Annotated in this window: 39 protein-coding genes (1 of these 39 only partly in view); 22 read left to right on the top strand and 17 right to left on the bottom strand. The window is 65.6% G+C overall.

Annotation, left to right across the window (positions count from 1 at the left end):
- Positions 1-175: 175 nt before the first annotated feature.
- A complete protein-coding gene (locus Pla108_RS14505) occupies positions 176-2,482 on the bottom strand; it encodes a hypothetical protein (RefSeq protein ID WP_146445692.1) in 2,307 nt (768 codons plus the stop codon).
- 565 nt (positions 2,483-3,047) lie between these two features.
- Here Pla108_RS14505 and topA point away from each other — a divergent pair.
- From topA to Pla108_RS14430, 15 genes are all read left to right on the top strand, one after another.
- Positions 3,048-5,771, top strand: coding sequence for a type I DNA topoisomerase (gene topA / locus Pla108_RS14500; protein ID WP_146445691.1), 2,724 nt, complete (start codon positions 3,048-3,050; stop codon positions 5,769-5,771).
- Positions 5,771-6,448 carry a hypothetical protein gene (locus Pla108_RS14495; protein ID WP_146445690.1) on the top strand — a complete coding sequence of 226 codons (678 nt, stop codon included), beginning with the start codon at positions 5,771-5,773 and terminating at the stop codon, positions 6,446-6,448. Before topA ends, Pla108_RS14495 begins: the two co-directional genes overlap by 1 nt.
- 98 nt (positions 6,449-6,546) lie before the next feature.
- Entirely contained in the window at positions 6,547-6,996 is a 450-nt protein-coding gene (locus Pla108_RS21020) for a hypothetical protein (protein WP_197526573.1), read from the top strand.
- Between the two features lie 109 nt (positions 6,997-7,105).
- Positions 7,106-7,600 (top strand): DinB family protein, encoded by a 495-nt coding sequence (locus tag Pla108_RS14485; RefSeq protein ID WP_146445689.1) that lies wholly within the window; start codon positions 7,106-7,108, stop codon positions 7,598-7,600.
- Positions 7,601-7,843: 243 nt separating this feature from the next.
- Complete coding sequence (gene pckA / locus Pla108_RS14480) at positions 7,844-9,439, top strand: phosphoenolpyruvate carboxykinase (ATP) (protein ID WP_146445688.1); 1,596 nt, start codon at positions 7,844-7,846, stop codon at positions 9,437-9,439.
- A gap of 204 nt (positions 9,440-9,643) precedes the next feature.
- Positions 9,644-10,270 carry a phosphopantothenoylcysteine decarboxylase domain-containing protein gene (locus Pla108_RS14475; protein ID WP_146445687.1) on the top strand — a complete coding sequence of 209 codons (627 nt, stop codon included), beginning with the start codon at positions 9,644-9,646 and terminating at the stop codon, positions 10,268-10,270.
- A 76-nt stretch (positions 10,271-10,346) separates the two neighbouring features.
- Positions 10,347-11,357: an N-acetyl-gamma-glutamyl-phosphate reductase gene (gene argC / locus Pla108_RS14470; protein ID WP_146445686.1), complete on the top strand. Its 1,011-nt coding sequence runs from the start codon at positions 10,347-10,349 to the stop codon at positions 11,355-11,357.
- 90 nt (positions 11,358-11,447) lie between these two features.
- Positions 11,448-12,662, top strand: coding sequence for a bifunctional glutamate N-acetyltransferase/amino-acid acetyltransferase ArgJ (gene argJ / locus Pla108_RS14465; RefSeq protein ID WP_146445685.1), 1,215 nt, complete (start codon positions 11,448-11,450; stop codon positions 12,660-12,662).
- A gap of 81 nt (positions 12,663-12,743) precedes the next feature.
- Positions 12,744-13,766, top strand: a complete 1,023-nt coding sequence (locus tag Pla108_RS14460; RefSeq protein ID WP_197526572.1) for a potassium channel family protein — start codon at positions 12,744-12,746, stop codon at positions 13,764-13,766.
- A gap of 63 nt (positions 13,767-13,829) precedes the next feature.
- The gene (locus Pla108_RS14455; RefSeq protein WP_146445683.1) at positions 13,830-16,424 is read left to right on the top strand and encodes a M1 family aminopeptidase; all 2,595 of its coding nucleotides are present in this window, start codon (positions 13,830-13,832) and stop codon (positions 16,422-16,424) included.
- 122 nt (positions 16,425-16,546) lie between these two features.
- Positions 16,547-17,992: a Si-specific NAD(P)(+) transhydrogenase gene (gene sthA, locus Pla108_RS14450; protein WP_146445682.1), complete on the top strand. Its 1,446-nt coding sequence runs from the start codon at positions 16,547-16,549 to the stop codon at positions 17,990-17,992.
- Between the two features lie 201 nt (positions 17,993-18,193).
- Positions 18,194-18,931, top strand: coding sequence for a DUF4114 domain-containing protein (locus tag Pla108_RS14445; protein ID WP_146445681.1), 738 nt, complete (start codon positions 18,194-18,196; stop codon positions 18,929-18,931).
- Positions 18,932-18,966: 35 nt separating this feature from the next.
- On the top strand, positions 18,967-19,389 hold the full coding sequence (locus tag Pla108_RS14440; RefSeq protein WP_146445680.1) for a TadE/TadG family type IV pilus assembly protein: 423 nt from the start codon (positions 18,967-18,969) through the stop codon (positions 19,387-19,389).
- A 62-nt stretch (positions 19,390-19,451) separates the two neighbouring features.
- Positions 19,452-20,621 (top strand): vWA domain-containing protein, encoded by a 1,170-nt coding sequence (locus tag Pla108_RS14435; protein WP_146445679.1) that lies wholly within the window; start codon positions 19,452-19,454, stop codon positions 20,619-20,621.
- A gap of 48 nt (positions 20,622-20,669) precedes the next feature.
- A complete protein-coding gene (locus tag Pla108_RS14430) occupies positions 20,670-21,113 on the top strand; it encodes a TadE/TadG family type IV pilus assembly protein (RefSeq protein WP_146445678.1) in 444 nt (147 codons plus the stop codon).
- Between the two features lie 102 nt (positions 21,114-21,215).
- Here the strand turns inward: Pla108_RS14430 and acpS are convergent, their stop codons facing one another.
- A complete protein-coding gene (gene acpS / locus Pla108_RS14425; RefSeq protein ID WP_146445677.1) occupies positions 21,216-21,596 on the bottom strand; it encodes a holo-ACP synthase in 381 nt (126 codons plus the stop codon).
- A gap of 287 nt (positions 21,597-21,883) precedes the next feature.
- A complete protein-coding gene (locus tag Pla108_RS14420) occupies positions 21,884-23,122 on the bottom strand; it encodes a trans-sulfuration enzyme family protein (RefSeq protein WP_231934517.1) in 1,239 nt (412 codons plus the stop codon).
- Positions 23,123-23,749: 627 nt separating this feature from the next.
- Here Pla108_RS14420 and Pla108_RS14415 point away from each other — a divergent pair.
- A complete protein-coding gene (locus tag Pla108_RS14415) occupies positions 23,750-26,656 on the top strand; it encodes a secretin N-terminal domain-containing protein (RefSeq protein WP_146445676.1) in 2,907 nt (968 codons plus the stop codon).
- A 188-nt stretch (positions 26,657-26,844) separates the two neighbouring features.
- Here the strand turns inward: Pla108_RS14415 and Pla108_RS14410 are convergent, their stop codons facing one another.
- Positions 26,845-27,633: a hypothetical protein gene (locus Pla108_RS14410; RefSeq protein WP_146445675.1), complete on the bottom strand. Its 789-nt coding sequence runs from the start codon at positions 27,631-27,633 to the stop codon at positions 26,845-26,847.
- An 87-nt stretch (positions 27,634-27,720) separates the two neighbouring features.
- On the opposite strand from Pla108_RS14410, the gene Pla108_RS14405 reads away from it, so the two are divergent.
- Positions 27,721-28,890 (top strand): competence/damage-inducible protein A, encoded by a 1,170-nt coding sequence (locus Pla108_RS14405; RefSeq protein WP_146445674.1) that lies wholly within the window; start codon positions 27,721-27,723, stop codon positions 28,888-28,890.
- 156 nt (positions 28,891-29,046) lie between these two features.
- Positions 29,047-30,960 carry an NAD(+) synthase gene (gene nadE, locus Pla108_RS14400; protein ID WP_146445673.1) on the top strand — a complete coding sequence of 638 codons (1,914 nt, stop codon included), beginning with the start codon at positions 29,047-29,049 and terminating at the stop codon, positions 30,958-30,960.
- 113 nt (positions 30,961-31,073) lie between these two features.
- Here nadE and Pla108_RS14395 read toward each other — a convergent pair whose 3' ends face one another.
- From Pla108_RS14395 to Pla108_RS14385, 3 genes are read right to left on the bottom strand one after another with little or no spacing between them, the layout of a single operon-like run.
- Complete coding sequence (locus Pla108_RS14395; RefSeq protein WP_146445672.1) at positions 31,074-31,478, bottom strand: VOC family protein; 405 nt, start codon at positions 31,476-31,478, stop codon at positions 31,074-31,076.
- 36 nt (positions 31,479-31,514) lie between these two features.
- Positions 31,515-33,797 carry a bifunctional 23S rRNA (guanine(2069)-N(7))-methyltransferase RlmK/23S rRNA (guanine(2445)-N(2))-methyltransferase RlmL gene (gene rlmKL / locus Pla108_RS14390; RefSeq protein ID WP_146445671.1) on the bottom strand — a complete coding sequence of 761 codons (2,283 nt, stop codon included), beginning with the start codon at positions 33,795-33,797 and terminating at the stop codon, positions 31,515-31,517.
- Positions 33,798-33,810: 13 nt separating this feature from the next.
- Positions 33,811-34,821, bottom strand: coding sequence for a DUF2608 domain-containing protein (locus tag Pla108_RS14385; protein WP_197526570.1), 1,011 nt, complete (start codon positions 34,819-34,821; stop codon positions 33,811-33,813).
- 223 nt (positions 34,822-35,044) lie between these two features.
- Here Pla108_RS14385 and Pla108_RS14380 point away from each other — a divergent pair, with 223 nt between their 5' ends.
- The gene (locus tag Pla108_RS14380) at positions 35,045-35,938 is read left to right on the top strand and encodes a peptidylprolyl isomerase (RefSeq protein ID WP_146446002.1); all 894 of its coding nucleotides are present in this window, start codon (positions 35,045-35,047) and stop codon (positions 35,936-35,938) included.
- Between the two features lie 58 nt (positions 35,939-35,996).
- Here Pla108_RS14380 and Pla108_RS14375 read toward each other — a convergent pair whose 3' ends face one another.
- The 5 genes from Pla108_RS14375 to Pla108_RS14355 form a co-directional block, all read right to left on the bottom strand.
- Positions 35,997-36,470, bottom strand: coding sequence for a TraR/DksA family transcriptional regulator (locus tag Pla108_RS14375; protein WP_146445669.1), 474 nt, complete (start codon positions 36,468-36,470; stop codon positions 35,997-35,999).
- Positions 36,471-36,570: 100 nt separating this feature from the next.
- Entirely contained in the window at positions 36,571-41,148 is a 4,578-nt protein-coding gene (locus tag Pla108_RS21015; RefSeq protein WP_197526569.1) for a beta strand repeat-containing protein, read from the bottom strand.
- Between the two features lie 288 nt (positions 41,149-41,436).
- On the bottom strand, positions 41,437-42,465 hold the full coding sequence (locus Pla108_RS14365) for a S66 peptidase family protein (RefSeq protein ID WP_197526568.1): 1,029 nt from the start codon (positions 42,463-42,465) through the stop codon (positions 41,437-41,439).
- 61 nt (positions 42,466-42,526) lie between these two features.
- The gene (locus Pla108_RS14360; RefSeq protein WP_146445667.1) at positions 42,527-43,399 is read right to left on the bottom strand and encodes a formyltetrahydrofolate deformylase; all 873 of its coding nucleotides are present in this window, start codon (positions 43,397-43,399) and stop codon (positions 42,527-42,529) included.
- An 80-nt stretch (positions 43,400-43,479) separates the two neighbouring features.
- The gene (locus Pla108_RS14355; protein WP_197526567.1) at positions 43,480-44,361 is read right to left on the bottom strand and encodes an HDOD domain-containing protein; all 882 of its coding nucleotides are present in this window, start codon (positions 44,359-44,361) and stop codon (positions 43,480-43,482) included.
- Between the two features lie 316 nt (positions 44,362-44,677).
- Between Pla108_RS14355 and Pla108_RS14350 the strand changes: the two genes are divergently transcribed.
- Positions 44,678-46,150 (top strand): AAA family ATPase, encoded by a 1,473-nt coding sequence (locus Pla108_RS14350; RefSeq protein ID WP_146445665.1) that lies wholly within the window; start codon positions 44,678-44,680, stop codon positions 46,148-46,150.
- Positions 46,151-46,242: 92 nt separating this feature from the next.
- Complete coding sequence (locus tag Pla108_RS14345) at positions 46,243-46,647, top strand: hypothetical protein (protein WP_146445664.1); 405 nt, start codon at positions 46,243-46,245, stop codon at positions 46,645-46,647.
- Between the two features lie 155 nt (positions 46,648-46,802).
- On the opposite strand, the gene Pla108_RS14340 is transcribed toward Pla108_RS14345, so the two are convergent.
- The 5 genes from Pla108_RS14340 to Pla108_RS14320 all read right to left on the bottom strand — a co-directional run bounded on the left by Pla108_RS14340 (position 46,803) and on the right by Pla108_RS14320 (position 56,382).
- A complete protein-coding gene (locus tag Pla108_RS14340) occupies positions 46,803-50,798 on the bottom strand; it encodes a hypothetical protein (protein WP_146445663.1) in 3,996 nt (1,331 codons plus the stop codon).
- A gap of 275 nt (positions 50,799-51,073) precedes the next feature.
- Positions 51,074-51,652, bottom strand: a complete 579-nt coding sequence (gene dcd / locus Pla108_RS14335; RefSeq protein WP_146445662.1) for a dCTP deaminase — start codon at positions 51,650-51,652, stop codon at positions 51,074-51,076.
- Positions 51,653-51,742: 90 nt separating this feature from the next.
- Complete coding sequence (nth, locus tag Pla108_RS14330; protein ID WP_146445661.1) at positions 51,743-52,423, bottom strand: endonuclease III; 681 nt, start codon at positions 52,421-52,423, stop codon at positions 51,743-51,745.
- Positions 52,424-52,472: 49 nt separating this feature from the next.
- Positions 52,473-55,496 (bottom strand): DUF4332 domain-containing protein, encoded by a 3,024-nt coding sequence (locus tag Pla108_RS14325; protein WP_146445660.1) that lies wholly within the window; start codon positions 55,494-55,496, stop codon positions 52,473-52,475.
- 127 nt (positions 55,497-55,623) lie between these two features.
- Positions 55,624-56,382, bottom strand: coding sequence for a GGDEF domain-containing protein (locus tag Pla108_RS14320; protein WP_197526566.1), 759 nt, complete (start codon positions 56,380-56,382; stop codon positions 55,624-55,626).
- Between the two features lie 334 nt (positions 56,383-56,716).
- Between Pla108_RS14320 and Pla108_RS14315 the strand changes: the two genes are divergently transcribed.
- Positions 56,717-57,671 carry the 5' portion of a sugar transferase gene (locus tag Pla108_RS14315; RefSeq protein WP_197526565.1) on the top strand. It continues 86 nt past the right edge of the window, so only the first 955 of its 1,041 coding nucleotides appear in the window; the start codon lies at positions 56,717-56,719; its stop codon lies beyond the right edge, outside the window.

Below are 57,671 nucleotides of genomic sequence, written 5' to 3'. Positions count from 1 at the left end.
AGGGCGCCGCCCTGGGACGCTGGTAGCAAAAAAACCGAAGCCCTGAAGGGGCGCCATCTCCGGCGCCCCTTCAGGGCTCTTTTTGCGGTCGGTCCAGAGTACCCAGGGCGTTGCCCTGGGCTGTCGTCTGTAAGCCCTACAGGCTTGATCGACCCTCTGGCGGCCCGATTTACTACTACTGCAGCTGATCCGGCGTCCGATCCCAATCGAGGCCCGACTCGTCGAGCAGGTTGCCGATCAGCGCGAGGATCTTGCCCTGGGCGCGGCCTTGGTTGAGCGCGTCGCCGCCTACCCAGCGGTCGCCGTCGCGGAGGAACTCGCGGCGGAGTTCGTCCTCGGCGCCGATCCGCTCGGCGATACGCAGCACGTAGGCGATCGAGTGGTCGTGGTTCAACTCGGCGCCAACCGCGCCCGGCTTCAGTTCGAACACCGCTTGCAGCAGGTCGGGACCGGGGGCCACCAGCGGTTCGGGCTGGCTGAGTCGCAGCGGCACCTGGCGGGCGTTGGGCGCCACCGGGCCGATCGTCAGCAGGCTGAAGGCGTCGGTCTCGAGGACGTCGTCGGCCTTGACCGGGGCGTCCTCCTGATCGGCGAGCAGCTCGGCTAACGAGCCTCCCTTCTCGGTCGCTTGTTTGGCGAGCTCCTCCGCCTTCTTCAGGGCGATCTCCGCCGCCTTGTCGCGCTTCCAAGCGGCGACGACTTGGTCGCGGACGTCTTCCAGCTTCGGGATGACGGCCGGGTAACGCTCGGTGACCACCATTAAGTAGTGATTGCCGTCGGCGTCGCGCGTCAGCACCGGCTGGTAGCGGTCGACATCCTCGCTACGGAAGGCGAGGTACCAGCCGGGTAGGGCGTTGGCGTCGGACGAGTCGGTGTTCCGCGAACGACCGACCTCGGTGTCGCGAAGCTCCATCTGCGACGCCTGGTCCATTTCTACAAGTTCGAGGGCTTCGGCCTCGGCGAGCGGCTTGAGATTGGTGAGCGACTCAGGGGCTGCCGGCGCCTTGCCTTCACCGCCAGCCGCTTCGGCCTCGAGTTGCTTGTCGAAGAACTCGGCGAAGTCGTCGTCAAGCGTCGACTTCACACGGTTCATCTTGTCCATGATCTGTTTCGCGGCGAGCTCAATCGCGAGCCGGCGGCGGATCTCGTCCTTCACTTCCTCGAGCGGCTGGTAGACCGAGTCATCCGCGTCGGACGTCTCTTCTTCCGCTGGTTCCGCCGCTGGCTCGGCGGTGTCAGAAGCGTTCTTTTCCTCCTCTTCTTCCTCTTCCTCCTCAACCGCTTCGCGGTTGCGGAGCGGGTTGTTCGACTCGGTCGGGGCGGCTTCGTCGGCGGGCGTTTCGGCTTCTTCAGTCGCCTCTTCGGTCGTCTCTTCTGCGGCGGGTGCTTCGGCCGCCTCTTCTTCCATTGCCTCCTCGTCCGCGGCGTTATCCATCTCGTCGGTGTCCGATTCGGCGGTGTCGGACGACTCGTCTTCTGTCAGTTCGCTCGATCCGAGCAGGCCGTCGTCGCCGAAGAGTCCACGGTCGGCCTGGATAAAGCTCTCCTTATTGTCCTCGTAGAATTGGGCGATCTGCTCGTCGGTGACCTCGGCGGTCGCCTGCTCCACCGCCGCGGCGAAGTCGGCCCGCAGGTAGGCGAGCTTCACCCGTGGCGGCGTCGCGAAGGCGGGCTTGGCCGACGGGAGCTCCACGTTGCCGTAGCCGGTGAGGACTTCGGTGGTTGGCTCGCGGCCACGGTACTCTTCGAAGAAAGCCTCGACCTCGGCGTCGGTCGGCTCGGGCGCCTCGTCGAGAAACGCTTCGATCGGCAGCGGGGCGGCTTCTACAACGACGCGCTCGTTGACCTTCTTCCAGTCTTCCCACCGCTCTTCGGGGAGGATCGTCTGGAAAACGTAGGCGTGGCTGGCGAGGTAGTTGTTGGCGAGCATCGCTTCGCGCAACAGGTCGAAGACGAACGAGATCGTCGCGCGACGGCCGTTGCCCGCGTTCATGCGCGAGAGGATTTCCCGCATCTGGTCGTTGCTGACCCGGTCGCGGCCGAGTGCGCGGAGGTAGTCGACGATCATGTCGTCGCTAACCACCATGCCGGCTTCGCGGGCCCGTTCGGCGAATATTTTAGTGCGGACAACCGACTGCTCGACCCCTTGCTCGCGGGAACGGGGAAGGTCGATCGGTTGCACCCGGAGGCCAAGGTCCTGGGCGCCATCCTCCATCGCGTCGCGGGTGCCGACTTCGTAGACGGCCTGTTGGAACGCCGAAAGGATGTTGCGGTGGACGACCGCCTGCTCGAGCTGGCGCTCGTTGACGCGTCCTCCGTTCCAGGTGGCGACCACTTGGTTGTCCCCGGAAGAGCCGCCGGAACCACCGCCGGCGTACTGCATCAGCGGGTCGGCGACGACAAAGGCGAACATCAGCAGCACGCACATGACGGCCATCAGGACGCCGGAGTACTTATTAAACGCGCTCAGGGGGGTGGCCATCAGCGGCTAGCTCCTAGCGAACCGGCGCCCCTCGAGGAGGGGGGGTCCGCGGTTTTCTCGTGGCTTTGTGTCGCATCCGAGCGACACGGATCGTTAAGGCGCCGCCAGCGGGGCTGGCTTTGCCGGACTTTCGTTTCGGGGGTGCTCTCGCGGACAGGGTGCTACCGGGGCTGGCCCCGACAGACACTCCCGGACTTGACAGCGGTTGACGAGTCGCCGCACCTTGCTGCGGCCGTCGGGCTGCGGCCGTCGGCGACAAGTGAAGCCAGGGATTGTCTGGCGTTTTCGACGCAAACGCAATCCCAGCAGCGAGTGTCGTCGAGCTGAGGACCCCACGGCGGCGACGAATCTGCCGGCTTGCCGTCGCCAGCAGCCGCGGGGCGGCGTAGCATTCGGCGCGGCTGGAGCGGTTGCGCGGCCGGCTGGCGGTCGCTTGCTGCCGTCAGAACCCTCCGAACCGGTCGTTTTTTCCAGCGGCTGGGCTGCTAGCAGCTGTCTGTCTGATACACAGCCAATACCGACCCGACCCCCCACTAGAGACGCGTCCCCTCGCTCGCGACACCTGATGGCCAAAAAGAAAGCCGCCGCCTCCGCCGGCCAGGGCAACGCCCTGGTGATCGTCGAATCGCCCGCCAAGGCGAAGACGATTGGCAAGTACCTGGGCGCGGGGTTCACCGTCGAAGCGTCGGTGGGCCACGTCCGTGACTTGCCGCAGGGCGCCGCGCAGATCCCCGCCAAGTACAAGGGCGAGAAGTGGGCCAGCCTCGGCGTGAACGTCGACAAAGACTTCGAGCCGATCTACGTCGTCTCGCCCGGCAAGTCGAAGCAGATCAAGCTGTTGAAGGACCAGCTCAAGAAGGCCGACACCCTCTACCTGGCGACGGACGAAGACCGCGAGGGGGAGGCGATCAGCTGGCATCTTCTCGAGCTGCTGCAGCCCAAGGTGCCGGTCCATCGGCTGGTGTTCCACGAGATCACCAAAGAAGCCATCCAAGAAGCGATCAAGACGCCGCGCGACGTCGATGACGGGATGGTCCGCGCCCAAGAGACCCGCCGGATCCTCGACCGCCTGTACGGTTACGAGGTCTCCCCGCTGCTGTGGCGGAAGGTGCGCCCCAAGCTCTCCGCCGGGCGCGTGCAGAGCGTCGCGGTGCGGATGATCGTCGATCGCGAACGCGAACGGATGGCCTTCGTCTCCGCCACGTGGTGGGACTTGCTCGGCGTCTTTGCCAAGAAGGGCGACGCCAAGCAGCAGCTCGAAACAACGATTGTCTCGGTCGACGGCCGCAAGCTGCCCAACGGCAGCAACTTCGACCAGAACACCGGCAAACTCAAGAACGACGCCCTGTTGCTGCTCGACGGCCCCGCCGCCGAGCAACTGGCCGAACGGCTCCGCACCGGCGAGTTCCGTGTCGCCAGCGTCGAAGAGAAGCCGTACACGACCAAACCGTACGCCCCGTTCACGACCAGCACGCTGCAGCAAGAGGCGAACCGCAAGCTCGGGTTCACCGCCCGGCGGACGATGCAGGTGGCGCAGGCCCTCTATGAGAACGGCCACATCACCTACATGCGTACCGACTCGACGAATCTGTCGAAGATGGCGGTCGAGGAAGCTCGCAACCTGGTGAAGAGCGAGTACGGCGACAAGTTCTTGCCGGCCGAGCCCCGCACCTACAGCTCGAAGGTGAAGAACGCTCAGGAGGCGCACGAGGCGATCCGTCCCGCGGGCACGCCGTTCGCGGTGCCGTCGGTGCTGAAGTCGCAGCTCGGCTCCGACGAGTTCAAGATCTTCGACCTCGTCTGGAAGCGGACCATCGCCAGCCAGATGGAAAACTCCCAGGGCCGCCGGATCGTCGTGACGATCGAAGGCGAGGGGTGCGTCTTCACGGTCAGCGGCAAGACGATCGACTTCCCGGGATACTTGCGGGCCTATGTCGAGGGGTCGGACGATCCCGACGCAGAGCTTGCCGACCAAGAGAAGACGCTGCCGAGCGTCACGGTCGGCGAAGGGCTCGACTGTGTCTCGATCGTCGCCAAGGATCACACGACCCAGGCGCCCGGCCGTTACAGCGAAGCGGCGTTAACCAAGGCGCTCGAGGAGAAAGGCATCGGCCGGCCGAGCACGTACGCGTCGATTATCGACACGATCCTCGCGCGGAACTACGTGTTCAAGAAAGGCGGGGCGTTGGTTCCGACGTGGGTCGCCTTCTCGGTCATTAAGTTGCTCGAGGACCATCTGACAGGCCTGGTCGACTACCAGTTCACCGCACAGATGGAGGACGACCTCGACGCGATCAGCCGTGGCGAGCGCAACAGCCTCGACTACCTCAAGAACTTCTACTTCGGCAACGGCAAGCCGGGCCTCAAGCAGCAGCTCGCCAACAAAGTCGAAGAGATCGACGCCCGCGCCATCAGCCGCATCTCGCTCGGCAAAGCCGACGATGGCGTGGAAGTTTTCGTCCGCGTGGGCCGCTACTCGCCGTTCGTCGAGAAGGGTGAGCAAACCGCGTCGCTGCCGGACGAGCTGCCGCCCGACGAGGTGAAGCTCCCCTACGCCCTCGAGCTGCTCGCCCAGGCCGAGAAAGCCGAGGAGCCGCTCGGCACCTGCCCCGAGACGGGCAAGCCGGTCTACCTGAAGGTCGGTCGCTTCGGTCCCTACATCATGCGGGGGACGCCCGAGGACGAAGAGAAGCCGAAGAACGCGTCGCTGCTGAAGGGGATGAACCCCGACGACGTCGACTTCGAGACGGCGCTCAAGCTCCTGAGCCTGCCGCGAGTCGTCGGCGATCACCCGAAGCTCGAAGGGACGATCGAAGCGTTCAACGGCCGCTACGGGCCCTACGTGAAGTGCGGCAGTGAGACCCGTTCGTTGCCGGCCGACATCTCACCGCTCGACGTCACGCTCGAACAAGCGATCGAGCTGCTGAACCAGCCGAAGCAGCGGGGCAGGGGAGCCGCGAAGCCGCCGCTCCGGGTTTTTGAAGAGAAGTCACCCGTCACCGAGGGCGTGGTCCAGATCATGGACGGCCGGTACGGACCGTACGTCACCGACGGCGAGTCGAACGCGTCGCTGCCGAAGGGACAGAGCCCCGAAGAACTGCCGTTCAACGAAGCGCTGAACCTGCTCGCCGCCCGCGCCGCCGCCGGCGGTAGCAAGAAAAAGAAATCGGCCAAGAAGAAGACCACCAAGAAGGCGGCGACTAAGAAGAAATCGACTACGAAGAAGTCGACCACCAAGAAGAAGACGGCGAAGGGCGCCACGAAACGCGCGACGAAGAAGGCCGACTGATGTTCCCGATCGAGCCCGGCAGAGATTACGCGGTCATCACCGGCGACGTGATCGACTCGTCGAGTCTCGCCTCCGCCGATCGCCAGCGGCTGCCGGCGTTGATCCACGAGGTCAGCGCGACGCTCGTCGATTGGTTCGGCGACGAGAAGCTGACGCCGATTTCGATCTTCGGCGGCGACTCTTGGCGAGTCTTGCTCGCTTCGCCAGCAGACGCCCTCCGCGTGGGGCTCTTCATCCGTGCGTCGCTGTTAGCGTCGGGGTTGAATATCGATACGCGGATGGCGATCGCCGTCGGTGGCGTCGACTTTGTCCCTGACGGCGATATCGAGCAGGCCGACGGCGAGGCGTTCCGGCTATCGGGCCGGGAACTTGGCGAGATGGCGAATGGCTCAACCAATCTTGGGTTTGCCTGCGCCGATGCTTTGACCTCGCGCCATTGGTCGCTCGTCTTTTGCCTCGTCGACGCTCTTATCCGGACGAACTGGACGGCCAACCGCGCCCGAGCGGTGAGCGGGGCCCTGCGTGATTGGCCGGGGAGCCGAATCGGCGAGCTTTGGCCAACCGCTATCAGCAAGCAAACGGTCGGGCGCCATCTTGCCGAAGCCGGGTGGGACGCGGTGCTCTTGGCGGTCATCGAGTACGAAGGCATTTTTTCCCCGTCAGCGCCCCAGCGCTGACCCTTCGTGGGTAAGCGCTATGGCGCTTACATATTAAAAGTAAGCGCCATAGCGCTTACCTGCTGACTAGTTTCGTGCCTATTGCTGAGGCCGCAGCCATGCATGACTCACCGCTCCAGGTCCTGTTTCGAGTGATCGCTCAGCTGCCCGATGGCGTTCTCGATGGGGTCGTCATTCTCATCGGCGCCTGGATGGTCACCTTCCCTGCGGGCTGGCTCGTTGCGCGGTTGATGCGTAAGAAGAACGAGCAGCTCGAGACAAGCCTCTCGGCAGGCCAGCACGTGATCCCTACCTCGACGCGCGGCTTCGCCGACGGCGGAAAAGTCATTGGCCGGCTCGAACGACTGCTGATTTATCTGTTCGTCTTGAGTAACGCCCTCGGGGCGGTTGGGTTTCTGATTGCGGCAAAGAGCATCTTCCGATTCGGCGAGTTGTCCGACCAGAAGAATCGCCTTGAGGCGGAGTACATCACGATCGGCACGCTGCTGAGTTTTGCCGTCGGCCTCGCGATCGCCATGGGAGTGCGGTGGATCACGTTTGGCGGCTGACCGCCTTGCCCGGGCACGCTTCCCCGATCGCCGGTTTCGCGTATCCTCGTCGGTGCGGGCGCTTCGGTTTGCCCCTTCGACCGGCCTACTTCAGAGGAGCGATACGACGATGAACGCGATCCAGGCGATCCAGGCGACAGCGGCCACGAGTGACATGGTGCTGAAGAGCTACGTCGGCGACTTATCCGACGAAGAGCTACTGAGTCGCCCCCACCCCGGTTGCAATCACATCGCTTGGCAATTGGGGCACCTGATCGCGGCGGAGTGCAACCTGCTGAACATGTTCAAGCCGGGCGCCGCCCCCGAACTCCCCGCCGGCTTCGCCGAGAAGCACAGCAAGGACACGACCGGCGACGACACGCCGTCGAACTTCCTCTCGAAAGACGAGTATCTGGCCCTCTTTGACCAGGTCCGCGCGGCGACCCGAGCCGCGCTCGATACGATGAGCGAGGCGGACCTCGACCGGCCGAACGAAAGCGAGCGGTTCAAGAAGATGTTCCCAACGGTTGGCTCGGTATGCATCCTCACCGCCAGCCACCCGATGATGCACGTCGGGCAGTTCGTGCCGATCCGGCGCGAGCTCGGCAAGCCGGTGGTGATCTGATCCTCTTCTTTTCGACATGTGCGGCGATATGCCACGCCAAATAGGCATCCCCATTGTGATCGCCGCAAGGTAAACTGGCCGATGAAACGGGTGAGGTAACGAGCTAACCAATACGTTTCACGAGACGGTCGGCTGACTTTATAAGAAGCCGGCGAGGAGCGCCGCCGCAGACCGGCGCGGCGCGGGCGCCCCTTCGATCGCACGGTGTCATTCACAACGGGCCGATCAATCTAGGAGAGCGTCATGCCTTATCAGATCAACCTCGAAAGTTACGGCATCCAGAACGTCAAGGTGTTGCGGAACCTGTCCGCCGCCGAGCTCTACGAGCACGCGGTGAAGTACGACGGCGCTCAGATCGCCGCCAGCGGCGCCCTCTGCACGTACTCGGGCGAGAAGAAGGGCCGCAGCCCACTCGACAAGCGGATCGTCGACGAGACCACTAGCCGCGACGACGTCTGGTGGGGCCCGGTTAACCTGCCGCTCTCGACCAGCTCGTTCCAGAAGAACCGGACGCGGGCGATCGAGTACCTGAACCAGTGCGACCGAGTCTACGTCGTTGACGCCTTCGCCGGCTGGAGCCCGAAAGAGCGGATCCGCGTGCGGGTCATCTGCTCGCGGCCGTACCACGCGCTGTTCATGAACAACATGCTGATTAGGCCGACGGCGCAGGAGGCGAACCAGTTTGGTGAGCCGGAGTACGTCATCTTCAACGCGGGTCAGCAGTCGGCCGATACGACGGTCGATGGCGTTGAGACGCCGACCAGCGTAGCCCTCAACTTCGCTCTGGGCGAGTTCGTCATCCTCGGCACCGAGTACGCCGGTGAGATGAAAAAGGGCGTCTTCACGATCATGAACTACTTGCTGCCGAAGCGGGGCGTCCTCTCGATGCATTGCTCCGCCAACGAAGGCAAGAAGGGCGACGTTTCGCTCTTCTTCGGCCTCTCGGGCACGGGCAAGACGACCCTGTCGGCCGACCCGCATCGCGACCTGATCGGCGACGACGAGCACGGCTGGGGCGACGACGGCGTCTTCAACATCGAAGGGGGTTGCTACGCCAAGTGCATCGACCTGTCGGCCAAGAGCGAGCCAGAGATCTACGGCGCCATCCGCTTCGGCACGGTGCTCGAAAATACGGTGCTCGACCCGGCGACCCGCGTCGTCGACTTCCAAGACAGTTCCCTGACAGAGAACACCCGCGCCGCCTACCCAATCGAGTACATCCCGCACGCCCAGATCCCGTGCCGCGGCCGGCACCCGCGGAACATCATCTTCCTGACGTGCGACGCGTTCGGCGTGCTGCCTCCGGTGAGCCTGCTCACGCCGGAGCAGGCGATGTACCACTTCATAAGCGGCTACACCGCGAAGGTCGCCGGCACCGAGGTGGGCGTCACCGAGCCGAAGCCGAACTTCTCGGCCTGCTTCGGAGCGCCGTTCCTCGTCTGGCACCCGACGGTTTACGCCGAGCTGCTAGCGAAGAAGATGCGTGAGCACGACGTGAAGGCGTACCTGGTGAACACCGGCTGGAGCGGCGGCGCGTACGGCGTCGGCTCGCGGATGAGCCTCGGCTATACCCGGGCGGTGATCAACGCGATCCACGACGGGACGCTGGCCAAGGCGCCGACTGAGACCGACCCGGTGTTCGGTCTCGCCGTGCCGTCGGAGTGCTCGCACGTGCCGAGCGACATCCTGCTGCCACGCAACTCTTGGGCCGACGGCGCCGCCTACGACGCCACGGCCCAGAAGCTAGCGGGCTTGTTCGCCGAGAACTTCCGCAAGTACGAAGACGTCGCTTCGCCAGAAATCGTCGCGGCGGGGCCTTTTGTTGGCGCCACCGTGTAAAGACTTGGTAGAACTAGGGCGGACACCGCGGAGCTCGCGGTGGACGCGGAGACCGCTGGGATACTTGCTGTTAAGGCCGATAGCGCCCGAGCCGATTCGCGAGTCGGTTCGCCCTGTCGGAGATAACCATTCCCATCCCCCTTCTCCGCGCCCTCCGCGGGCCCCGCGGTGACGCTGTTTCGGTGATCGGTTACTGTGTCTCGCATGGCGAGAATCTTGATCACCTCCGGACCGACGCGGCAGTACATCGACGCGGTTCGGTATTTAACGAACGCGTCTAGCGGACGAATGGGTCGCGGCCTGGCGCTGGCGGCGTTGGAGCTCGGGCACGAGGTGACCGTCGTTACCGGTCCGGTTGAGGTCGACTACCCCGAGGGCTGCCGCGTAGTGACGGTCGTTTCGACCGAAGAGATGCTCGAGGCGGCGACGGCGGAGTTCGAACGCTGCGACGGCCTGATCGGCGCCGCGGCCCCGTGTGACTACCGCCCCGTGCGGGTCGAGCCCGGTAAGATCGCCAAGACAGGCGAACCTCTCGAGCTACGGCTTGTCGAGACAGAGGACGTCGTCGCGTCGCTGGGCGCCGTCAAAGCGGGTCGCTGGGTGGTCGGGTTCGCCCTCGAGGCGGAGGACCACCGGCTGCGGGCGCTGGCGAAGCTCGAACGCAAGCACTGCGACCTGATGGTCTCCAACGGGGTAGCGGCGATGAACTCCCTCGAGAACGAGGTCGAGGTGCTGACGCCAGACGGCGGCGTCGTCGGACAGTTCAGCGGGCCGAAGGACCAGGTCGCCCGCGGGATCCTGGGAGTGATCGCCGAGCGGCTGATTACTTAGTCGACCGTAGCGATTCGGCGATTTCCCGATTAAGATTCTGCGATCGGCACGTTTTCCACGGGCGAGAAGGGCGTAAATGACTAGGGTCGCGATCTACGGAGCCAGCGGCTACACGGGGCTCGAGCTGCTCAAATTGCTGGCTCGGCACCCCGAGGCCCGGGTGACGGCGCTGCTGACCCGCCAGGACGAGGCGCCCCACCTGTCGGAGATTCACCCCCAGCTGACCGGGGCGTTCGACCTGCGGCTGGAGAACCTGTCGGCGGACGAGGTGGCCGAGCGGGCCGACGTCGCGTTCACGTGCCTGCCCCACGCCGCGAGCGCCGAGGTCTGTGCCGACCTGCTGTCGCGGGACATGAAAGTGGTCGACCTCAGCGCCGACTACCGGCTGGGCGACGCCGCCACGTACCAGAAGTGGTACGCCCACGAGCACCCCGACGCGGGGCGGCTCGGCGAGACGCCCTACGGCCTGCCCGAGCTGTTCCGCACCCAAATCATCGGCGCGAAGCTGGTCGCCAACCCGGGTTGCTACCCGACGTCGGCGATTCTTGCCCTCGCGCCGCTGCTGCGAGCGGGCCTTGTCGAACGCGACGGGATTGTCATCGACAGCAAGAGTGGCGTCAGCGGCGCCGGTCGCACGCCCAAGCTGCCGTTCCACTACCCCGAGTGCAACGAGAGCTTTAGCGCCTACGGCGTCGGCACGCACCGGCACATGCCGGAGATCGACCGCGTGCTTTCGATGGCGAGCGACCAGTCGGTCGAGGTGCTGTTCACGCCGCATCTGACGCCGATGGACCGCGGCATCCTCAGCACGATCTACGCGACGCCCAAGGGTGACGCCACACCGGAGTCGGTTGTGACGGCTCTGAAAGAAGCGTACGCCGGCGAGCGCTTTGTCTCGATTGTCGATACGCCACCGGCGACCAAGCACGTCGCCCACACCAACCGATGCCATATTTACGCCACGGTGGTCCGCGGCAAGGTGCTGCTCGTGAGCGTCATCGACAACCTGATCAAGGGCGCCTCGGGCGCGGCGGTGCAGAACTTCAACCTGATATGCGGTTTCGACGAGTCCACGGCGCTGATCTAAGAACTCCGGGCGCCGACGCCTGCGGCTCACCCGCCGGCGAGCCGCAGGCGTGAGCGCCCGGAGAGACCCCCCAGAACGGAAACCAAGCCGATGGCGGACAACCAATTCCAGCTCCCTGCGGGGTTCAGCGCGGGCGGCGTCTATAGCGGCGTGAAGTCCGATACGTCGAAGCTCGACCTGGCGCTGGTGGTGAGCGATCGGCCCGCGAGCGCGGTGGGGGTCTACACGCAGAACCTCGTCAAAGCGGCGCCGGTGCAACTCGACCGTGAGCGCACCCCCAGCGACCGGGTGCGGGCGGTCGTCATCAACTCGGGCTGCGCCAACGCCTGCACGGGCCAGCGTGGTCGGCAGGACGCCGAGCGGGTCACGGCCCACGTGGCCGAAGCCCTCAGCGGCGCCGAAGGGGTCGCCCCCGAACAGGTGCTGATGATGTCGACCGGCGTCATTGGCGAGCACCTTTCGATCGACAAGTTGGCGGCCGGGATCCCGCAGGTCGTCGCCGACTTGGGGACCGACGCGCCGGCGGTTGAGCGGGCGTCGCGGGCCATCATGACGACCGACACCGTGCCGAAGGTCCGGTCGCGGACCGTCGAGATCGGCGGCCGGTCGATCACGGTGACCGGGGTCGCCAAGGGCGCCGCGATGATCGGCCCGAACATGGCGACGATGCTGGCGGTGGTGATGACCGACGCCCCCGTGACGCCGGCGGACGCCCAGGCCGCTCTCTCCGACTCGGTCGTCGAGAGTTTCAACTGCATCAGCGTCGACGGCCACATGAGCACCAACGACACGGTGCTCCTGATGGCGAACGGCGCCGCCGGCGGCGAGGCTTTCGAGGGACGCGACCTGGCGTTGTTCCGGGCGACGCTCTTGGAGGTCTGCGAGGACTTGGCGATCGCAATCCCGGCCGACGGCGAGGGCGCCACGCACTTGATCACCGTCGAGGTCCACGGCTGTGCGACACGGGACGACGCGATCCGCATCGGCAAGACGATCGCCGATAGCCCGCTGGTGAAGACGGCGATCACCGGCGCCGACCCCAACTGGGGACGCATCGTCTCGGCGGCCGGCTACGCGGGCGTTCCGTTCGATCCGGAGGAGGTCGCCCTGCTGATCAACGGCATGCTGGTCTACGAGAAGGGGACGCCGGTCGAGTTCGACGAGAAAGCGGTCTCGGACAGCATCGCCGGCAGCCGCGACACGCTGCTGCTGCTCTTGCTCGGCGAAGGCCAAGCGACCGCACGTTTCTGGACGACCGACCTGACGGCCGAGTACGTCCGCCTGAACGCCGACTACCGGACCTAGCGGGTGGATGCCGGATTGAAGGAGTCGGCGGAACGCTCTAACCTGCGTTCCGCTGTCCGAAAATCACGCCCCCAAGTCCGCTTGCCTCTCCTTCAACGCATCCGCCGCGGCGCGACGTTCCTCGGGGCGTTCTTTGTCGTCTCGGTCGTTGGGTACCGGTGGCTGACGGGCTGCACTTGGCTCGACGCGATCTATTTCTTTGTGATCTCCGTTTCGACGGTGGGGTACGGCGAGACCAGCTCGGCGCGCCCCGAGGTGCAGATCTTCACGATCGGCGTCATTGTTTTCGGCGTCGTCGGCGTCGGTTACTTGGTGGCCCTCATCATCCAGTCGATGATCGAGGGGCAAATCGAACACGCTTTGGGGGTCCGTCGGATGGAACACAAGATCGAGCATCTCAAGCGTCACGCGATTGTCTGCGGCTACGGCCGGCTCGGACAGACGATCACGAAGGAATTGCGGCGGCGGAACAAGGCGTTTGTGGTCGTCGATAAGGACCCTGATATTGTCGCCGCGGCGCTCGAGGAAGGCATGCTCGCCATGCTCGGTGACGCCACCGAAGAGGAGACCCTCCTCCAAGCCGGGATCCGCGAAGCCGAGACCATGGTCATCGCCCTCCAGAGCGACGCCGACAACGTGTTTCTGACGCTCACGGCGCGGAATTTGGTGCCGAAGCTGAGGATCATCGCCCGCGGCGAACAGGTGGCCACCGAGAAGAAGCTGCATCAGGCGGGCGCCGATCAGGTCGTGCTGCCGGCCGTGATCGGTGGTCGGCGGATGGCGGCGCTTGTGACGCGTCCCAACGCGGCCGAGATGCTGGAGAACTTCACCAACCACGAGAAGATCGACGTCGATCTCGAAGAGCTGCGTATCCCCGACAGCAGCCCGTTGGTCGGCAAAACGGTCCGCGAGACGGGCTCCCGCCAGCAGCACAACCTGATGATTATCGGCATCCGTCGCGCCGAGGGCTCGATGGTCTTCAACCCCGCGCCGGACGACCGTTTCGAGGTCGACGACACGTTGGTGGTGATGGGCCGGGTCGATGACGTGCACACGTTCCAACGGATGCACCGCCTCGACTGCGACAATCCCCACATTGGTTGAGGCTCATGCGGCCGCCGTTTATCGTGGGGCGAACCTGACGAACGCCCTCCCGGTCCCTGCCGTATGTTCATCTTCCGAGCCGCCGTTTCCCTCGTCGTCCTGCTCTCAATCGCTCAGGCGATGCACGCGGAGCACGTCTGTCGCTACTGCCAAGCGGCCGCCGCGGCTGCCGAAGACTGGTCGAAGAACGCGCCGCAGTACGCCCCCGACCGGGTCGTCGACGTGCGGCACATTAAGATCGATGTCACTCCGGATTTCGCGGCGAAGTCGATCCGGGCCACCACGACCATCGATTTTGCGCCGATCGCTAAACCAACCCGGTTGGTCGAGCTCAACGCCGTGGCTCTGCGTATCGAGAAGGTCTCGGCCAGCCGCCCGCTCGCCGAGCACTCATCGTCCGACGAGCGGCTCCAGCTGCTGTTCGCCGAGCCGATCCCGGCCGGCGAAGTGGTGAGCGTCGCCATCACCTACACGGTCGAGCCGAAGAAGGGCCTCTACTTCCGCACCGCCGACATGGGGTACCCGGCGGGGGAGGACCACCTTTGGACCCAGGGCGAAACCCACGAGGCGCCCCACTGGTTCCCGTGCTTCGACTACCCGAACGAGCGTTCTACGACCGAGGTGATCTGCCACGTCCCCGCAGGGATGACGGTCCTCTCCAACGGCCGACGCGTCGGTGAGGAGGTGGACGATGCTTCCAAGCTTAAGACCGTTCATTGGCTGCAGGACAAGCCGCACGTCAATTACCTCGTCTGCCTTTGTGCGGGCTACTTCCACGGACTGACCGACGAAGCGGCGGGCGTGCCGCTTGGTTTCTACACCCAGCCCGGCTTCGCCAAGGAGGCGGCCGACTCGTTCCAAGACACGGCCAAAATCCTTGAGTTCTACGAGTCCGAGATTGGCGTCGCCTATCCGTGGGACAAGTACGATCAAGTCACGATCCGCGACTACAACTGGGGCGGGATGGAAAACACGAGCCTCACGACCCTCACGCACGAAACGATCTTCGCTGCCGACCAGACCGAGAATATCCGCAGCTCGCAAGGGCTCGACGCTCACGAGTTGGCGCACCAGTGGTTCGGCGACTACGTCACCTGCAAGGACTGGAGCCACCTGTGGCTCAATGAGGGCTTTGCCACCTACTACACGCACCTCTACGCGGGCCACAAAGAAGGGCGCGACGCGCTGCTCTATGGCCTCTGGATCGACGCCCAGACCCGCGTCCTGCCGCCGAGCGAGAAGGACCTGCGGCCAATCGTCCACCGCCGCTACGCCGAGCCGTGGGACCAGTTCGACTTCCGTGCGTACCCCAAGGGGAGTTGGGTGCTGCACATGCTCCGCAGCCGGGTCGGGGACGATTTGTACCGCCAAGCGATCCGCCTCTACCTTGAGCGGCACGCCCTCTCGAGCGTCGTTACCGACGACCTCCGTCAGGCGTTCGAAGAGGTCTCCGGCAAGCCCCTTGATGCGTTCTTCGATCAGTGGGTCTATCACGGCGGCGTCCCCAAGCTGACGGTGTCGCACAAGTGGCTCGCCGACGAGAAGCTGTTGAAAGTCACGGTCGAACAGGAATCGCCAAAAGAGGCCGTCGAGACGCTGCCGTTCACGTTCCCGGTCATGCTGCGGGTTCATGTAGGCGCCGAAGTGATGGATCGGAACGTCGAGGTCACCGACGCCGAGCAGGATTTCTACTTGACGCTTCCGGGCAAGCCCGACGTGGTTCGCTTCGACCCGCTGTACACGGTCCTAGCAGACGTTAAGCACAAGGCGTCGCAGGAGATGCTTGAGAAGCAACTGCAGCTCGCGGGCGACCTCGTCGGTCGGCTACGGGCGGCGGCGGCTTTGGGCGAGAAAGAAAACAAGGAGGCGACGGCCGCCCTAGCCAAGGCGCTGCAGAGCGACGCCTTCTACGGGGTTCGGAACGCCGCGAGCGAAGCCCTCGCCAAACAGGGGACGGCCGCGGCGCTTGACGCCCTGCTCGCCAACCGCGAACAGGACGACGCGCGCGTGCGGCTGCGCGTCGTGAAAGACATCGCCAGCTTCTTCGACGCCAAAGCAGAGGCCGCTCTGCGATCGGTCGCATCGGACGAGAAGAATCCCGACATCGTCGCCGAGGCGCTGCACGGATTGGCCAAGTATCCCGACGACATCGCGGCCGAATCGCTCGTCGCGGCGCTCCAGGGCGATACGTTCCAGAACCAACTCGCCGTCGCCGCGGTGCGGGCGATCGGCCGCCGACGCGACCCGTCGCTGGTCGAGCCGCTTCTCGAGGCGCTGCGGAGCCGCCGCACGGACCTGCCGGGGCGGCGCTACGGCGAGGCGTTGCCAGCCGTTGGCCGACTCGGAAGCGAAGCGGACGACACCACCGCGGTGCGTGAGTTCCTAACCGAACGGCTGCAAGACCCCGTGATTGCGGTCCGATTGGGCGCGATCGAGGCGCTCGGTGAATTGGGCGACCGCCGCGCGCGGCCGCTGCTCAGCGACCTGGCTGAGAAAGCTGGCAAAGAGGCCATCGCTGCCAAAAAGTCGCTCGGGCAACTCGACGCCGAGCGGGTCACGGCGCCGGTGGCCGTAAAGGAGCTGCGGGAACAGATCGACGAGCTACGCGAGCAGCACGAGAATCTCCGGGAAAAATTCGAGCAAACCGACCCACTGTGAATCGGAAGGCGTGGTTACCCCCACCAGCCCGCTTCGCCGTGCCCCCGCGTTCTCACGACGTGAGGGAGGTGGTATCCTACGGGACCCTCCACTAGCGCCGCCCGCCCCTCCGCCCGCCAGTTATGAAGCACTACGACGTCATCTGCATCGGCACCGGCCCCGCAGGTCAGAAGGGCGCGATCCAAGCCGCCAAGCTCGGACGCACCGTCGCGGTGATCGAAAAGAACCCGGTCGTGGGGGGGGCTCAGGTCAACACCGGCACGATCCCCAGCAAGGCCCTCCGCGAAGCGGTCATCACGCTCACCGGCTCCGACAAACGCAACTTGCTCGGCGCCTCGTACCGGGCCAAGAAGGACGTGACGATCGCCGACCTCGTCGGCTTTTCGCAGCAGATCATCCGCCACGAGTGGGAGCTGATCGGCAGCCAGTTCGAGCGGAACCACGTCGATCTGATCTGGGGCGCGGCCAAGTTCATTGGCCCCCACGAGATCGAGGTCGCCACTAAGGACGGGCCCGAGCGGTTTACCGCCGACAAGTTCTTGATCTCGGTCGGCACCAAGCCGGCCCGCCCCGCGGACATCCCCTTCAACGACCAGACGATCGTCACCAGCGACGAGCTGCTCCACCTCGACCACATCCCCCGCACGATGATCGTCGTCGGCGGCGGCGTCATCGGCGCCGAGTACGCCTGCATCATGGCGACGCTCGGCGTCCGCGTGACGCTTGTTGAAGGACGGCATCAGGTGCTCGGCTTCCTCGATCAAGAGATCGCCGGCGCGTTCCAGTACTTTATGCGGCAGAAGGGCATCACCCTGCGGCTCGGTGAGAAAGTCGAATCGATCGCCGAGGTCGACGCCGAGCTCGCCGAGATCGGCGGCAACTTCGGCGGCCACGGTAAGCGGCCCGACCGCATCGTCGAGGCGCGACTCGAATCGGGCAAGACGCTCCGCGCCGAGGTGCTGCTCTATTCCGTCGGACGCCAAGGGGTCTGCGGCGCCCTGAATCTCGACGCCGTCGGCATCACCTACGACGACCGCGAACGGCTGAGCGTCAACGAGGCGTACCAGACGAACGTTGAGCATGTGTACGCCGCGGGCGACGTGATCGGCTTCCCGGCCCTCGCCTCGACCAGCATGGAACAGGGCCGCCGCGCCATCTGTCACGCACTCGGCGTCTGCGACGTGCGGAACTACAACACCGCGCTGTTCCCCTACGGCATCTACGCGGTGCCCGAGATCTCGATGGTCGGCAAGACCGAAGAGCAGCTCACCGACGAAGGGATCCCCTACGAGACCGGCATCGCGCACTACCGCGAGATCGCCCGGGCGAAGCTCTTAGGCGACGAACTCGGCATGATGAAGATGCTGATCCACCAAGAAACGCACCACATCTTGGGAGTCCACATTATCGGCGCCGAGGCGACCGAGCTGGTCCATATCGGACAAGCGGTGATGGCGCTGGGTGGCACGGTCGAATTCTTCATCGACAACGTGTTTAATTTCCCGACGCTCGCCGAGTGCTACAAAGTGGCGGCTTACAACGGGTTGAATAAGCTCAATCACGTTTGAGCGTCGGCTGAGGCGAAGTCGGAAAGTCCGGGTTGCAGCCTATGAGCGTCGTCCCGCAAATCGGGCGATTTTTTAGGCGCTACGCCGGATCGTGACCTAGTTTTGGATTAGAGAGTCGGTTCGCCAGACCTCTGCCTCGTCACGCCCCCCTTTTCTTCTTGCCGCGTACTTCGCGGCCAACCTCTCCATGAGGAGCCGGCTATGTCCGTGCAAAGTCTCGTCCGCCCCGTCATGGGGGCAATCCTGCTTGTTGGCCTGGCAATGCCCGCCACCGCAACCGACAGGAACCCGCAGTCGACGTTTACGGTGTTCGGCATGCCGATCACCGCCAAGACTCAGGTCACCGGATCGGACAGCCGCTCGGCGGCGTTCAACAACGAAATCCTTCCGGGCGCCCGCGCCCTGGTCGCGGCCAATCTGCGCGAGGGCGTCGAGTTCCTCGCCGCCGGCGTAACACGCCTCGACGAGGACCGACTGTACTTGCTGAACGACAGCGACCGGCCGGTCCGGGTTTACTACGTGGCGGAGGGCGCCGGCTACCGCAACACGCTTGGCTTCTCGACCGCCATGGCCGGTTCACTGGTCAACGGCCAGCGTAAGATCATCTTCCCGGACGTTTCGGACGGCACCATCGGCGGTCCCCGCATGCTGGACCCGGGGGATTGGGTCGAGCTCGGCGACTACCCGCGGGGAACGTCGTTCGAGTTCTTCATTGTCCGCGACGCGGTGAACGGCGGCCGCGACATCTTCACCAACCGCGACGCCTCGAACCCCGACGGGTTGCAGCACTTGGCCGCTTGGCTCCTGGGCGACCGGTACGTGCTGCTTGGCTTTGAAGACCTCATGAACGGCGGCGACCTCGACTACAACGACGTCGTGTTCGTTGTCGACTTGAGCCCCGACCTCGGCCAGGGCCCGCTGGCGATCCTTCCCCGCTGAACGCCAACTGTGCCGCTCCGTTGGAGGGTCTCATCATGCCAATCTCAAGAAAACGCCGAGCCGCCCGTGGCCGTCTTGGACGACGGCTCGGCGTCGAGATTGTCGAGCTCGCTTTCGCGTTGCCAGTGATGGTCGTGATCGTCTTCGGCGTGCTCGAGACCTGCGAGCTGCTGTTCTTGAAGCAGTCACTCGCGGTCGCCGCCTACGAGACGGGCCGGGTCGCGGCCCGGCCCGAGGCGACAACCGCCGCGGCAGTCAACCGCTTTCAACAGATCGCCACCGCCCGCCGCGTGGCCAACGGCACGATCACGATCACTCCCGCCGAACTGAGTAGCGCTGTGGTGGGTGACACGATCCGCATCACCGTCGCCGCCCCGGTTTCAAACAACAACACCACGAGTCTCGTGCTGTCGAGCGTTCCCGACGTCGTGGAGACGGTCGTCGTTCTCAGAGAATAAACCCCTTTTTCCGACTCCGCTCCGACGCCCTCCGTGCGTCCTCCCCCCAGGGGAAACCGGCTATGAACACGCTCGCTCTGATCCGCCGACGCCATCGCCGCCACGACCGCCGTGGCGCCACCCTGGTGTTGATCGCCGTGATGTCGACCACCCTCGTGAGCCTTGGCGCACTGGTCATCAACTGGTCGTACATTGAGCTCACGAACACGCAGCTCCGCTCGGCAAGCGACGCCGCCGCCAAAGCGGCCGCCGTCACCCTGAGCCAGGCGCAGTCGGAGGCGGACGCCCGACAAGCGGCCCGCACGGTCGCTTCCCAGTACCGCATTGGCGGACTCACCCTCAACCTGTCGGACGACGACATCGAGTTCGGAAACGGCCAGCCCAACGGGACGGGGGGATACGCCTTTACCGCGGGTGAGCAGCCGCTCAACTGCGCCCGGGTCGTGGCCCGTTGCGGGCCGAACTCGGCGACCGCCAGCGTGCCGGTCCTGTTCGCCAACCTGCTGCCGGACGACGCCTTCAATCTCAGCAAGGAGGCCATCGCCGGCCGCTTCGACCATGACGTCTGTGTGGTGGTGGACCGTTCGGCGTCGATGGCTTGGGACCTCACCGGGACCGACTTTAGTTACCCCGAGGAGTACAACAATGACTCGACGCTGCAAAACTACTTCCGCCCCCCCCACCCCACGGGGAGCCGCTGGGCGAAGCTTATCGAGGCGCTCGAGGTCTTCCGTGACGTTGTCGACCGCCGCGACCTGAACGCCAAGATTGGGCTAGTCTCGTACTCCAGCGACTACACGTTCGGCTTCTACCAGTCGAGTAAAGCCACTCGCGACCAACTTCTCGACGCCAACAACAATCTCTTTGTCGACGCCGCGTACGCCATCAGCCAAGAGCCTATTATCGGCGATACGAACATCGCCGCTGGGATCAATAACGGCCGCGCTGTCTTGCTCCGGTCCGAAGGTCGGATGACGGCGAATCGGACCATGATTCTGCTCAGCGACGGCCGCAAGACCGAAGGGGGCAATCCCGTCACCCGCGCGGCCGTCGCCGCCGAAAGCCGGATCACGGTGCACACGATCTCGTTTGGCGACGGCGCCGATCAGGACGCGATGGAGCAGATCGCCCAAGCGGCCGGCGGCAACCACTACCACGCCGCCACCGCCGCCGAACTCGACGCGGCCTTCGAGCAAATCGCTCGAGAACTCCCCGCCGTGTTGATCCACTGAGTCGTCTCTCAGCGTCACCCCCCCGCAGAGACGTAAGGAACTTTCCCGGTGCGATCCCCACCCACTAACCGCCGCCGCTTCCGCCGTCTCGGTTCGCGTAGGCTGCTTCGCGCCGGCGTCGTGACGGTTGAGTTCGCCATCTGCGCGCCGATCGTCTTCTTTTTCTTCCTGTCGATGATTGAGGTTTCGCGTTTTCATGTGCTGCGGCACTCGCTTGACCAGGCGGTCTATCTTGGCGCCCGTGTCGGCATCGTGCCGGGGGCGACCGCCGCGGAAGTCGATCAGGCGGTCCGCGACCGGCTCGCCTTGGCCGGCGTCATCGACCCGACGGTCACGATCACGCCAAGCGTTCTCAACTCAGCGACGACGACCGTCACGGTCCGCGTCGAGGCGCCGTATGAGGAGAACAGCTGGACGCTTCCCAAGTTGTTCAGCGATATCGACGTCATCGCCGAGATGACGCTCGACCACGAGAACGTGGCGTTTAATTAGGGAGGGACGAGGGGTTAAGGGACGGGGGACGAGGGAAATACTGTGATGCGAAGCGTCGTCTGCCCCTCGTCCCCCGTCCCTCAACCCCTCAATCCTTCTCGTTCACCCCTCGGCAACGGCGTAAGCCGTCGCGTGGCTCCGGCAATGGCTGATCGTGAGGTGGATGCGCTCGATTCCCGAGCGCTCCAGCACGTCGCGGGCGCCTCCGTAGAGCCGTACCTGCGGCACGCCCGCGGCGCTGTTGCGCACCTCGACGTCGCGCCAAGAGATGCCACGCACCCAGCCGGTCCCCAAGGCCTTGAGGACCGCTTCCTTGGCGGCCCAGCGACCGGCGTAGTGCTGGGTCGCCGCTTTGCGGCTCGCACAGTAGTCGATCTCGTGCTCGGTATAGACCCGGCCGATAAACAGCTCCCCATGCCGCTCGATCATCTTCGCGATCCGCAGCACCTCGATAATGTCGGCGCCGATGCCGAGGATGGCCATGGGGAGTGAAGTGGGCAGTGGGCAGTGGGCAGTGGGCAGGATGGCGGTGGATGAGCGAGCACAGCGAGCCGCTGTCCCCCTCCCTTCCAGGGAGGGGCTAGGGGAGGGTCGGCGCTCTCCGTTGCGTCACGGCTGTTTGGTTAGTGTGGTAGACAATCGAATCGGTACACCTGGCGCTCCACCGATTGATACGTGTCACCCTCCCCTAACCCCTCCCTAAAAGGGAGGGGGGACTGAAGGCCGATAACTTTGTCGACTCACTACCTGCTGCCCACCGCCCACTTTATTCAAGCCCGCAGGGCCTGCTCAAGGTCTCCGATCAGGTCGGCCGCGTCCTCGATGCCGCACGCCAAGCGGATCATGTTGTCGGGGATGCCGAACGCCTTGCGCTCTTCGGGGGTCCGCTGGTAGTAACTCATCACCAGGGGCTGCTCGATCAGCGACTCGACGCCTCCGAGGCTCGGGGCGATCCGGCAGACCTTGGAGCGATCGACCACGTCGGCCGTGGCACGCCAATCGGCGTCCTTGACGAGGAACGTCACCAAGCCGCCGAAGCCGCGCATGTACTTCTTGGCGTGGGCGTGGTCGCGGTGCGACTCGAGGCCCGGGTAGTAGACCTTTTCGACCCGCGGGTGGGCTTCGAGGAAACGAGCCACGGCGAGGCCGTTCTCGTTGTGCCGCTGCATCCGCAGCTCAAACGTCTTCAGGCCGCGCTGCAGCAGGTAGATGGCGTGGGGCTGGTTGATCGCGCCCATGATCCCGCGTAGCTCGCGGACCTGGGCCAGCTGGTCCTCCGACCCGGCGATCGAACCGGCGAGCAGGTCGTTGTGCCCCCCCAGGTACTTCGTGCAGCTGTGCAGCACGTAATCGACGCCAGCGTCGATTGGCCGCAAATTGTAGGGCGTCGCCAAGGTCGCGTCGATCAGCGTCTCGATCCCGTTGCGGCGGCCGATCTCGGCGAACTTCTCGAGGTCGATGCAGCTCTGGTGCGGGTTGGTCGGCGACTCGCTGACGAGCATCCGCGTCTTGGGGGTGATCGCCGCTTCGATCGCCGCGTAGTCGCCGGTCTTGACGGTGATCGTCTCGACGCCGAAACGGGAGAGGTGCTCGCGACAGAACTGCCGGCTGCGGTGGTAGCACTCGTCGGTGAAGACAACGTTGTCCCCTTGGCCGAGCTTGGCCATCAGCACGCCCACCAGCGCCGCCATGCCGCTGGCGAACAGCACCGCCGACTCGGCGCCCTCGAGGGCGGCCAGTTTCTTCTCGACGACCTTTTCGCCCGGGTTGCCGTAGCGGCCATACTCCTCGCGGCTCTGCTCTTTCTCGATGTAGTCAATCACCGACTGCGTGTCGGGAAAGGTGTACGTCGAGGCGCAGAAGATCGCGTCAGTGACGGCGTCGCCCGGCTTCTGGCGGGCCTCGCCGGCGTGGACAGCGAGCGTCCCCTGTCCGCATCCCGCTGCCGGCTTTCCGGACGTCGGGGCGGGGCTCTTTTCGGATTCCATCACGGCGTCGAGCGAAGGCATGGTTCGCATCGTCCTGCAAGCGTTCTTGCCGCGGCGGCGGGCCCTTCAATGCAAAGGGCGCACAAAAAAAACCGCCTATCGGCCATCGGGGACCGGGCGGTGCAGGCGTGCGAATCTAAAGAACGCGGCTCACTGGCGATGCCCGACGAAAGGCGTCCCCAGCGCTCCAGCGAAGGCTCTTTAGCAGCACGGCTGCAAGCGGCCACAAATCCCGTCTCCCTGACCGTAGCAACCGCGGGGCCGCGGGGCAAGCGGCGGGGGTGGGCGGTTACGGGTTTTCACCTGATAGAGCGGTGGGATAAGCCGGCTAGTTAATTTGCACCACGCGTACAGCTCGAGCCGCGCACGGAGTAAGCGGAGCGGTCCGCAGCAAAACTCCACTTACTCCGTGCGTGGCTCGATGACGTTTTTCAAGCGAGCCGGGAAGCGTCAGCTCCCGGAGGCCCCGCCGCACCGTTTCTCCGCCCCGCGTCCACCGCCCCTCCCCCGCTAAAACCCGCCGAATCCGCGGCGCCGGGCCCCCCGAGCGGGGTTTCAACCTCGGGGGACTGGTCCTTTGCGCCGGAGGTCCGTCTGGCGACTAGGATTAAGGGTCGCCCCCGGCCCCTGTACCTCTCTGCGAATCCAATGCCGCTCTGCCTGCGATTCTCGTTCCGACGCACCGCCAGACGGGCCGCCAGCCTGGTTTTGGCTCTGGCCGCGGTCGTGGCCGCGCTGCCCGCCGGGGCGGCCGAGACCGAGATCGTCGGCCTGCTGGCCGTGGCGATCGAGCCGGACGTCGCCAAGCAGCTGGGGCTCTCGGACGAATTGCTGGGCCGCCTCCAGTCGCTCGCCGACGACCGCGAAATGAAAGGCATGTCGCGGGCCATGAAGGTCGCCCGGTTGCCGCGCGAGGAGCAGGTCGCCCAGCTCGCCGACTTCCGGGCCGAGAGCGAGCAGTTGGCGCTGGCGATGCTCGACGAGAAGCAAGCGGCCAAGCTGCGCGAGATCGCGACGGCGCGCGACGACGCGGCGCTCAAGCCGGTGGAGTCCACCGCGGAGGTCGCTGAGGACGCGGAGATGTCGACCGCCGAGGTAGACGCTACCGAGGCAGAACCATCTGCTGAAGAAGCGACATCGCAGCCCTCGCCGACAAGGGCGGTGTCGAATCCGCAGCCCCCGCCGGCGGCTACGCCCAGCGACGGCAAGCTCTCATTCAATTTCAAGCAGCAGCCGTGGGCCGACGTGATCCGCTGGTTCGCCGATCAGGCGGGGCTGTCGCTCATCGTCGATCAGGCGCCCCCCGGGTCGCTCACCTACCGCGACGACCGCCGCTACTCGCCCGCCGAAGCGCTCGATGTGCTCAATGGCGTGCTGCTGACCAAGGGCTACACGCTGGTCCGCAAGGACCGGATGCTGCTGGTGATCGACCTTGAGCAGGACGTGATTCCGCCGAACGTCGTCACCGACGTGCCGCTCGCTCAGCTCGACCAACGGGGCGAGTACGAGCTGGTGCGCGTGTTGGTGGAGCTCGGCGATGTCGATGTAACCGCGGCGGCCGACTCGCTGCTGCGGCTCGCCGGGCCGCAGGGCGCCGTGGTCGTCCTCCCCGAAGCGCAGATGCTGCAGATCACCGAGACCGCCGGCCGCATCCGGACGATGCTCGCCGTCGTCGAAGCGATGAAGCGGGCCGCGACGCCCCTGACCAGCATCGAGGCGCAGCTACGCAGCTATCCGCTCGGCGGGGCCGACGCGACGACGACGCTCACCGTGCTCCAGACCTTGTTGGAAGGATCCCCCACAGCGCGGCTGGCTGTCGACCAACAGACCGGCAGCTTGATCGCCCTCGCCACGCCCGCGGAGCACGACGCGATCCAACAAACCCTCCAGAAGCTGCAGACCGATGGCCGCCGCGTTGACGTGATTCCGGTGAAGGAGGTCGATCCGCTGACCGCCGCGGCGTTGGTCGATCGGCTCTTCAACCCGGGCGCCACGGGCGACGACAAGAAACGCGACCCCAACGCGCCGGTCGTCGAGGCGGACCGTTACTCCGACGCCCTGCTGGTCCGCGGCACGGCCGACCAGGTGCGGCAGATCCGCGAGTTGGTCGAGCAGCTCGACGCTCCCGACCCGGCGATGGCGGTTGGCGCCCGTGGCCCGGTGCGGACGCTCCCGGTCTCGGGGGCCGAGCTCCAGCGGGCGCTCGAGCAGATCGAGACCCTCTGGCCGACCATGCGATCGAACCCCTTGCGGATGACGAATCCCGGACAAGCGATCCCCAGCTTCCGACCCGGCGCAGAGGTGGAACGCGAGCAACTGGAGGGGGATGACCCGCTCGATAGGCTCTACGGCGACCCCGAAGCGCCGCCGAGGCGGACGACCGCGGCGCCGACTCAATCGCCGTTCCGCTTCGCCAATCAGCCGACCGACGACGAGTCGACGACCGACGCGATCGATCCGATCTACATTTCGCCGGGCGTCGGCTCGACGGTGATCGCCAGCCGCGACACCGAGGCGCTCGACGCCCTAGAGAGCCTGCTCGGGTCGGTGCTTGGCATGAGCGACACGGGTGGGCGTGACTACGCCGTCTTTTACTTGAAGTTTGCCGACGCGACGACCGCTGCGGCGTTGCTCAACACCATCTTCGGCGGGGAGGGGGGTGGCGGCGGCGGGAGCCTGATGGGCGACCTCGCTGGCGCGGCGCTGGGTGGCGGGGCGGGCGGCGATCTGGTGGGCGATTTGCTTGGCATGGGGGGCGGTAGCGACGCCGTCGGCTTTAGCTCGGTGTCGGTCGATATCGTCCCCGACGTACGGCTCAACGCCCTCTATGTCTCCGCGACGCCGGCCGACGTACAGACCGTCAACCGGCTACTCCGCGTCATCGACCAGCCACGCGGCCCCGACCGGGTCGAGTCGGTTGGCGTGCCACGGCTGATCACCGTCTACAACACCGACGTCGCCGAGATCGCGACGGTCGTCAAGCAAGTCTTCGAGGACCGCATCGGGTCCGGGGCGGGAGGCGGCGGCCAGCCAAGCCCGGAAGAGTTTCTCCGCGCCTTGCAGGGAGGCCAGAAGGGGGCCAACGAGCAGAAGCCCGAGCAAATGACGATCGGCATCGACGAACGGAGCAATTCCTTAGTGGTCCGGTCGTCCGAACCCCTCTTTGAAGAGGTAAAGAAGCTTGTCGAGCAACTCGACCGTGCGGGGGTTGAGCGCCCTGTGTCGACGCGCGTCGTCTCGCTCCGCAACACCGGGAGTGCCGCCCTGAAAGAGACGCTCGTCTCCTTGCTCGGCGACAAGGCAGTCCTCAGCGGCGACGCGCCAACATCCGCCGCCAACAGCAACCAGCCCAACCAGAACGGCGGCCAACGGGGACAGAACAACGACAATAACAACGACTCCGAGCGGCAACGGCGGGAGATTCAGCAACGCATCGAAGGCTTCCGCAACATGCAGCGGATGTTCGAACGGATGCAGGGAGGCGGCGGCCGAGGCGGCCGAGGCGGTGGTGGTGGCGGTGGGCCTCCCGGCGGTGGCGGAGGACGCGGCCGTTAGCTTACGGGCATCCCCCTCCCTGATAGGGAGGGGCTAGGGGAGGGTCAGCGTTCTCCGCTACACCTCGCCCGCTTGGCTCATTGAGCCGGGATGACCATGAAGCCAAGATCGGTACACAGACTGGCCCTCCAATCGACGCCGATCACACTCCCCTAACCCCTCCCTAAAAGGGAGGGGGATAAGGAAGCTCAGCGAGCGGACTCCAACGCCTCGTCGGCCGTGATCAAGCCGTCGCCGTTCGCATCTTTTGACGTGAAGTCGCGGACGGTGGAGCTGTTCCAAGAGCGGCTCCATTCGTGCATCGCGACCTGCCCGTCGCCGTCCTTGTCGCGCTGGGCGAACCAGCTGGGCAGGCCATCGGGCAGCTTTTCGGTCGCGGTCTGGAGGCGGTAGGTGCGGAGGTCGCCGCCGGCGGTGGAGACGCTAGTTGCCTGCTTCTCGCGGCGTTTCTGCATGACCCGGGCGACGAGTTCGTCGTAGGTGATCCGTTTGTCGTTGTTGGCGTCCGCCTTGCCGGGGTCGCCGCTTATCTTGCTCCACTCGTCCTCCGACAGCACTCGGTCGCCGTCGAGGTCGTACTTGGTGAGCAGCCCGCGGGCGTACGCGCGGTCGCGCTCGCTCGACGGACTGGCGGTCGATGCTGCAGCCGTCGTGGAAGCGAATCCGCGAGCTTTTTGAACCGCTTTAGGGGCGCCAAAACTGAGCGGACCGCTCGCCGCCGCACTTGCCGGTTCGGGCGCGGGTTGTCGGCGGTCATCCCGACGGTCGGCGCCTTGCTCCTCCCGCGAACGGTCACGGCCCCGCCGTCGGCCGCGGTCGGACCCCCGCTCTTGGCCGTCGGCGAGGTTCGGCGTCGCCAAGACCTGCAGCATAACAAGACAGCCCAGTAACGCGGCGGCCCAAGACTTCGCCATCCGGGGCGCCGCTGCACCGACTTCTCGGCAAGCGGTGGTCGTGAGGGCTTCTTGGCGGTTCATAGAGCCAGGCGGTCGGTTGGGGGCGTCGCTGCGAGCGGAGGGGGTCACTACATTCTAACCAGCCAACCGCCCCGAGGGTTCCGCCCAATGCCAGCGTCTGAAACCGCCGAACGGACCCTCGTCGCCGAGGTGATCGCCATCGGCGACGAGCTCACCACCGGCCAACGGCTCGACACGAACACCCAGTGGCTCGCCCAGCGGCTGACCGACGCCGGGCTGCTGGTCCGCTACCACACGACGGTCGCCGACGACCTGCAGGCCAATATTGAGGTTTTCCAGGCCGCGGCCGCCCGGGCCAACGTGGTCGTCGCCACCGGCGGGCTGGGGCCGACAGCCGACGATTTGACGCGGGACGCGATGGCCGCCGCCGCGGGGGTCCCGCTGATCAATGACCCCGACCTGGCCGCCCATATCGAGTCGATCTTCACCTCCCGCGGTCGGGTGATGCCGCCACAGAACTTGCGTCAGGCCCAGCTGCCAGAGCACGCCCGGCCGATCCCCAACCCGGGGGGCACGGCGCCGGGCGTCGATCAGACGGTCGGCGGCTGCCGGCTCTTCGCCCTGCCCGGGGTGCCGGCCGAGATGCACGATATGTGGGCCGCCACGGTCGCCCCGGCGATCACCGCGATGACGGGCCGCACCCGCGTCACCCGCCACTGGTTGGTGAAGTGCTTCGGCGCGGGGGAGAGCACCGTCGAGGGGATGCTCGGCGGATTGATCGCCCGCGGCCGCGAGCCGCTCGTGGGCATCACCGCCAGCCAGGCGACGATCACGCTCCGCGTCACGGCGAGCGGCGAGACCGATGCCGACTGCTACGCCGCGATGGCCCCCACGCTCGACGAGATCCGCACCAAGCTGGGCGAGCTCGTCTATGCCGAGCAGCCCGGCGGCGAGGAGGAGATCGAGCTCCACCAAGTCGTCGTCGAGCTGCTCCGAGAACGAGGCCAGACGCTGGGCGTCTCGGAGGAGGAACCCCAAGGCTTGTTGGCTCAATGGCTCGCGTCGGCCGATGTCGGTGGCGAGGTCGGTGGCGTCATCGTCACCGACGCCTCCGCATCCGGGGCGACGGGCAGCCTCGCGGATTACTTGATAGCGGTCAAAGCGGGCCTTGATGGCTCGGTCCCCGTCGCTGTCCAGACGCCCGCCGGCAGCGTCAGCAAGGACATCCTCCTCATCGGCCACCCGTCGATCCACCGAGCGCTAGTGGCGAAGCACGCGCTCAACCTGCTTCGCCTCGAGCTCTTGAAGCAGAGCTAATTAATGTCTTATGCAGAAATACCGAGCTATCGAAATCTTCGCACCTTTGCGCCTTGGCGTGAGCTTCAACTGGTTTAATTCATCTCACGCCAAGACGCGAAGGCGCTAAGAAAGAAAGCAATCCACCATCCTCCGCGTCTCTGCGCGAAATCAACCATGCCGACCCTCCGAATCGCCGCCGCCGCGCTGAACCAGACGCCGATCGACTGGGAAGCAAACCTCAGTCGCACCGTCGCGGCGATCGACGCGGCGCGCGACGCCGGCGCCCGGCTCGTCTGCCTGCCCGAGCTTTGCCTAAGTGGCTACGGCTGCGAGGACCTGTACTTCGCCAAGCATGTCCGCGAGCGGGCGCTAGGGTCGCTGCAAGAGCTGGCGCCGCAAACGAAGGGGATCGCCGTCACGGTTGGCCTGCCGCTCGAAATCGACGGGGTGCTCCGCAACGCCGAGGCGATGCTGATCGATGGCCGGCTGGTCGGCTTTGCGCTGAAGCAGCACCTGGCGAATGACGGCATCCACTACGAGGCGCGCTGGTTCACGCCTTGGCCCGCCGGCCAGCAAACCACCGTTGAAGTCGATGGCGAATCCATTCCCGCCGGCGAACTGGTCTTTGACTTCGATGGCGTCGGCCTGGGGATCGAGATCTGCCGCGACGCGTGGGTCGGCTCGGAGCGGCCCGCCTCCCGCTACGCCGAGCGCGGCGTTTCGGTGTTGCTCAATCCCTCGGCGAGCCACTTCGCGTTCGGCAAGCAGGCGATCCGCGACGGCCACGCGCTGCTCGGTGCGAAGCTCGTCAACGGTCTGTTCGTCTACACCAACCTGCTCGGCAACGAGTCGGGCCGGGCGATCTTCGACGGGGGCGTCTTCTTCACTAGGGCGACGGCTGCCGGCCCCGAGTTGCTGGCGGGGACTGAGCCCTTCTCGTGCCGCGACTACGTGCTGAGCCTGATCGACGCCGAGGTCGACGCCCGGCCCGGCGCCGGGCGCGTCGAAACGGGCTGGTCCTTGATGGCGCCGGCCGACCAACGCGACGACACGAAGCCTGTATTGCGTGGTGAACGCCTCTCAAAGTTTGAGGAGTTCAGCCGCGCTGTCTCGCTGGGCCTGCTCGATTACCTTCGCAAGAGCGGCGCGCGGGGGTTTGTTCTGTCGCTCAGCGGCGGCGCCGACTCGGCAGCGTGTGCGGTGCTGGTTTGGCTGGTGGCGAAGCGCGTGATTGGCGAGGTTGGCGTCGGCGGCCTGGCGGAACGCTTGCCGAAGACACCCGGCCTTACCGAAGCAACCGAAGCCCGCTCCGCGGTCCGCCATCTATTAACAACGGCCTACCAAGGAACCAAGAACTCGTCCGACGTGACCCGCGACGCCGCCGCCGCCATAGCCGAGGCGGTCGGCGCCGAGCATCACGCCTGGACGATTGACACGCTCGTGGCTGATTACGTCGGCCTCGCCGAGACCGCGCTCGGCCGCGATCTGACGTGGGAGACCGACGACATCGCCCTGCAAAACATCCAAGCCCGCGTCCGCGCGCCGGGGGTTTGGCTCTTGGCGAATCTCAAAAACGCCTTGCTCGTGACGACCGGCAACCGCAGCGAGGCGTCGGTCGGCTACGCCACGATGGACGGCGACACGGCCGGCGGCCTGGCGCCGATCGCCGGCATCGACAAAGCGTTCTTGCGGGAATGGCTCCGCTGGATGGAGACCGAGGGGCCTGCCGGGATCGGCCCGCTGCCGGATCTCGCTTGCATCAACGCCCAGCAGCCGACCGCCGAATTACGGCCGCTCGACACGCACCAGACCGACGAGGCGGACCTGATGCCGTACCCGGTGCTCGACGCGATCGAGCGGTCGATGATCGCCCACCTCGAGCCGCGTGACGAGACGCTCCGCCGCCTCGGCGAGGCGTTCCCGCAGTACGAAACGGCGCAGCTCGTCACCTGGACCGACCGCTTCTGGCGGCTGTGGCGCGCGAGCCAATGGAAACGCGAACGCCTGGCGCCCGGCTTCCACCTCGACACGCACAACGTCGATTCGCGGACGTGGCGCCGCTGGCCGATTTTGAGCGGCGAGGGTTGAACTGTGTGCAGAGCGGGGGCCGCTGCCCTCCGGGAACTGACGTTTCCCGGCTCTCTGCAAGTGCGTGTACCTGAGAGCCGGGAAACGTCAGTTCCCCGAGTTGCGAGACGTCTCTATCCCGCCGACCCATCGGGACTGGCGAGGACGACCGTATATCCGTCGGGGTCGCGTATCCAGAACTCCCAGTGGTTTGGGCCGCCGTCGCCCGATGACGGGTTACGGTGTCGAGGCAAGACGACCTCGGCGCCTAACTCCTCCGCGCGGACTTGAGCCGCGTCGAAGTCGTCCATTTCAAACCACAGAAGCACGCCGTTGCCGTACGGCTTGTCGTCGCGGTCGCCGATCGGCCCGTGGTGGCGGTCTTCTTCGAAGTGATGCAGCTGCATGACGATACGGCCATGATCGACCAGCCGTTCGTACTCGGGCCCGCCGTGCCCGCTCTGGCAGCCGAGCAACTTCTGGTACCAGCGGCTACTCGCTTCGACATCGGTGACCGCGATCAAGGGTTGGGGACGCATGTCGGCGACCTCGTGTGATCGTGATGGGTTTCCTAACTAGCCTAATGCCGTCGCCGTCAACCGCCAGCAGCGGTGGATCCGTTGATTCCGGAAATCCTCCGGCACGGTCTGTTTGCTGATCTCGCGCACCGAGTAGCCGGCCAGCGCCGTCTCGTCGAGCTTGAAGCGGCGGAAGTTGGTGCTGAAGTAAACGACGCCGTCGTCGGCGAGGCGTTTGCGGATCGCGGTCAGCAGCGGGACGGCGTCGCGCTGCACGTCCCAGTCGTCGTCGAGCCGCTTGCTGTTGGAGAAGGTCGGCGGATCGACCACCACGAGGTCGAACATCGGCGTCCGCGGCAGCCCGTCGATGTACGCCCGGCTGTCGGCGCGGTGGAGGTAGTGCGTCGGGCCGGCCTCGAAGCCGTTCAGCCGCAGGTTTTCGGCGGCCCAATCGAGGTAGGTTTGTGAGAGGTCCACGGTCGTGGTCGATGTGGCGCCCCCCGCAGCGGCGTAGGCCGTGAATGACCCGGTGTAGGCGAACAGGTTAAGCATCCGCTTGCCGGCGGCCCCGTCGCGGACCATGCCGCGCGTGACGCGGTGGTCGAGGAAGAGGCCCGTGTCGAGATAGTCGGAAAGATTGACGCGGAACCGTAGGCCCCCCTCATTGACGACGCGGAAGGCGCCCTCGTCGGCAACGCGCTCGTACTGGGCGTCGCCTCGCTGACGCTCGCGTTTGCGGAGAAACACCTCTTTGCGGGGGATTTCGAGCGTCTTGGCGATGGTCCGCACCATCAGGTCGAGCCAGTCGGCGTGTTCGGCGGGGGTCCGTTCGTGCGGCCGTTCGTACTCGGCGACGACGATCGCGTCTTCGTAGCGGTCGACGGCGAGCGGCACTTCGGGGATGTCGCGGTCGTAGAGTCGGTAGCAGGTGATCTCCCGCTTGGTGGGCCACTTCCGCAAATGCCTTGCCCGCTTGGCCAGCCGGGCGGCGAACTCGGTTGCTTGCCGATCGGCTTCGGGCCGGAGGCCGCCGAACGCCTGCGGCGCTCGTGGCGGTGAGGCTTGAGGCCTGAGGCTTGAGGACTCAGTTGAGGACTCAGTTGGCGACTCAGTTGGCGACTCCGCCGCCTCTCCTTCGTCGTTTGCGTTGACGGTCTCATCCCGCTGGGCTGCCGGCTTCGACTCGTCCCTCGTCCCCCGTCCCCCGTCCCTCGGCTTCCTCGGTCCGTGGAACTCATAGAACGTGCACTCGATGCGGCCGTTGTAGAGTTTGCGGCGTTTGGAAGCGCCTTGTCCGACCAAACCCTCGAACTCGCGGCCGGCGGCAATGATGTAGTGCGACCACGACTTCAGCCGCCGCAGGACGCTCGGCATCGATCGGTAGAGTTGCTCGACCTCTTCGCGCTCGCCGATGCGTTCGCCGTAGGGTGGGTTGGTGATCAGGCAGCCGTAGTCGCGCTTGCTCGAGAGGTCGGCGAAGTCACGGATCTGGAAATGGATGTCATCGACGACCCCGGCCGCCGCCGCGCTGCGGCGGGCGATCTTGAGGGCGTCTTCGCTGACGTCGGTCGCCGACAGGCGTTCTTCGAGCGGCGGCTTAACGCGGCGTTCGGCAGCGGCGCGGGTGGTTGTCCAGTCGTCGCCGGCGAGTCGGGGCCACAACTCGCAGGCGAAACGGCGGTTGAGCCCGGGGGCGATGTCGCGGCCGATCATCGCCGCCTCGATCGCGATGGTGCCCGACCCGCAGAACGGGTCCCAGAACGGCCGGTCGGGGCGCCAACGGCTGAACCGGACCATCGCCGCGGCGAGCGTCTCGCGGAGCGGCGCCTCGCTCACCAAAGGTCGGTAGCCGCGCTTGTGGAGTCCGACGCCCGTCGTGTCCAAGTAGAGCGACGCCTCGTCATTGGCGATGGCGACTTCGATCGCGTAGTCGCCATTCGTCTCGGGAAGCTCCTCGACGCCGTGCCCCGCGCGAAGGGCTTCGACGACCGCTTTCTTGACGATCCGCTGGCACGCCGGGACGCTTGTCAGCAGCGACTTGTACGACTTGCCGCGGACCGGGAACTGGCCGTCGGCGGGGATCCATTCGGCCCACGGCGCCTCGCGCGCCAGGTCGAACAACAGTCCGAAATCATTGGCGGGGCCAATCGCCATGCGGATCAGCACACGCTCGGCGCAGCGGAGCCAGAGGTTGGCGTCGCGGATCGCCTGCTCTCCGCCGTGAAACAGCACCCGGCCGGGGCTCGCGATCCGCGCCGGGTAGCCGAGCGCCTCGAGCTCGAAGCGCACCTCGGCCTCGAGGCCGAAGGCGGCGGTCGCGATCAAATCAAAGTCAGCCAACGCCCGCTCCGCGTTAGTGCGACACGGCCCGCTCGAGGGCGGCGTCGGCGGTGGCGTGGGCCGGCGTGCCGTGGGCCGGTTGGGGGGCGGAAGACGCCGCGTCGGCGCCCGGGAGGCTGAAGACTTCCTGGAGGGCGCCCTCCAGCCGTCGCCACCGCGCGGTCACGTCCCGCTTGTCGCTGTAGCGGAAGCGGGCGACGTTATCGTCTTCGACGCGGTAATGCAGGACGGTCGACTCGATGTCGTGCCGCGACAACGCGTCGTAGACGCGGTGGACATGGCGGGCGTGGTCGTCGATGAAGACGACCGCCTTGGGCGGGTGGTCGGCGTGCTTTAGGGCAACCAGCACCATGGCGCCCTTGTGCTGACCGGCGACCATCATGACGCCGTTCTTGAGCGAGATCGGCTTGGCGGCTTTGAGTCCGAAGAGCTTGGCCTCGTCGGGGCGGATGCCGGCCCGCTCGGGCGCGGTGATGTCGTACGGCAGGAACTCGCCCTGCGGCACGTCGTGCATGGCGGGCGCGTGACGGGCGATCTGGTAGCCGGCCGCGTCGAGCTCGCGCTCGGTGGCGGGGCGGAAGTCGGAGCCACGCGAAGTCAGGACAAGCGTCGGGACGCCGAGCTTCTGGATGGCGTTGACGAGCGCCGGTTCGTTGGCCTGGGGCGGCCGCATTTTGCCGAGCGTGAAGAGCAGGCCTTGAACTTCGAGCAGTCCGTCGAAGTCTTCCGCCACCAGGGATTCGGAACCGGGCTCCTGGTCGAGCAGGTACTCCTGCCATTCGAACCACTGATCGCTGCCCAGTTCGCCCTGCATGGCCAGGAGCGTGTTGTCGATATCGACGACGAGCCAGACATTCTCGGCGCCGAACCGATCGACGTACGCCTGGGCGGCCGTGAGGGCGTCGGCGAAGTCATTGGTTTCGCGGAATTCCGAAGCACGGGCGAACCCCGCCGCAAACAGCACGCCGCAGCAGAGCAGGGTTGGGCGGAGCAGCGTTTGGCGGAGTCGAGACAGGCGGGGCATGGCCGGCAGCGGAAGGGAAATAGCCTGGGGGGGAACGCCGATGATACCCACCCGGGGGGCGGCCGGCCACCAGCTCTGGGGCCGGTCGTAGCGGTTTGGCGGGCCCGCTCGGCCCAAATTCCTGGCCGGTCGTGCGACGTAATCGTCGATTCTGACTAGGCTGGAGGGACTCGCCTGCCGTTTCCGGCTCCCCCTTCTCCCCGCGTCCTTGGGCGGCTTTGACATGCTTCGCTACTCGACTTTTGCCCCGCTCGCCCTGGTCCTCGCGTTCGCCGCGGCGTCGCCGGCACAGACGATCCGCTTCCAGACAAGCGCCGGGGCGTTCGACATGCTGCTCAACCCGACGGGCAACGCCGATCTCCAGCCGCTGGTCGATAACATGATCGCCAACGTCGGCGCGGGGGTGTACCACAACTCGGTGGTGAACCGGGCCGTCGATGACTTCGTGCTCCAGATCGGCAGCTTCCAGGCCGACTCGGCGCTGCTCGGCGACGTGCCGCAATTCGGCTTCGACTCGACGAAGTCCTTCGACCCGGTGATCGTCGATAGCAATGGCGATGGCCAGGTCGACTTCAACACCTCGGGGCTCACGAATACGATCGGGACGGTTTCCTTGGCCCTCTCGTCCGCGGGCCCCAACAGCGGGTCGGCCAGCTTCTTCATCAATCTGACCGATAACTCGTTCCTCGATAGCCAAGGCTTCGTCCCGTTCGCGACGATCGCCGACCTGACGACCGTCGACCGGATCATGGCGCTCGACAAGATCGACCTCAGCGCCGCTGTGGGCCAGAGCGGCAGCCTCGCCTACACCGATGTGCCGCTAGCCAGCGATGGCGATCTCGTTGTCATCGAAACCGCTTCGGTCATCTCTCAAGACAGCCACGTCTTTGTCGGTCCGCTCCGGGACGCGTACGGTCTGGACGACTTGCCGATGGCGGGAGACGCTTCGGAGCTGGCGAACCTCAACGCTATCGTCGACAACGCCCTCAGCTCGATGGGGACAAGCAACGCGAGTTCCGCCGCCGCGTTTGCTTCGGCGGTTCCTGAACCGACGACCGTTCTGCTGGCGATGATCGGATTGGTCGCCGCCGCGCACCGCCGCCAGGCCGCCAAGTAACGTTTGCCTGGTTGTAAACGAGGCGACTCTCAGCGCCACCCACCATCGCGGCCGCCCTTCATAAACGGCACGATGGGACGCCGGTGCAGAACCGTTTGTAGCGGGTTAAACCGCCGCCGCGGCTGACGCGGAGCTCGACCAGCGAGCCGCACCGCGGGCAGAAATCGGGCTCGTCTGGCTCGGGTTCGCCCGCTTCGGCGCGGGACTGACAGGCGACACACCGTCGGGATTCAGGGAAGATTTCTAGCCGCTCTGGATCGATCGGCTGACGGCAGCGGTCACAGAGGACGGCGGTTTGCCAATCGTCCCCATCTTCGGCCCTATCAGCGTCGCCGACGACGAGGCCGATCCGCTTGCAGCCCGGGCAAGTCATCCGCGCCGCAGCGTCGGTTAACAGCTCGGCTAGGATCGCCTCGTCGGGTTCCCCGTCGCGTCGGAGCTGGCCAACCAGCCGCAGCCGCGCCGCGATATCGGCGGGGCCGCAGACGGTCCGCCAGCCGCAGCCGCTACAAGAAAGGATTCGGGAGAGCATGCCTCCAGCTTAGCCTCTGGCGCCTCGACCGAAAAAGAGAGCGGCGGGCGCCTGACTCGTCAGACGCCCGCCGCTGTCGAGAATCGAGACGGCATCGAAGCTAGTTCGTCGGCTGAGCCACATTGAGGCTGCCGTTGAACGTGAAGTTGGCGTCGGTGCCCGTGTAGGTGACGTCGCCGTTGTTGTCCGTGTTGACGCTCGGCCCGTCGACACCCTGGATGTTGAAGCGGTTGACGGCGTTGTTATTCGTCAGAACCAGTCCGCCAGCCGACGCCGAGTCGTTGCCGCTGAGCGAGAGGTTGGTCGTCGAAGAGGCGCCGTTGGTCACGAGGAAGTCATTCCCGCCGTTGGCGTTCGTGAAGACGTTCCCGTTGATCGTGGCGTTGAGCGTCGAACCGCCGCCAACGTTGAAGTCGAAGGCGTTGCTCGCGACGCTGTCGTTGGTGATCGTGCCGCTCGATAGCTCGAAGCGGATCTGCTTAGCCGACCCGGTTGAACTGATCGCTAGGCCCGATCCGTCGCCCGTCAGCAGTGACGTGCTGGAACCGGTCAGCGAGATGTCGGCGCTGTTGAGCGAACCGCCCAGCGCGATATTCAACCCGTCGACAGCCGCCGAGGACGTGTCAACGACCAGGTCGTTGGCGAAGAAGTCAAACGCCCCGCCGTTGGTCGCGTTGACATCGATGTTGGAGTTGACCGTCAGACCCGAGTTGTTGAAGTCAAACGAGCCGCCGCCGCTGTGGTTGGCGGTGATCGAGCCGTCGATGACCGATTCGTTGAAGGTGAAGTTCACGTTGCCCGCACCCGTGTGGTTGAGCACCACGTCGGTGGGCGTGTTCACGTTGGTGAGCGAAACCGTCATGTTGGTGGCGTTCGTGCTGTCGATCGCGATCGCCGTCGCGCCGGCGGCGGTGATGTCGACGTTCCGCATCGTCAGACCGCCCGAGTTGTTGACGATCACCGCCGAGCCCGACGTGTTGAAGGAGCCGCCGTCGCCGTTCGAGCTGCCCGACACGCTCCCGATCGTGGCGGATCCGCCGGTGTTGTTCTGTAAGACCACCGCATTGGTCGCCGGGCCCGTCGTGCCGACGTCGACCTTGTCGAACGTGATTCCCGAGCCGGCGATCGCCATGCCGTTGACGTTCACGCCAACCCCGGTCTCGGTGGTGATGACGTTGCCCGACCCGGTCACTCCGACCGTGCCGCCGCCCGTCGCGTTGAACGCTGTTCCGGAGGTCGTCGCGATGTCGAGGCCGGCGAACGTGACGGTTGAACCGGTGTTGTTCGTCACGTTGACGGCAGTGTTGACGCCGGTGTCGAGGTCGTTGGTTCCGAGGAAGTTGTAGGTTCCGCCCGTGTTGTTGTTCACGAGGAGGCCCAACGAAGAGTCGGTGATGGTCGAGTTCGGCCCGAAGTTGACGCTGCCACCGGTCTTGTTCTGGACAGCGACGGAACGCCCTGCGGTGGCCTCCACGGAGCCGTCGTAAGTGACGGTGCCGACGCCGCCATCCACCAAGAACGCCGTGCCGGTCTTGCCGCTTATCTCGACGTTATCGGCGAAGGTGAACGCGCCGTCCGAGTTGAGGATGCGGACGCCGTTGCCAGCGCCATTCTCAAGGGTCGTGTTGCTGACGTTGACGGTTCCATCGACCCCATTGAAGACCAGCCCATCGCTCGTCGTCTGATCCATCGTGCTATCGGCGATCGTGACGCTCAGGTTGCCCGCCGCGGCGGCCTGGGTGGCGTCGACCGCCGTGGCGATGCCGTTGGGGGTGGTGACGTCGGTCAACGCGACGCTCGACGTTGTCGAGTTGACGCTGTCGAGATTCACCGCCACGCCGGTCGCCGTGTTGATCGCTAGATTCGTGACCGACGCGTTCGTCACGTCGCTGAGGACGATCCCCTCGCCGTTCGAGCTGATCGTGCTGTCGTTGCTGTTCCCGGTCGAGCCGATCGCTACCGTTCCGTCGTAATCGACGACGCTGATCGGGGCCGCTCCGCTGGTGTCGGTCGCCGTGACGCTGGCGAGGCGGATGCCGTCATTCGTGCCGCTGCCGCCGGACGACTGGCTAAAGCTGCTGGTGATGTTGAGCGCTTGACCGCTCGAGGTGGTGATTCGGTTGTCGGCGCCCGTGACGTTCAGCTCACCGCCGTTCGAGACAATGGCGTCGCCGGTGGTGGTGGTGATGTCGAGCCCGATGAAGTCAACGACCGAGTCGGCGGCGTTGTTGTTGAGTGACACCGCTTCGGCGGCGTTGGTCCCGGTGTTGAGCGTGACCTGCGGACCGAACGTGACGGCCGCCATCGACTGGAGGTCCTCCACGCGGATGCCGGCGCCGGTGTCGGTGATGTTGCCCACAAACTGAACCGTGTCGTCGACATTGTCGATGAACACGCTGCGGCCGCCGTCGTTCGTGATATTGCCATTGATCGTCACCGCGATCGAGTCGTCGGCGCCGGCGCCAACGATGCGGATGGCGTCTTCGGCGCCGGTGTTCGTGATGTCGCCGTTAACGCCGCCGATGTTCACGGCGGCCTGGGCGTTGTTGACCAAGACGCTGACCGCGTTGTTGGCGGTGAGATCGCCGCCGAAGCTGACGGTCGCCTCGTTGGAGTCGACAACCACGGTGCCACCGTCAACGGTGGAGGCGGTTTCGATGTCGGCGTTGATGGTGACGTTGCCGGTGTTGCCGGTCACGACGACGGCGTTTCCGGCGATGTCGGAGATCGTGTTGGTGCTGCCGATCGAGACGGCGCCAGAAGTCGTCGTCACGTTGACCGCTGGCCCCACGCCGCCGGTGAAGCTGGACTGCGTCACGGTGGTCGATGAACCGGTCGAGGTCAGGTCCAGGCCGCCCTGACCGGTTGCGCCGCCGTCGTAGTCGAAGTTGGTGATCGTCGTCGCGCTGCCGGTGACGTTCGTGGTGTTGCTGATGGCGATACTCGGCGCCGCTCCGCCGCTCGACGTGACGTCCGAGATGGCGATCTGCTCCGAGAGAACGGTCCCGGCGCCGGTCGAGTCGCCGTCGATATCGATGTCGTTTCCACCGGAATTGGTGAAGGTGACGTTGTCGATCATCACGCTGCCAAGCAGGTTGACGGTCTCGGTCGTGTTGCTGTTGTTATTCACGTCGTTGACGTCGGCGAGCACGACGGCGGCGAGGGAGATCGCGTCACCCGACGTGTTGCTGATGGTCAGGTCTTGCAGCGTTGAGTTGAACGACCCGGTCGCGGAACTCGTGATCGCGTTGACACCGCCGTCGAACGCGAGGTTCTGGACGATGTTGTTGTTGGCGAGCGTCACGCCGGCGGCCGGAGCGCCGTTGATGGTCGGGATCGCCCCCGCCTGAGCGCCGGCTGACGTCTCGGGGAGGTCGATCGCGCCGAATCGGAACGTGTTGACGCTGAAGGCGTTGTTGCCGCCCTCACCGACGAAGGTCTGCCCGTCTTGCAGCACGGCGCCCTGGCCCGTGAAGACGCTGCCGCCGTGCGCCAGCACGATGTCGTCGGCCAGGCTGTTGCCGTTGATGTCGTTGAGCGAATTGAGCGGGTTCTCGAACGTGCCGTCGCCGCCCGCGGCCGCGGAGCTGTCGACGTGGACAATGCGGATCGCCTGGCCGTTGCTGTTCAGCAGCGAGTCGGCTGAGCTGAACGCCACCGATTGCTGCGTGGCGACGTAGTTGTTGCGGACGACCGGCTCACGGAAGCGGTCGCGGAGGTTGCCGGTCGGGCAGTTCTCAGCGCGGGTGCGTCCGATGAACCACGTGATGCCAAAGAGGGCGTTGGTGTCGAACTCGTCGTCGTTGGCGACGGCGATCGAGACAAGCAGGTCGGGGGTCGCGTAGCCACGCAGACCGACCTTGCCGCCGACGCCGTCGTAGACGCCGCCGTTGAAGCCATAAACACCGCCGAAGACCCATGCGTCGAGGTCGGCGATCCGGCCTGCCACTTCGGCTTCGCCGACGGTGAGGGCGGTGTCTTGGATGCCTTGCAGCAGCGCGCCGATGCCATTGCCGCTGAAAGTGATCTCGCCGATATCAACGAAGTCGCGTGTCTGGGTCCGCTGTCCAACCGGCGCGTAGCCGTTGGCGCGGAAGTCGAGGTGATCGCCGAGGAACTCCAGGGCGACGCCGACTTGGGGGAAGAAGTTGTCGCCGCCGACGCTCTGGCCGTCGGACCAGAGGCTGACGCCCATGATCTTCTCGTCGTCGGGGCTGAAGGGGAACAACGGCAGCGTCATCCAGCGATAGCCGAGGCCGACGTTGTAGCCAACCGTCGACTTATCGTTCAACGTGACCTGTCCATCGAGGAACGACACGCCGCCGTCCGTCGGGAAGAGCTTCATGGTCCCCAGTGTGAGGACGCCGGCTTCTTGGCCGTAGCTCTGCGTCGTATAGGTGGCGCGGATATGCGAGCCGAGCGTCGGGTTGTAGTACCCGCCCGAAGAGGAAGCCCGTGTCGGGGCGCCCCCCATGGCCATGCCAAAGTCGCCCCCCATCGGAATGGAGTTAGCGCTGGGCGTCAGTTGAACGGCGCCCGCTGCGGGGGTATCCGACTCAATGACGGTCCCGGCGAGTGGATCGCTCGGCATCGTGAGTTGCTGGGCGAGCGACGGGGTCGCCGCCAACATTGAAACGAGAGCGACCATCGCCATGAGGCGGGCGAAACGGCTTGGCATCCCTGACTTCCCTATCGAGGTGGGCCCGAGCTAGTACGTTCAGTTAGCGTCCGCCGCGCAGCGGGGCCCCTCGGCCCGCGCTGACAGCGCAGATCGCTCCTGCTAGTGGTCCGGTAGAAGAGACCAGCCCCGGGGACTCGGCCCGAGGCGGCGGGAAATTAGGAGCCTGCCGGGGGGCCTGCAACCCCAGTTTCTCCGGCAAAGCCGCCCGGCGGACAATTTGGTCGGCCCAAACGTGCCGATTCCAGACCCGCTGTAACGGGTTCTCAATCCAACGGCACGGGGTTCTTAGTCCAGCAGAACGGGGTTCTCGAGCACCGTGACTTCCCGTTTGTCGGCGTCGATGCGGACGGGGACCCCCATCGGCAGCGTCGCGTTATAGGTGACGTGCCCCGCCGGGAAGTTGCACACCACCGGGTAAGGCGTTTTCTCGAAGTAATCGAGGAACACCTCGACCAACGACAGGCTCGACCCGTCGCCGTCGTGGTCACACTTGCTGAACTGCCCGAGGACGACCGCCGCGGGCTTGTCGAGTTGGCCGGAGAGCTGCAGCTGGCGCAGCATGCGGTCGATGCGGTAGGGCGCCTCGTTAACGTCTTCCAGGAAGAGCACCCGACCGTCGGTGTCGATCTGGTACTGGCTGCCTGTTAACGAAGCGATCAGCGACAGGTTGCCGCCGCAGAGCGGCCCCTCGGCGACGCCCGACGCGTAGCGCCCGAGCGGCGACCACATCGGCGGCTCGTACGTGAATTGCGTCGCGTCGCGGTTCTCGCTAGCCAGCAAGCAGCGCCAGAAGTACTTGGCGGAGAACTCCGGCAAGTTACTTTGGCTCCCGAGTCCCCACTGTGGATTGGGGGAGTGGAACGTCGCCAGATTGCACTTCACCGCCAAGGCCGAGTGCAGGCCGGTGATGTCGCTAAAGCCGATCAGGACCTTCGGATTGGCGCGGATCTTGTCGAAGTCGAGCAGGTCGAGCATCCGCATCGTGCCGTAGCCTCCCGTGCCGGGGAAGACCGCGTCGACATCGGGGTCGGTGAAGGCCCGCATCAGCTCGGCGGCGCGCCGTTCGTCCGTGCCGCCCAGGTAGCCACGCACGCTGTAGAGGTCTTCCTGGAAGACGACCTTGAAACCCATCTCTTCGAGTCTCTCGACCGCTAGCTCAATCCGCTTGGAGACGAGCTCGCCCGATGGGGCGACGAGCATTATCGTATCGCCGGGCTTCAGGGCGGCCGGCTTGGTCGCCGGTGTCGGCGGGGCTGCCGCCACGGGGGTGACGACAGACACGAGCAGGACTAGCGTGAGCAAACGGCGGGGCATGGCGGCGGTTCCGAATGGCGGGAGCGACAAGCCCCCATCGTACCCAGCCATCGAGGTCGACTCACCCCACGCTATGCGCAGCGACTACTCGGTTAAAGTGCAGCCGCACCTCGTTGTCGACGACCCGCCGGACTCCCTCCACCAGACAACCGGGCTCGTTGTCCTGCTGCCCGCGGCTGATCACTTCCTCAAGACTCGTGCCCGGGGGGACCGAGAAAGTCGCCTGGTTGATGATCTGGTTTCCCGCATCGAGCTCAGGGACGATGAAATGGCACGTCGCCCCGTAGGTGAGCATCCGGTTAGCGTACGCCTCGTGGTAGGGCCGCATGCCGGGGAAGCTCGGCAGCAGGCCGTGATGGAGATTGATGATCCGCCCCCCGGCGTACTTCCAACAGCTGGCCGCCGGGAGCACCCGCATGTACCGGGCCAACACGATGTAGTCGATCGCTAGCTCGTCGCAGATGTCGATCATCGCGTCGTTGTTCGGCTCACCCGAGTCGTCACCGATGAGCCGGAACGGCACGCCAAACTGTTCGGCAACTCCCTGGAGCTTCTTTTGATTGCTGATGACAACGGTCGCCTCGCCGCGGAGCCGTCCGTCGCGGATCGCCCGAAGCACCGCGAGCGGGGTCTCGGGGCGGAAAGTGACGCAGACCGCTAACCGGGGCAGGCGCCCTTCGACGCTTGGCAGGTCGGGCGACCAGAGCCGGATCGAGAGACCCGTTGATTGAGCGACGCGGGCCATCGCCGCACGGACCTCTTCGTAACGGGTCGGGTCGAGGTCGATCCGTGTCAGCATCGAGAAGACGTGCGCGTCGTCCTGGTCGTACATCTGGATCTCGGCGATATTCGCGCCGAGTTCCGTGACCGAGTGGACGATCGGATCGGCGAGACCACGGTGGTCGGGGCCGACGGCTGTGATGACAGCTTGCATCGAACGGAGCGGCGTCGAGATGGACGGTAAGGACAGGCGGAGCCCGATTGTCGCCCCGCCGGCCCCCCGAGCGGAAGGGCTCAGCTGCTCGTCAGTTCGTTGACGTTCGCCACCGCGTCGGGCAGTTCGGCCCAGAGGTGCCGCAGCGCGTTGAGATTCAGGCCCAGCGGGGCGAGGACGCCCTCCGGCGGAGCCGGCAGCCGCCGGTCGGCGACCGAGCCACGGCCGTACCGCGTGGCTAGGTAGTTGGCGACCGCCACGATGCGGGTTTGCGTCGCGTCCGCTTCGGGACAAGCCGCCGGGTTGTGGTGGTAGTCGATCGTATGGACGAGCGAGGGCGGGAAGTGGCCACGCCAAGCCACGTAGGCGCCGAGTTGGGCGTGGTCGAAGCCGAGCACCCGATGCTCGGCGGTCGGCAAAGCGACGCCACTCTTCAGCAGAGCCAGGACCCGCGGGACCAGTGAACCAAGGTGCTGGTTGATAAACAGAAGCCCGATGTCGTGTAGCAAGCCCGCCAGGTAGGCCTCCTCGGGATGGCACGCGTCGGACCGTTTAGCAATCATCCGAGACACGGTCCCAACGCAAACGGCGTGGTCCCACAGCCGGGTCGGATCGAGGCGTCCGCTGGTGTCGTGGCGACCCAAAACGGCGCCGATTGAAAGCGTCAAGGCAAGGTTGCGCACACGCTCGACGCCGAGCAGCGTCAAGGCGGTCTTCAGGTCGCCGACCGGGTTCCGTAAGCCGCAGTAAGCGGAGTTGACCACCTGCATGAGTCGCGCCGACACCGCGGGGTCTTGCTCGATCACCACGAGCAAGTCGGTGGCGTCCGAAGCCGAATCATCGGCGATCTGGATCACCTTCTGCGCGACGGTCGGCAGGGTGCAGAGGCCCGCCAACTTCTCGAACATCGGTTCGATGGACGGATCGATCGCTCGATCGCCGTCGTTGAACGAAACCTGCACGCCAGACCCCTCGAAGAGGGCACGGAGCGACGGGGCAGGTTTTTTAGTAAGGGTTTCTTGCGGCACGGCGTCAATGGGGGATAGACCGCTTGAAGACTACAACGCTCCGCCACGCTGACGGCGAGCTTGTCTCGGGAACAGTCTTACGAATCACCGCAAGTCGACGGCCGACCGATGTAATCGCCACGATCGACACAGAGCACTCCTGTTTGCCGCCGTAGTCGGCGACCCACGCCACTCGTCGGACGCGGAATGGCCTGGGGCGGCCTAGATTTTCGCGATCCAGTCTTTCCGCGTCTCACGGCGAAAACTTTCCATGTCATTCCCCTCCGCTGGCAGCCACGCCGTTGAGACCGCCCCGCCCGAGGGCGGGGCCGACGACTCGCGGCGGCTCGACGAGCTCCTCAATCGGATCCAGCGGCTCACCAGCGAGGACGCCCTCGCGAGTGAGTCGTCGGCGCGCCCGGTCCCCGCCCCGACGACCGCCGCCGAAGCGACCACCGCGAGCGAAGCAACCCCGGTTCAAGCCCCCGCTTGGTTTCCGCTCGAGCCCAACAGTTTCCGTGGGGCCGGCCTGTCTGACAGCGAGGTGGAGAACCTCATCCTCAAGTACCTCAACGCTCGGGCCGAGGCCACGGGGCGCGATCTGTCCGAGCAGGTAAGGCTGCCGTTCCGCCTGATCGATCCGCTGCTGCAGTCGATGAAGGACGACCAGATGGTCGCCCACAAGGCGGCCGCGGTGATGAACGACTACGTTTACACGCTTACCGGCGTCGGGCGTGACCGGGCGAAGAAGCTCACCGACTACTGCACCTACTTCGGGGCCGCGCCGGTCCCGCTCAAGGACTATATCGATAGCGTCAGCGCTCAGACGATCACCAGCCAGCACCCGACCGAGGTCGACCTCCAGCGGGCCTTCCAAGACCTCCTGATCGATGACCGGATGCTCCTGCGGCTCGGGCCGGCGGTCAACTCTGGGCGTGGCCTCTTTCTCTTCGGCGCCCCCGGAAACGGTAAGACGTCCATCGCCGAACGGGTCACCAAGGCCTTTGGCGAGCACATCTGGATCCCCCGCGCCTTGGGGGTCGATGGCGAGATCATGCGGCTGTTTGACCCCAGCATGCACGAGGAGGCGCCTCTCGAGGCGTCGAGCGGGCTGCTCGACGACCACAAGATCGACACCCGTTGGGTCCGCATCAAACGCCCCACCATCGTCGTCGGCGGCGAGCTGACGATGGACTCGCTGGAAGTCACCCTCAACACCGTCACGAACGTCAGCGAGGCCCCGGTCCAGTTAAAGAGCAACTGCGGCACCCTGGTTATCGACGACTTCGGGCGCCAGCGGATGACGACCGACGAGCTGCTGAACCGCTGGATTGTCCCCCTGGAGAAGCGGTACGACTTTCTCAACCTCTCGAGCGGCAAGAAAATCCAGGTCCCCTTCGACCAGCTGATTATCTTCTCGACCAACCTCGAACCCCGTGACTTGGTCGACGACGCCTTCCTGCGGCGGATCCCCTACAAGATTGAGGTGATTGACCCGACCGAGACGGCTTTCCGCAAGCTGCTGGTGATCATGTCGAAGAAGCTCGGCATTTCTTACGACCAAACCGCCGTCGACTACCTGGTCGAGAAGCACTACAAGTCCGTCAACCGGCCCTACCGCGCCTGTCAGCCCCGCGACCTGTTGCAGCAGGTCGTCAACTACTGCCGATACACCAAGCGTCCGCTGGTCATGTCGCAGGAGAATTTCGACTTCGCCGTCGAGAACTACTTCGCCGTGATGTAGCGACCGCCTGTAACGGTTGCGGCGCCGTCACGCTTGACCCAGACAGACGCTTACCCAGCCCTCCCGAACACCCAAAGCAGCAGCCGATCAGCATGACCGCACGTGAAATCAAGCTTGTTTGCGATTCTTGGAAACAAGCCGCCCCGGTTGCCGACACCGTCGTCCGGCTGTTCTATCTGCGATTGTTCCAGCTGGCGCCGGAGCTGCGGGGCCGTTTCCACACGTCGATGTCTGACCAGGGCGACCAGTTGGTCGCGGCGATCGACGACCTGACCGACTGCCTCGCCCACGGCGAAGACACCCTGCTAGCCCCCGCACCGGCCGGCGGCGTCTACGCCGACGTCGTCGCCAAGGCCTGGACCTGGACCCTCCGCCAAGAACTCGGCCGCAAGGCCCCGATGGCGACCCGCAAGGCGTGGCGGACGGTGCTGTCATCGCCCACCTCGGCGGCGTTGTACTCCATCGCGGTGGGAGAGCTCGAATTGGCGGTGGCGTGACGCTTGGCCAAGGTTTCACCCCCCCCATACCGCAATAGCCCCCGCGTCTCAATCGAGACGCGGGGGCTATGTTCGTCTCACCGTGGCTTGGCCACCGTGGCTTGGCCCAGTGGCTTGGCCCAGTGGCTTGGCCCAGTGGCTTGGCCTAGCCGCCATCAATAGCCTGGCAACTGGTCGCGCAGGTTGCGCCAGCATTCTCCCGTACGGGTCTTCATCTGTTGCAGGAGAGGGTGATCGCCCCGGTGCTTGTGCCGCGCCTCCGGCACGACCGTGACGCTCGGCGGGGCGACGCTAACGTTTACCTGGGTTGGCGCCACGGGCGGGGCGGCGAAGCCGCCGTCGTTCGTAGCGTCGGCACTCGCCGGCGCGGTCGGCTGGCCTGCCGTGATGGCGGATTCGAGCGCGGCCAGCCGGCGCGAGGTCTCCTGTAGCCCCGTGTTAATGTCGGCGAGAACGTTGTCGTCGAAGGCGGACTGGCTGTCGAACTGGGCCAGTCGGAACACCGAGCCCTCACTGCCGGCGCTGGCTTGGCTCACCTTCCACGGCGACCAATCGGCGAGCCGCGGTCCACAACCACAATCGGTTTGGGCGCCTGGCGCGTCGTCGGCGGCATCTGGCGCGGCTCCTGCACCGGAGGCCGGTGACCGCGGCCCGCAGCCACCTTTCAGAGTCACTTCGACATCGACCTCGAAGACTTGATAGGGGGCACAGCACTTGGCGTCGGACTGAAAGTAGATCCCAAGCTTCAGCGAGTGCTTCTTCTTATCGAGCAACGTGCCCTCGATCGTCTGCCGTAGAGAGTCCGTTGCTGATTGCACAGCAGCTTGAAGCGTCTTGTCATCGAGCAACTTGATATTGTCGCCTGCACGAATGGCTAGCGCGCCAACGGCGAACTTCTGCGGTTGAATCTTTCCGTCGTAGAAAGCCGCTTCCACCGTCGCCTTGCCCTGCAGCGTCGGATTCTGCACGAAAAAGTTCAAGGAGGGCGTCACCGTCGCGGTAAGCGACATGACGCCGGCCCCATCGCACTTGGCTTCCATCTCCAGTTTCTTCGGAGAGGCCGGCGCGAAGTCGACAGCCACGTCAATCGGCTGCGCCTTGAACTGACGCACCTGCTTCGATACCTCCTCTGTAACAGCGTCTTTAACAGCCTCTGCAATAGCGGTTTGAGTGTCTCGCGTCAGCGACTGGCCCGTCACCGGCACGTGCAGGTGGTTAGTCACGCCGTACGGCGTCGCGATGTAGACGGAGACGTACTCGTTCGACTTGCCGTTCTCGCAAAGAGTGACGGTGTTGACGCAGGCGGGGATCGTCACCTGCATGATCTCCCGACTTATCAGCTGTACGTGCGGGATGCAGACCCCGCCGGCGATGACCTTCGTGTCGTGGACGCTGAAGTTCTCGCCGACGAGGAAGAGCGTCGTGCCGGGTCCTTCGCACTCAGCAAGCGGTGCAGCAGCCGTGCCCCCCTGAGCGGCGTTTTCCCGCAGCTGCGCCATCGCCTCCAAATTACCCTTGAGCGTCGTCAATTGCTGGTTAAGCTTCGTGCAGTCATCCGCGCCAGTGCATGTGGCGTTGATCTGCTGACACCCTTGGTAACAGCCGCACGCCGGGTTCGCCTTGATGTTGACGCCCGGCGCTCCGTACCAGCCGATCAGCTGCGGAGAGAGATCGGTCACGCCCGTGTTGAACATCTCGAACCCGCCGAGCGTGTTCTCGTACGGCACCAGAGCCCGTTGGGTCTGGAGGGGCAGCTCACGGTCCAGTTGCTGGACCCGTTTCATCAGCCGATCGACTTCCCCCTCACGGTAGAGGTGGGCGCACCGAGAGCACTGAGCCTTCGAGTTACGCATCTTGGTGATCGCCCGGCTGAGATGGACACTGTCCTTCATCGTGAGGGCGGCGTTCTTCGGGTTGGTCAGCTTGAACCAGTTGGTGCGGATGTCGAAGTCGGCGTACGGCACGAACGACGGCATCAACACCACCGCCACGCACTCCCGCGCACCGGGCTCAAGCTGCCGATGCTTGAGGTCGTAGTCGCGCGAGGTCCCCATCAGCGTTTCCCGTAGGACGCCGAGGGTACCCGGCACATGGAGGGCCTGGACGCGTGGGTAGAACCGCCAGCCGAAGGTGTCCGCGCCGTGGCCGAAGCCCACAATGGTCCGGTTGAGCCCGATAGTCTCGATCTGGGTGTCAAGCTCGCGGGAGTATTGGGTCAGCGAGTTGACGCCGATCTTGCCGGTCGCGAAGCCGAGCGCCAGGGCGAACTGCATCTCTCGCTTACGGTTGGAGACGTCCGCAACGTTCTGGTCCTGCTCGCGAGGATCAACCGCAAAAACATGGATGGGCCACCGCGACTTGACGTATTCCTGGAACACCTCCGTGGCCGCATGGAACTCGGCTTGCAAGGGCTCCAGCCCTTCACCGGGGGCCACGACCGAGTCGGGCAGGAAGAACCAATGGTCACGAGACGTGCTGAGACCGTAGACCTCCTTCGCCGTGGCGAGCTTACGGACATCTTGGTTCAAGTGGTCGTTCAACAACGCTGACTCAACGACGATCGCCCACGCTAGCGCTTCGACGCGATCGTTTGGCTGAGGCTCGTCGATTGGTTTCCCATTGCTGTCTACCTTGTAAGAGTCGTGAACCTCCTTCAGCAACGCTGGGTCACCAAAGATGTCACAGCCTTGCTGTGTGGCTTCTATCAAGCTGCACAGATGGTCTTGTTGCGTCGGGGCGTGCAGCCATTGAAAGAAAAACGTGCGATAGTCTTCGACGGTCGGCCCCCCGTGAGGCTGAGCGTCGGCGAAGTGCCCACCGCGGATCTGTGCCCCAAGTCTCGACGACGGAGAGGCAAGGGCGGCGAATAAGCAGAGGTGCTTCGGCTGCCTTAGTAGCTCGTACGCCGCCGCTGTTTCGCTGTCGAGCCATCCCTGGACGTCGAGCAAGTCGACTCGTTGCTCTGGATCCTTCGACTTGTCTCCCTTGCAATTGGTCCATCCGTTCCAGCGGAGATAACGCCCGTCGTAGGTTGACAGGAACTCACATGCGATCTTGTGAACAACACGCTCGCCGAACGCACGAACCGCACGACTCGGTGAGAAATGCAGCTGTGCGCTCTGAGCCGCGCCATGGGACTGTATGGCCAAATTGGCATTGACTAGAGTAACCCCTTCCTCCTGCTGATGGCCAATACCACCAAACTCCAGCGCACGAGACCCAAACTCCGGCGCACGAGACGTAGTCACGGAAGGACATTCTTCTAAGTGGTTATTCGTATCGTCACGCACGATCGCCTCAGCTTGGCGCGTGACCGGCAACCTCAGCTGATGCACCACGTCGTTAATGACAAGGTTCCGGAAGGTCGTAGGCAGCAGGTCGTCGGTGAGCACCGGTGTCGCCGTGACGGTGACCTCGGCGCCGAAGCCCTCCCGCGTCAGCTTGCCAGGAAGGATTGAGACCGGGAGCCGCACGAGATTCAGCGAATACCCGGGCGAATCACTCGTGTCGTCTCCCTCGTTGATCCGCCGCAACTCGTGGAGGTGCTGCAAGTACCGCGACATCTGGTCGAGGAAGAGCGTCGGCTCGAGTCGGATGCCTAGTGCGTCGGGCCGTGTCGCGTCCGTGATGCCGAACCGGCCAAAGGAGGTGCTTGCTTCGTCGTCAACGTCGCGTAGTTGAGCGTTCGCCACGCTAATGGCGACGGCCCCGGCGTCGGGGTCGGCGGGAACCGAGCTCGTCGCACCGGCGGCGGCGTTAGATAGGGCGATCGCCTGAGCGAGGAACGCGCTATCGCCTTGTGAGATCGCTGCGTTGGTCGTGAACTTGAACTGGTTCAGTTCGCGGTACATCATCCGCTCGTACTCGTCGCGGTGCTTGGTCAGCCGCGCCTCTCCCCAGATGTCCGGCTGCTTCGCGACAACGGAGCCATACGTGTCGATGTGGTGCTCGAGCCAGTCGATGTTTTCCGCGAGTTCTTCAATGGCGCCGACCTCACAACTCGGCGGCTCGGACCCGTGATAGGTCGCCTCCGTGATGAGGCGTTTGATCCGTCCGAAGACGTGGTCGGCCGAGGCTGTCGTTGGGGCCAGCGATTGCAGCACAACGCAGCCTGCGAGCAGCGTCCTGAGAAAGGCGTTTCGCGTCGACATGGTCCATCCTTGGATTAGTCTTGGGTTGAGGCTATTAGCCCCATCTATCGCGCAAGCCTTTCACGGACCCGCGCAGGTCAACCATGTCACGACGTATCGAGCGGCTAACCGCAGTGACGAGACGTCGATTGGGTAAAACCCGAACGACCGATGCGACCCGTCGCACACCCGCGCCGGTTAGAGAAGTTGGCGAAGATGCAACGGAGCGGAGCGATTAGTTCCACGGCTGTGACACCATCGTGTCAGGCTTGAGGAGCAAGCTCACGCCGTCACTGCTAGCGACCGACGCTGCGCTCGATCCCAAAGTTGAGCGGCAACTGGGGATCTTCATCCGCGCCGCGGCGGAGCTCTTCGAAGAGCAGGCTCGGCTGGATGTCGCGGTTGTGCTGGTACTTGCTAGCGTACTCGGTGATCTCGCCGGTCAGCTCGTGGTAGAAGATCTGGCAGATCGGCACGCCGGCGTAGATCCGCACGGGCTGCACCGCGAACATCTCGAGCGTCCAGTAGCCGCTGAAGCCGACGTCGCCGAAGCCTGCCGTCACGTGGACAAAAAGACCCAGGCGTCCGATCGAGCTGCGGCCCTCGATCTGCGGCACGAGGTTGTGAGTGGTCGTCTTTTCGACGGTCCGCCCCAGATAGAGCTGGTTGGGACTGAGGACGAGGCCCTCTTCGGGAATCGTCATCCGCCGCACCCGATTGGGCTTGGCCATATCGAGAACCACTTCTTCGTAGACCATCAGCTCATCGTGGAGCGTCAGGTTGTAGCTGTTGGGGTTGAGCCGCGCGGGGTCGAAGCCGTCGATGACGATGTCGCCGCCGAGGCGTGACTGAATCTCTTGGCCGGACAGAATCATGGCGGGATCGGGGGGAGGTCGGTGCGGTGGTGCTCGGGGCAGGGCCGTCTCGGGGCAGGGCCGGCTCGTTACACAGGCGGAGGGACGGCCCTACGAAACGCCAACCCGCGGGCAGAACTTCCGCATCGAGCAGTTCTCGCAATCGGGGCGACGGGCGTCACACACCCGGCGTCCGTGGTAGATCATCTGGTGAGAAAAGTCGACCCACCGGCTCTTCGGAAGCAGCTCGATGAGGTCCTTCTCCACCTTAACGGGGTCGACCTCCGTGGTGAGGCCGGTGCGGCGGCTGATGCGGCCGACATGGGTGTCGACGACGACGCCCGAAGCGATGCCGAAGGCCGTGCCAAGCACGACATTGGCGGTCTTGCGGCCGACGCCGGCGAGCTTGACCAGCGTGTCGAGGTCTCGGGGGACTTCGCCGCCGTGCTTCTCAACGAGCTCGGTGCAACACGACTTGATGTTCTTCGCCTTGTTACGGAAGAAGCCGGTGCTCTGCACGTACTTTTCGAGTCGAGCGATCGGCAACGCCGCAAGGTCGGCGGCGGTCGGGCAGTCGGCGAAGAGCTTGGCGGTGACGAGGTTCACCCGCTCGTCGGTGCACTGGGCCGAGAGAATCGTCGCGACGAGCAATTGGACGGGCGTGTCGTAATGGAGCGCGCAAACAGCGTCGCCGTGATCGGCGCTCAGCCGCCGCAGTACCCGTCGGGCCTGGGCCTTCCGCTCATCGGGGTCGCTCGGTGCTGGCGGGCGGTTCGGGAGGGGCGTCGGCATGGGCACGGTATAACCGATGGCCAACGTCGTCGTCACCGGCCGTGACCGGTCACGCGGCGCCGACCGCGCGGCGTTGACGGGCGCCCTGGATCCATTCGGTGACTTCCACCAAATCGGGCCGCGCCGAGCCACGCAGGGCCCGCTGGCCCTCGGAGGTGTCGCAGAACGGATCGACGAAACCCAACAACTCCGCCGGCTTCATGCCAGCGATCTCTTCGGCGGAAGTAAACCCGCTGCCGACAAGGACCTGGGCGTCGTGCCCTCGGAGCCCCGGCACGCGGCACATCAACTCGGCTTGGTGTTGCCAAGCGACGATCGTCGCCGCGTCGATCCGCGAGTCGTCGAGCCGAGCGGCGAGGTCTTCCGGATCGGCTGCGAGCAGTTGCGAAACACGCGCCACCCCGAGCTCGATGAGCTGTTCGGCCCGCTTCGGACCGATCGATGGCGCCGCTTCGATCTCGCTGTCGGTTTCGAGGTAGAAGCGGAGCGACTTCTTCTTCTCTTCGCGTCGATCGGACGACGCGGTTCCCGAAGACCGCCGTTCCGATTGTTCGTCGTCGCGGTGACGGCGCGGCTGGCGGTCTTCGTGGTCGCTGAGGCGGAGGGAGCGTTCGTTCCGACTGCCTCGCTCGCTACGGCGGCTGGCGTTGTCGCGGATCCGTTGCCGGCGTTCTTCGCGGTTTCGGCGCCACGCTTTGGCGTAGCCGGTCGACTGCCATCTCTCAACCCCGTCGGCAGCCGCCTCGACCCACTCTTCAATACGGTCGAGCATCGCTTGCCCGGCGCCCCGGCGACGCATCGCGTCACGGAGTCGGTCGGCGTTCGCTTCGGCGAGTTCTTCGACCGACAGCAGGTCACACTCGACGAGCAGCTTAGCGGCGCCCAAATCGAGTCCCGGGGTAAAGCAAACCAGAGCAAGGTGCGCCTGCCAGAGGGCGACCAACTCTGCCGTGACGTCCTCGATCTGCAGTTCTTCGGCGATCGCACTGGGGTCGCCGCCGATCAAGTCGCCGATGGTCCGCACCCGCGCGCTAGCGAACGCCTCGGCGCCGCCGGCGATACGGACCGGGAAGCGTTCGATCGAGTCGCCGATATCGAGCACCAGCGATCTCGCAAAGGTCTCTTCGCGGACAACGGTCTGGGTCGGGGGAGGGGAGGGCGGGGCGACCCGTTCAACCGCGACGGCCTTCTCGACAACGACGCGATCACCCCGCAGGCCACGCACCTCGACGCCGAGGCTCCGCAGTCGATTGAGTCCGGCGCCGTCGCGGGCCATGAGCAGCACCTGTCGCCCCCGTTGGGAGTAATCGTCCAGGCAGGTCGCCAGATTAGCGGCGTGGCGATCGTCGAGGTCCGCGAACGGCTGGTCCGCCACCAGCGGGAATGTAATGTCGGCCGCGTGGCACGCGTCGGCGAGCGCCAGCCGCAGCGCCCAGGCCACCAGCCGCTGCTCGATGAGCGACAGGTCTTGCTGGCGGATGATCCGCCCGGAACGGTCGCGGGCCTCGACCGCCCGACCTCCCGGGGCGAGCCGCAGTTCAGTGAACTCGCCATCGCTGAGCCGGGCCAGCACGTCCGACGCGCGGAGGGAGCCCCCGTCGCGCGGCGCGGGGGTATCGGCGACGCGCGAGAGGTCGGCTTGCAACGCATCGAGTTCCCGCTGCCATGCGGCGAGCTGCCCCGCGTCAAGGAGCCGGCGGCGTCGCTCGCTGACGTCGCGACGGTCGCGGTCGAGCGCTTCGAGCTCGGCCTCCCTGGCGGCGAGCGTTTCCGCCAGGCGGCGGTGCTCCGCTTCGAGTGTGGGCCGATCGAAGCGATCGAGGTAGCCCGGCGCCGCGTCAACGCCGCGGACCGACCGCGCGCGGCTGCTACGCCAATGGGTCTGCCGTCGTTCGAGCAGGTGCTCGAGCTGGCGGCGCAATTCGGCTTGCGACCGCTCGAGCTGGGCCGCTTCGGCCATCAGCTCCTGAGTCCGGAGGGCGTGGTCTTGCTGCGAGACCAGCTCTGCCAACCGATCGACATGGCGGCCGAGCGTCTCGACCAACGGATTCAGCCGCGGGTGCGCGTCCTGACAGACGCACAGGGGCGATTCACCGGAGCGGGCGAACCGGGCGACCTCGCTCTCGAGATCGGCGATCAACCGCTGCGCTACCGCGACGCTGGCGCGCTGGTCGGCGAGGACGATCTGCGGAGAGACGTCGTCGGCCCGGACGCGAGCCAACTCGGCGCGGACATACGTCTCTCGGCCATCCAGCTCGGCGAGGGTGGAACGCCACCGGGCGACTTCTTCGTCGAGTTCTTCGACACGGGGCGCCCATTGGTCGGCGGCTTGGCGTCCCTCGGCCTCGGCGGCGACGCGGCTGAGCTCTTCGTATCGCGCGTGGGCCCCCGCGGCGTCAAGCTGCCCCGCCAGCGCCCGGACGCGGCGAAGCAGCTCTTCGACTTGGTCGGCGAGTTCCGTGCGGGCGGCGTCTAGCTCGGCGAGTCGCCGGTCGAGCGTCCCGCTCTCTTGGCGGCGGGCGCCGAGCAGCGCCTCGATGCGGGCGGCGAGCTCGTCGCGGCGGCGGAGGAGTTCGTCGGTGCGACGCGGCTGGTTATCGGCGTGGGGCGGGGCGTCGGCGCGTCGTCGACGGGCCGCTAGACGCGTGAATTCTTCGGCGACCTTGGCGGAGAGCAACGGCGACAAAGGGGCCGACTCGCCCGCGGCGGCGAAGAAGACAGCCCCCAGAACCGACGCCGGCGTCCCTTGCTGCCAAGACTCGGGACCCACGGGCGAGGTGGTCGAACGCGGGCTGACGCTCGCAAGGGTCAGCTTCGGTGAACGGCGTGACCCGGCCCGTCGGAGTCGTAATTCGCCGGCGGCGACGCTAATCGTCGCCTCGCCCGCCACCCATGGCGCGTCGCGCCAACGCGGGTCCTCCGTCCCCAGGAAGATCTCAGCCACGAGCCCGGCGACCGCGCCGCTGTGGTCGAAAGAGTCCGCCTGGTATGCCGCCAGGCGGGGCGAAACCACTCCGAGCGAGTCGCTTCCGGCGGAAGTCTCACGGTGAGTGATGAGTTGGTTGATCCGCATGGCGCCCCCTCCCTAGGAAACCGCTTGCCGCAATGAACTGTGCCAAATGGAGAAGCTAGCCAAGTAGGGCTCTCTCGGCAACGCCGGCTGGCGTTTCCGCCTCCATCCAAGGCGGGGTTAGCCGGGCCTACGAGGGCGTCGACTCGCCTCGCTTGTCGGCGTACATCGCTCTGTCGGCGGCCTCGAGCATGGCGTCTACGCCCTCCCAGTCCGCCCGGGAGTAGGCGACGCCGATGCTTGCCCCGATGCGGATCGAGGCGCCTTCGATCACCAGCGGCTCATAAAGCTCGCTCAAGAGGCGGTCGCGGATCGGGGCATAGGTCGCCTGGTCGTGGACCCCGTCGAGAAGGAGCAAGAACTCATCCCCGCCGTAGCGCCCGACCAGGTCACCGGTTCGCACTGCCTGCCGCAACCGCGAGCCGACGCACGCGAGGCAGCGGTCCCCGACAAGGTGGCCATATTGGTCGTTAACTTGTTTGAAATCGACCAGGTCCAGGAACGCCAGGGCGAAGGGCCGCTGTTCACGGACGGCGAATCGGTCCGCCAAAGCGCCCTCGATTGCACTGCGGCAGAGCACCGAGGTCACCGGATCGAGGTCGTTGGGGACGGTGGCGGCGGCGTCCCGAGGGGTTTCGGGAAGCCATTCGATCAGGGCGGCCGACCCTTCACCGCCGGGCAACGGCTGCACATTCCGGCGCCACCCAGTGACAGTCAGCTCGGCCGCTAACACCGGCTCCGTCAGCCCTTGCTGCTGGGCGAGACGCGAAAAGGCCGCGTTTCTCCAGCCGAGTAGGCCCGTTGAGAGGTCGAGCACGGCCAGCGGCACGCTCGTCGAATCGAGCACCGTTGCCAGTCGAGCGGCGATTTCCGGGGAGGTGGTAGTCACCGGGGCCATTTTGCGCCGAGTGGCGGTTCGGCGCCCGGTCGGCAAAGAAAATTCGGAGGAAAAATCGACAAGATGCTCGCACTGACTATACTCGGCCCATCCCTACGCCTATCGCGTCGGGTCCCCGCCCCACGACGGGCGCCGGCTGAAGGTCGCGGTTGTTGACCGACCGTCGGACGCCGCTCCTTACCTCACCTATCGAATCGACGCGGCTCCCCCCGAGCTCCCGCCCTCGCCGGTTCGCGCTTACTGTCAGCCTATTATGCTCACACTGGTGCGTTCGCTTGTCGAGCTAACGGCGGCAAGGAGTCGCCGCAGGCAAGCGGATGGTTTCTTGCTCTCGCCGGAGCGGTTCGAGCTCGCGGCGGCGGCCGAGCGGATGCGGGTTGATCGAAACGGCTCGGTCGTTTCTCTGCTGGTGGTCGAGCCTTCGGCGACGAAGAACTCCCCCAAAGACATCCTTGACCTCGAACGCATGTTGGCGTCGCGGCTCCGGCTGACCGACACGGCCGGCTGGCTGCGTGACGGCCGGCTAGGACTGTTGCTGCCCGATACGCCCGAGTCGGGCGCCTGGAAAGTCGCCACCGACCTGTGCGAGTGGTACGCCGCCGGCGCCGACCGGCCGAATTGCGATGTGATCGTTTACCCCGACCGCGACAGCGGCGATCTTGGCAAGCCCGATGAAGACGGCCCCGACAGCCTCGTCGGAGTCGGCAGGCCCGGCGGCGAGTCCCCCTGCCAACAGGGCGTTAGCCTCTTTGACGGATTCTTTCTGAGACCGACGCCGCTCTGGAAACGATCGATCGACGTCGCCGGCGCCGCGACCGGCTTGCTGCTCGCCAGCCCGCTGATCGCCCTTGGCGTCGTGGCGGTCAAGCTCACGACGACGGGCCCCGCCTTCTTTGTCCAAGAACGAGAAGGCTTCGGCGGCAAGCGGTTCCGGATGTACAAACTCCGCACCATGCGGCCCGACGCCGAAGAGCTAAAAGCCTCTCTGCGTGCCGTCAGCGAACAGGACGGCCCGGCGTTTAAGATCGCCAACGACCCGCGGGTTACACCGGTTGGTCGGCTGCTTCGCAAGACCAGCATCGATGAGCTGCCCCAGCTCTGGAACGTCCTGTGCGGCGACATGTCGCTGGTCGGGCCCCGACCGCTGCCGGTCGACGAGTCGCGGGCGTGCAAGGGCTGGCAACGTCGGCGTCTGCACGTTATGCCGGGTTTAACGTGCACGTGGCAGATCTACGGCCGAAATCTGGTGCCCTTCGACGATTGGGTTAGGATGGACCTGG

This window comes from Botrimarina colliarenosi (genome assembly GCF_007859955.1).
In the GTDB taxonomy this organism is placed as follows: Bacteria; Planctomycetota; Planctomycetia; order Pirellulales; family Lacipirellulaceae; genus Botrimarina; species Botrimarina colliarenosi.
The sequence above is the reverse complement of the archived record's forward strand: the minus strand, read 5'-3'. Positions and strand labels throughout refer to the sequence as shown.

Coding starts and splice junctions, on each gene's coding strand:
- Pla108_RS14505 (WP_146445692.1), bottom strand. CDS start 2,482: ATGGCCACCCCCCTGAGCGCGTTTAATAAGTACTCCGGCGTCCTGATG.
- topA (WP_146445691.1), top strand. CDS start 3,048: ATGGCCAAAAAGAAAGCCGCCGCCTCCGCCGGCCAGGGCAACGCCCTG.
- Pla108_RS14495 (WP_146445690.1), top strand. CDS start 5,771: ATGTTCCCGATCGAGCCCGGCAGAGATTACGCGGTCATCACCGGCGAC.
- Pla108_RS21020 (WP_197526573.1), top strand. CDS start 6,547: ATGCATGACTCACCGCTCCAGGTCCTGTTTCGAGTGATCGCTCAGCTG.
- Pla108_RS14485 (WP_146445689.1), top strand. CDS start 7,106: ATGAACGCGATCCAGGCGATCCAGGCGACAGCGGCCACGAGTGACATG.
- pckA (WP_146445688.1), top strand. CDS start 7,844: ATGCCTTATCAGATCAACCTCGAAAGTTACGGCATCCAGAACGTCAAG.
- Pla108_RS14475 (WP_146445687.1), top strand. CDS start 9,644: ATGGCGAGAATCTTGATCACCTCCGGACCGACGCGGCAGTACATCGAC.
- argC (WP_146445686.1), top strand. CDS start 10,347: ATGACTAGGGTCGCGATCTACGGAGCCAGCGGCTACACGGGGCTCGAG.
- argJ (WP_146445685.1), top strand. CDS start 11,448: ATGGCGGACAACCAATTCCAGCTCCCTGCGGGGTTCAGCGCGGGCGGC.
- Pla108_RS14455 (WP_146445683.1), top strand. CDS start 13,830: ATGTTCATCTTCCGAGCCGCCGTTTCCCTCGTCGTCCTGCTCTCAATC.
- sthA (WP_146445682.1), top strand. CDS start 16,547: ATGAAGCACTACGACGTCATCTGCATCGGCACCGGCCCCGCAGGTCAG.
- Pla108_RS14445 (WP_146445681.1), top strand. CDS start 18,194: ATGTCCGTGCAAAGTCTCGTCCGCCCCGTCATGGGGGCAATCCTGCTT.
- Pla108_RS14440 (WP_146445680.1), top strand. CDS start 18,967: ATGCCAATCTCAAGAAAACGCCGAGCCGCCCGTGGCCGTCTTGGACGA.
- Pla108_RS14435 (WP_146445679.1), top strand. CDS start 19,452: ATGAACACGCTCGCTCTGATCCGCCGACGCCATCGCCGCCACGACCGC.
- acpS (WP_146445677.1), bottom strand. CDS start 21,596: ATGGCCATCCTCGGCATCGGCGCCGACATTATCGAGGTGCTGCGGATC.
- Pla108_RS14420 (WP_231934517.1), bottom strand. CDS start 23,122: ATGCCTTCGCTCGACGCCGTGATGGAATCCGAAAAGAGCCCCGCCCCG.
- Pla108_RS14415 (WP_146445676.1), top strand. CDS start 23,750: ATGCCGCTCTGCCTGCGATTCTCGTTCCGACGCACCGCCAGACGGGCC.
- Pla108_RS14410 (WP_146445675.1), bottom strand. CDS start 27,633: ATGAACCGCCAAGAAGCCCTCACGACCACCGCTTGCCGAGAAGTCGGT.
- Pla108_RS14405 (WP_146445674.1), top strand. CDS start 27,721: ATGCCAGCGTCTGAAACCGCCGAACGGACCCTCGTCGCCGAGGTGATC.
- nadE (WP_146445673.1), top strand. CDS start 29,047: ATGCCGACCCTCCGAATCGCCGCCGCCGCGCTGAACCAGACGCCGATC.
- Pla108_RS14395 (WP_146445672.1), bottom strand. CDS start 31,478: ATGCGTCCCCAACCCTTGATCGCGGTCACCGATGTCGAAGCGAGTAGC.
- Pla108_RS14385 (WP_197526570.1), bottom strand. CDS start 34,821: ATGCCCCGCCTGTCTCGACTCCGCCAAACGCTGCTCCGCCCAACCCTG.
- Pla108_RS14380 (WP_146446002.1), top strand. CDS start 35,045: ATGCTTCGCTACTCGACTTTTGCCCCGCTCGCCCTGGTCCTCGCGTTC.
- Pla108_RS14375 (WP_146445669.1), bottom strand. CDS start 36,470: ATGCTCTCCCGAATCCTTTCTTGTAGCGGCTGCGGCTGGCGGACCGTC.
- Pla108_RS21015 (WP_197526569.1), bottom strand. CDS start 41,148: ATGCCAAGCCGTTTCGCCCGCCTCATGGCGATGGTCGCTCTCGTTTCA.
- Pla108_RS14365 (WP_197526568.1), bottom strand. CDS start 42,465: ATGCCCCGCCGTTTGCTCACGCTAGTCCTGCTCGTGTCTGTCGTCACC.
- Pla108_RS14360 (WP_146445667.1), bottom strand. CDS start 43,399: ATGCAAGCTGTCATCACAGCCGTCGGCCCCGACCACCGTGGTCTCGCC.
- Pla108_RS14350 (WP_146445665.1), top strand. CDS start 44,678: ATGTCATTCCCCTCCGCTGGCAGCCACGCCGTTGAGACCGCCCCGCCC.
- Pla108_RS14345 (WP_146445664.1), top strand. CDS start 46,243: ATGACCGCACGTGAAATCAAGCTTGTTTGCGATTCTTGGAAACAAGCC.
- Pla108_RS14340 (WP_146445663.1), bottom strand. CDS start 50,798: ATGTCGACGCGAAACGCCTTTCTCAGGACGCTGCTCGCAGGCTGCGTT.
- dcd (WP_146445662.1), bottom strand. CDS start 51,652: ATGATTCTGTCCGGCCAAGAGATTCAGTCACGCCTCGGCGGCGACATC.
- nth (WP_146445661.1), bottom strand. CDS start 52,423: ATGCCGACGCCCCTCCCGAACCGCCCGCCAGCACCGAGCGACCCCGAT.
- Pla108_RS14325 (WP_146445660.1), bottom strand. CDS start 55,496: ATGCGGATCAACCAACTCATCACTCACCGTGAGACTTCCGCCGGAAGC.